This is a genomic window from Nocardiopsis sp. CNT312, assembly GCF_000515115.1.
Lineage (GTDB): Bacteria > Actinomycetota > Actinomycetes > Streptosporangiales > Streptosporangiaceae > Nocardiopsis.
Window position 1 is genome coordinate 1 of record NZ_AZXF01000028.1, and the last position, 57671, is coordinate 57671.

The window sequence follows — 57671 nt, forward strand, 5'->3', positions numbered from 1 at the left end:
TGTCGGCCTCCCTCACCAGGTCGGCGACGGCAGTGACAGCAGGTCTCGCGCCCACGGGAACATGGAGACGGAACGGAACGCGCGGGTCCTCCTCCGGAACCTCCCCAACCAAGCGCACCCGCCGATCACCCCGGAAGGTCTCCCCCACCAGCCGCAGATCCAACCACTCCTCGTCCAGCGGAGACCTGCGCCCCCCGTCCAACTCCCCCCACGGACCCACCAACCACAGCCGCAGATCCGGAGTGCTCCCGCCCAACAGAGCCGAAACCGTAGCCTCGACCTCCTCCAGAGCGCGGCCCTCCACGTCCAGGACCACATCGACCAACGGCACCTCCCAGACACGTCCGGGACGCTCACGGCGCGGCCCGTAGTCGGGCACCCGGTTGGCCACGTAGGGGAGACGGTAGCGCTTGCCCTCCTCCCTGCGGGACTGCATCTGTGAACTGCCCAGGTGCCAACTGCTCGTGTCCAGATCCGGAACGAACACCGCACCCTGCTGCGACAACCGGTACCCGAACTCGGTGTCCCCACCCAGCACCATGCCCGGATCCATCCGCCCCGCCGCCTCGAACAGATCCCGGTGCAGCGACCCCGTCGCCCCCACGAACACCTTGTAGGCCTGCGAGGCAGCGGACCTCAACTTGTCCTGCCGGTCGATGGTCTTCTCCACCCAGTGCGGATTGGCGCTCTCCCGATCGAACAAGGTGTCCGCCCGACCCTCGGCCACCTCGGCCTGCACGTGCTCAGGCGTCATCGCACCGGGAACGAAGTCCACGAACAGCTTGTGCCCCAGCACCACCCCGTAGTCCACCAGGTGATGCCAGCGCATCTGCGACTCCACATGCTCGCGGTACACCACCATGTCCGCGTCCAACCGCAGCACCACCTGCCCCGAAGAGACCGCCACACCGCAGTTCACCGCGTGCGCCGAACCCCACCCCCCCGGACCGGAAGAGATCAGCCGCGTGTTCTCCGGACACACCTGCGGCAGCACCAACGGCTCCGGAGAACCGTCATCGACCACCACCACCTCCATCAGATGCCCCGGATAGCTCTGCCCCGCCAACGCCGCCAACACCAGATCCAACTTCTCCTGGTGCCCGTGCGCCGGAATCACCACACTCACCGACAGCACCGGCGTCCACCCACCCAGAACAGGCGGCTCAAGCACCGAATAATCATTACCCCTGACACGAGGCTGTCCGGCATAGTCGACCCGTCCGCAGGGAAGGGGTGCCGCTGCTCGCGGGTCGCCGTCGCCAGCCGCTTCCCGGCCGGTGTCCAGAGTGGTCAACGCATGTCTCCCGTGTGTTCGTTGGCGGGCTGGCCGAAGGGGACCGGTTCACCCTCCAGAAGGGCGCTCGGGTGCCAGCCGGACCACTGGTGATCGGTGTTGCGCAGGAAGTAGGCGATGTCCTCCGACCAGGTGTGCCCACCACCCGTGCGGCGCAGCACGTACCCGAGCCCGTGCGTGCGGTGGATACGGCCCCCGCCCTGAACGACAGCGAGCAGAAGCTGGCTGTCGATGGCACGGGGCAGCGGACGGAACCCCCCGGTCTCCTCCAGCACCACGCGGTCGGTGAGGATCGTACCTCCGGCGATGAAGCGGCCCGACCGTTCGGACTCCTGGCGACGCATGACCGTCCGGTCGACCTCTTGGAGGTAGACGAAGTCCTGTGAGCAGCCGATGAGCTCGGCCCCGGAGTAGGTCCGGGCCAGCAATAGGTCGGAGAGGTGGTCGGGGCCGTACCAGTCGTCGTCGTCCCACTTGGCGATGAGGTCACCGGATGCCCTGGCCACGGTGTCGTTGAGCACGGCACCGAAGATCTGGTCGGCGGGCGCCTCGTGGACCGTGACCGGCAGCCCCGTGGCTTGGAACCCGGCGAGGGCAGGGGCGACTTCCGGCAACGAGGCGGGGAAGCCGTGCAAGGTGAGCACCACCTCGACGTCCACCCCGCGCTGGCGGGCGATCTGAGCCAGCGCGAACCCCACCATCTCCGGCCGCCGAGTGCACAGGATCACCGACACCGTCGGCTCGGCGGGCACGGGCAGACCGGCCTGGACCGCCATCGCCCGCCACCGTGCGCGCAGACCGTGCGTGTCCAGGGCGGCCCGCCGCAACCGGACACTGTGCTCCTCCCGCGTCAGCAGATGAGCCAGGTCGCGTTCCTCAGCCGAGAGCAGGGCCTCGGTGAGAGGACGACCGAGGGCGGCGGCCCAGCCGGGAACGGGACCGCTCACCAGCGGCACCCCGCCCGCGGCCAACGAGGCCACCGCCCGCACGGCGGAGGCCGGGCCGGTGTGCCCGGACCAGTCCACCCGAACGCCCCGCAAGGAGCGCAGGCGTGAGAGGTCGACATCGGTGACGGTGCCGTCGGCCGGCACGACCACCAGGTCCTTGCCGCCCTGGCGCACCACGGCACGCCCGTCCCCGACCGTGAGATCGGCCATGGCCGCTCCGGTGCGCTTGGTGAACCCCACGGGGTTGACGGTGAGCTCGTCGATGGGCGCGACCGTGTGCACCACTTCGTCACCGGCTTCCCGAACAGCGGCGTCGACCGTGCGGGCGCGCGCGTGGCCGCCGGGTGCGGCGATCCGCTCCCAGGCATCGGTACCGGTGGTGGCCCGCCCCAGGGCCGGAGCAGGGTCCGACCACTCGGGCAGTACCTCCTCGCCGCCCAGCCTCAGTGCCAGGTCGGCCCTGGGGCTGACCCTGCGCAACGGGACAGGGCCCTCCGCCGGTACGCCTACGGCCTTGATGTCACCCGGCCGCCACAGTGCGCCCTCGGCCCCGTGCAGTGCGGCCAGCGGACCGAGTGCGGGGGCGCGCCTGCGCCCCCGGGTGCCGTGCATGACCGCGTCGAGCGCTTCGGGCGTGTCGACCGCATTGGGGAAGAACAGTTCGCACAGCCACCCCCGGTCCTCCATGCGGCGCACGCGCACCTCTTGGATGTCACGCCACTGTCCCAGCCCCGGGGAGGCCGGGATGGGCGGGTCCTGGTGGCCGGGTGTGGACACCAGGGCGACGACCACGTGCACGGCCCTGGGAAGGTGCGTGCTCACGGTCAGCGCCCGGTTCAGGTCGGTGGCGGTGGCGGCCACGACCGCCACCAGCCCGGCCTCCGTCGTCTCCGGATCGCCCTCCAGGACCTGCTCACCCATGGGATGGGTGTCCAGGTCCACGAGGCGGTCGCCCGACCGCAACGGCAGTCCGGTCAGGGGAGCACGCGCGGTGTCGTGCGCGCCCGCGTGGCACAGCACGGCGGCTTCGGGGCCGCGTGTGCGCAGGGCGTTCCGGAGAACGGTGGTGATCATCGGTGTCCTCGGCGATGGGTGGATGGGCGGGGCGAGGAGGTCAGGCACCCTTGCGGCTGAACACGTGGGTGCCCTTCTCCGTCGGTTCCTCGGTGCGCCTGAGCTCGGGGTGCTCGGCGAGCCAGCGGTCTCCGGCGGCACGCTCGTCGACGCGGTCGGCGTCGTCCAGGACGATGACGGCGTCCTCCCGGCAGCGCGGCAGGAGCACCGGGACGGCGGGGTAGCGGACCAGGCGGCCGGTCGGCTTGGGGGGTCCGTCGACGAAGACCAGGCCGATGCCCTCCAGGTCGGCCAGGGGCGCGGAGTCGTACCAGAGGTCGGCGGTCCGGACCGTCTCACCGCCGATCTCGACCTCGGTGGCCTCGATCTCGGTCAGGGGGGCGTGACGGACCTCGACGACGTCGCCCAGACCGTGCGCGGCGACCATCTCCCGGGTGAGTTCGGCGTAGGCGGCGTCGTGGTCGATCGCGACGAGCCGTCCGCGGCCCGCACGCCGCAGCGCGTATCCGATCCAGACACTGGAGGCGCCGCTGCCGAGTTCCACGACGAGTTCGGGGCGGAGCCGGTCGATGTGGCGGACCAGGGTCCTCAGGACGTCGGGGGAGGCGGCCCATCCGCGCAGGGACGGCATGAAGGGCGCGGTGTCCAGCCACTCGCGCAGCTCGGTCCAGGCGACCTGCTGTTCGTAGTCGTCGCGGCCCTGGGCGGCGACGATCTCACGGAGCTGTCGGGGGAAGGAGGGGCCGGGGAGGCGGTGGGAGACCGTGTTCAGGGAGCGGGTGATCTCCAGGCGGTCCCTGCCCAAGGCCTCGGTGACGAGGCGGGTGTGCCGGTCGAGGGCGGCGGGCACGCTGGCCACGGCGCGCTGGAGGCGGAGGACCGCAAGCCCCAGTGCGGCCACCAGGGCACCGACCAGGGCCGTCGCCGCGAGCAGGAGCGCCTCGACCGGACTGGCCGGGCCGAGAAGCGCCAGGGCCGTCGGGGCTGCCACCACGACCGCGACGACCGCGGCGGCTGCGGCGAACAGGAACGATCGGCGGCGTAGTACGGCGCGCATGGCGACGACCTCCACGGATTTCTGATGCTGGCGAGGGGGTGGGGCGACACGGGCCCGGTGAGGGTTCTTTTCTACCCGAACCGGTCTGACTGGCAGGCATTCCTTCGGTACCGGAGGGAGGAGGGACAATGGTTGTGACACTAACGGGTCAAAAGGACACCCGTGCCCACCTGTGGGGGAATCGAAAGCGGACCGCGGCGCGAAGATCCGAGTGTTCACGCACCCCTCACCTCACCTTCTCCTATCGGATGCCCGATATTCCCCGAAGCGTACGGCGGGGTCCGCTCGGCACGGCACTGGTATCGGTGTCCGTTCCCGCCCCCGGGCGCACGGAAAGGAACCGCTGTTCCAAAGATCCTTCGGAGGCGTGTGGGAGTGGGGAATACGCGGATCCCGGAGCGTTCACAATTCCCCTGACGAAAAGGACACAACCGGCACCCGTCTCCCCGCCGGACCACTGCCCGCACGCCCGCTCACAGCCGACGGCGCCGCCCTGTGCGCCAGGGCCCCCGTCCGGCAAGGTTTATTCCCGCTCCGGCATGTGAAGAGCCTGGCCTGGGGCCTGCGGCCGCTCGGCTGATAGCTTGCTGCCTAGCGATCCCATCGCTGGTAACCACGACGAATCGCGTCACTGGAAAGGTGCGTAGAGATGTCTGCGCCATACTCGCTGCCCGAGCTGTCCTACGACTACGCGGCCCTGGAGCCGTGGATCTCGGGTGAGATCATGGAGCTTCACCACTCCAAGCACCATGCCGCCTACGTGGCCGGTGCCAACACCGCCCTGGAGAAGATGGCGGAGGCCCGGGAGAAGAACGACTTCGGCACCATCCCGATGCTGGAGAAGAACCTGGCCTTCCACCTGGGCGGGCACGTCAACCACTCCATCTTCTGGCAGAACCTCTCCGCCGACGGCGGGGACAAGCCCGAGGGCGAAGTGGGTGCCGCCATCGACGACCAGTTCGGCTCCTTCGACGCCTTCCGCGCCCACTTCGGCGCGGCGGCCAACAGCATCCAGGGGTCGGGCTGGGCCATCCTCGCCTACGAGCCGCTGGGCCAGCGGCTCATCATCGAGCAGCTCTACGACCAGCAGGCCAACATCCCCCACAGCACGGTCCCGCTGCTGATGCTGGACATGTGGGAGCACGCCTTCTACCTCCAGTACAAGAACGTGAAGGCGGACTACGTCAAGGCGTTCTGGAACGTGGTCAACTGGGCCGACGTCCAGGAGCGCTTCGCCAAGGCCCGCGCAGTCAGCTTCTAGGGCTTGCGCATCGGCCCACCCGTCGCCCGCCACCGCCCTCAAAGGACGCCCGGCGGCGCAACCCGATCCTGGACCGTCGCCCGCCACCGCCCTCAAAGGACGCCCGGCGGCGCAACCCGATCCTGGACCGTCGCCCGCCACCGCCCTCAAAGGACGCCCGGCGGCGCAACCCGATCCTGGACCGTCGCCCGCCACCGCCCTCAAAGGACGCCCGGCGGCGCAACCCGGTCCCTCTCGGAAACGGGTGCGGTGTGTACGTGTCGGGGGCGGCCTCCCCACCAGGGAGGCCGCCCCCGCCCCTGTCGCGGGCCGTTCAGACCACGACACGCGCGGGGTCGGCCACAGCGGGGCCGTGGCGGTCGAGTTCGCGCCAGGCACGGCTCAGCCTCCGCACCAACTCCTCCAGGGTCTGCTCGTCGTAGGCGAAGGGCAGCCGGATGTACTCGGCGAACCGCTCCCCGCCGCTGGAGGTCATCACCGGACCCGCCATGATCTCGACCCCGTGGGAGAGGGCGACCTGGGCGAACTCCCGGGCGTCCGCCCCGGGCATCCGGATCCACAGGGCTCCCCCGCCCGCGGGCCGCTCCCACTCCCAGGAGGGCACGGAGGCGCGCAGCAGGCGCTCCGTCCGGTCGAGCGCCTCCGTCAGCTGCTCCGAGCGCCGGGCGGCGAGCGCGTCGTAGCCGCGCAGCAGCCGCACGGCCACGGCCTGGTCCAGCAGGGGACTGCCCAGGTCGGCCAGGACCTTGCGGCGGCTCAGCCGCATCGCAATCTCCGTGGGCGCCCGCAGCCAGCCCAGGCGGATGCCCGCCCACCCCACCTTGGACAGCGAGTCGACCGTGATCACCTCGGCTTCCCTGGGGGCGTGGGCGGCGATCGGCGGGGGCTCGTCCGGGGCGCGCATGCCGGTGTAGGCGTTGTCCTCCAGGATCGGTATGCCGTACCTGGCCGACAGCTCGCCTAGTTCACGGCGGCGGGCCGCCGACATGAGCACGCCCGTCGGGTTGTGGTACGAGGGCATGGTGTAGATCAGGTGGGGGGCATGCTCGGCGACAGCCCGGCGGACACCGTTGGCGTCGATGCCCTGACCGTCCAGGGAAACGGGGTGGAAGCACGCGCCGCGGTCGCGCATGAGGTCCAGACAGCCCGCGAAACCGGGGTCCTCCGTGACCACGGGTGAGCCCTCCCGCAGGTAGAGCTGGGAGACGAGGACGACCGCCTGGTGTGCCCCGGTCGTGACCACGATCTGGTCGGGTGTGGTCGGCAGCCCCCGGCTGGTGTAGTGGTCGGCGACGGCCTCGCGCAGCACCGGCAGACCGCGCGGGTGGTAGGTGTCGTCGGCCATGAGGGCGGGCAGGTCGTGGTGCACGACCTCGCGCACGGCCTCCGCCACGGCCTCCAGTGCCGGTGTGCGCAGGCAGGCCACGGAGATGACCTTCGGGGTGTCACGCAGCAGGTTCTGGTACATGGGGTTGGCGTGGCTGCCGGGCACCCAGCCGTCGGAGCGCACCGGGCCGACGCTGGCGCTGACCCTGGTTCCACTGCCCCGCCTGCTATCGAGGACGCCGTCCGAGCGCAGGGCGTCGTAGGCGGCCACGACCGTGGTTCGGCTGACACGCAGGGCCGTGGCGAGCGCCCGTTCGGAGGGCAGTCGCTCGCCCGCCGTGAGCGTGCCCTGGCCGACCAGGCCGCGCAGGCCCGTGGCGAGCCGCCGGTAGAGCGGCCCGTCCCCGACCGTCCAGGCGCCGAGATGGTCGACGAGGGAGGCCACCGTCCGAGAAGGGTCCATTTTTCGCTCCATTGGATCTACTGCACGGGCACGCCCCCCACCAGAATGGCACCTGAAAGACGAGGTCCACCAGAGCCAAAGTGGACCCTTTGTCGCAGTCCACTGTTATGCGGAGCCTTCGATGCGGACCCAGACCCCCTGGCGGAACACCCTCGACACCACCACTCCGCCCTTCCCCGCCAGCCTGCCCACACCGCGGACCGGAGAGCGCGGGCCGACCGTTCTGGCCGAGGCGCTCACCGTGTCCGCGGACGCGGACCACCGCGGCGCGCTGGCCCTCCTCACCCGGGCGCTGCGGGACCGTGCCCAGGGCCACCCCGACTCCCTGGGCGAGGTCCACACCGAGGACCGGGACGACGGACATCGCACCGTGGCCCTATGGACGTCACCGGTGGGGCTGCGGGACTTCGTGACGGCCGCGCACACCGACCTCCTGGCCTTCCGCGAGCGGACCGGGGTGTCCCCGACCGTGGAGCGCACCCTGTGGTGGGCCCGCGCCAACGAGGTCACCGGCCGTGAGGCACTGCGGCGCTCCGCACACCTGCGCGAGCACGGTCCCGGGCCCGGAGCGTTCACACTGCGCTCCCCGGTGCCGCCTCCGTCCCGGATGTAGTCCGGTCCCACCAGGTTTTCCACCTAAGTTTGTGGACTTCGCTCTACCGGGCCCCCTGGGGATCCGGCAGAGTGGGAACCGCCTCCCTGGCACGGAGGGCAGGGACCGTCCCAGCGGGATTGGCCGCCGCTGGGCCGGTCCTGCCTCATCCGACCAGGACCGATCCGTGCGGGTAGTCTGTCGCTGGCAACAAGGACGGTCCGGACCCGGGAGGCGTGAGCGGACGTGTCAATGCGTGATGACGGAGCCTCGACCCCCGCTCCCCCCTCCCGGGAGGACCCCCCCGTCCCGGAGTCCCCCGAGTTCGGCCGCCCCGGTCGCAGGCCCACACAAGACCGGCCGAAAGGCCGGCGCCGCGCCCGCGCCGCCCTGGTCACCGCCGCGTTAGCGGCCATGGCCCTGGTCTTCACCCTGGTCGTGCCCACCAGCCGCGAGGCACTCGTGCGCCTGTGGTGCGAGTCCACCGGGGGCGTCTGCCCCATCGAGGAGCTCCCTCCCCTCACCGAGGACGAGGTGAGCGACGGGCGGGTGGTCCTGGAACCGCAGGAGGCGGCCCTGTGGGGCAACTACGTGGCGCTGGGCGACTCCTACTCCTCGGGGGACGGCGCCGGGGACTACGAGGCCGGGACCGGGGAGCCGGGAGGCTGTTGGCGTTCCGAACACGCCTACTCCCGGGTGATCGCGGAGGAGTTCACCTTCGCCGGGGACCTCGGCTTCTACGCGTGCAGCGGTCACCGGGGCCGAGAGCTGCTGGAGGAGATCGGCACCCCCGAGTCGCAGATCGACCGGGTCACCGAGCACACGTCCCTGGTCACCCTCGGGATCGGCGGCAACGACCTGGGGTTCATCCCCGTCCTGCGCACCTGCATGGTGCGGATGCCGCTGATCGAGAGCGGTGTGTGCACCGGGCAGGAGGACGAGATCACCGAGCGGCTGGACCGGTTCGAGGAGGACCTGGTCGAGATCATCGGCCAGATCCGTGACCGCGCGCCCGACGCCCGCGTCCTCGTGCTCGGCTACCCGCGGCTGTTCCCGGAGGACCCCGAGGGGATGTACTACACCCTCACCGTGAGCGACCAGCAATGGCTGAACGGGGTCGGGCAGCGGCTCAACGACCGCATCCGCGACACCGTCTACCGGCTGGACGGCGACGTCTACGGGGAGCGTGGGGTCGGCAGCGTGGAGTACGTCAACACCTTCTCCGCGCTCAACGGGTACGAGGTCAGCGCCGAGGAGTCGTGGCTGAACGGCATCGTCCTCGGAGAGCAGCTGGGCCAGGGGCTGCGCATCGACCGGGCGAGCTTCCACCCCACGGCCCAGGGCCAGCTCTCCATCGCCGACCGGGTGCGCCTCCAGGTGGAGGAGGGACCGGAGCGGACGCTGTTCGTGTCCCAGGAGACCCTCGACCGCGTGGACGCGGAGCTGCTGGCCGCCGAGCTCGGCGGCCCTCTGGAACGCCCGGAAACCGCGGCCTCGCAGGACCCGGAGACCACGGCCCCACCCTCGGACGGGGCGTCCGCCCCGCCGCCCGACGGTGCCTCTAGCGCCCCCTGAGCTCGTCGAGGACCTCGGCGAAGCGGTCCAGGCCCCAGTCGAGGTCCTCCTCGCTGATCACCAGCGGCGGTGACAGGCGGACGGTGGATCCGTGGGTGTCCTTGGCCAGGACACCGTGCTCGGCCAGCCTCAGGCACAGCTCCCTGCCAGTGCCCAGCGCGGGGTCGACGTCGATCCCCGCCCAGAGCCCGATGCTGCGCGCCGCGACGACACCGTCACCCACCATCTCCTTGAGGCGGCGGGCGAGCAGCTCGCCCAGGCGGCGGGCGTTCTCCAGATAGGGCCCCTCGGCCAACATCGTGGTGACCGCGTGCCCCACGGCCCCCGCGAGGGGGTTGCCGCCGAACGTGCTGCCGTGCTGGCCGGGGCGGATGACCCCGAGGACGTCCTCGTCGGCCACCATCGCCGACACCGGGAGGATGCCTCCGCCGAGCGCCTTGCCGAACAGGTAGGCGTCGGGCACCACACCGCTGTGCTCGCACGCGCGGACGGCGCCGGTGCGCCCCAGGCCCGACTGGACCTCGTCGGCGATGAACAGCACCCGTTCACGGTCGCAGACCTCCCTGATCCGCGGCAGGTAGTCCTGCGGGGGGACGATGACGCCCGCCTCCCCCTGCACGGGTTCGACGAGGACCGCCGCCGTGGTGGCGTCGACGGCCTCCTCGACGGCCCGCGCGTCGCCGTAGGGCACCGTCCTGAACCCGGGGGTGTAGGGACCGAAGCCGTCGCGTGCCTCGGGGTCGGAGGAGAAGGAGACGATCGTGGTGGTGCGGCCGTGGAAGTTGCCGCCGGCCACGATGACGGTCGCCTCGCCGTCGGGGACGCCCTTGACCTCGTAGGCCCACTTGCGGGCCACCTTGACAGCGGTCTCCACGGCCTCGGCACCGGTGTTCATCGGCAGGACCCGCTCCTTGCCCGCCAGGTCGGCCAGGGCCTCGACCCAGGGACCGAAGCGGTCGTTGTGGAAGGCCCGGCTCGTGAGTGTCACGCGGTCGAGCTGGCGGTGGGCCGCGGCCAGCAGGTCCGGGTTGCCGTGGCCGAAGTTCATGGCCGAGTACCCGGCCAGGCAGTCCAGGTACCGGCGGCCCTCAACGTCGGTCACCCAGGCCCCCTGCCCCTCGGCGATCACCACGGGCAGGGGCGCGTAGTTGTGCGCCGACCGCGTCCGCGCGAGTTCGATGTGCTCCTCGCTGGAGAGCGCGGGTCCGCCGGGTTCTTGGATGCCCGGGTGCTGGGTGTGGCTCATCTGATCGCTCCGATCGCCCTTGACCGCCTGTCACCTGGGTTCTTACCCACGATCGGGCCGGATGGAGCCCACAGGCCCCAGGAACACCGCACACACCACGACGGGTGACTCATATCACCCACCCCGCCGGGGTCCGGGGCCCACCGCCGAACGTCCCCCGAACCCCCGCGACCAGGGGGATCGAAACCCAGCGTGACCTGGCATTCCACCCCTGGTGACCGGCTCCACAACCCCAACCGCTCATCGCCGGGGAGGCGGGGGGTACGGTCGGCACACAGCAGCACCGCCCCGAGGGCCGGGACGTCGCCGACGCCCGTACCCCACGGCCCGCAACCATGTTCCAGGGAGGCCAGGCGTGCCCACAGCAGCGTCCCCCGACGCCCCCTTCTCTCTGCCCCGGCTCCTCGACGCCGTGACCGAGGCGGTCCCCAACCGCACCGCGCTCATCGCCGGACCGCGACGCCTGTCCTTCGTCGCCCTGCGCGACCGCGCCCTGCGCCTGGCCGCACACCTGTTGGAGGCCGGGGTGCGCCCCGGGGAGCACGTCGCGGTCCTGGCGTTCAACCGCGCCGAATGGCTGGAGTCCTTCCTCGGCGCCCTGTACGCGGGCACGGTCCCCGTGAACGTCAACTACCGCTACGTCGAGGGCGAACTGCGACACGTGCTCGCCGGATCCCACGCGGTCGCGCTGGTCGCCGAGGAGTCCCTGGCCGTCCGGGTGGACACCGTCCGCCCGGACCTGCCACACCTGCGCCACGTGCTCCTACTCCAGGACGGCAGCGGATCGGGCGGTCCGGCCGGAACCGGCTACGAGGAGGCCCTCGCCGCTGCGTCCGCGGACCCGTCCGCCCTGCCCCCGACCTCGGGGGACGACCACTACCTGCTCTACACCGGCGGCACCACCGGCCACCCCAAGGGGGTGCTGTGGCGACAGGCCGACATCTTCCACGCGGCCCTGGAACTGCGGCCCTCCGGCCAGCCGCGCGCCCGCACCGCGGCGGAGGTCGCCGACCGCGCCGCGCGCAGCTCCCCCCTGCGGCTGCTGGTCCTCGGCCCCCTGATGCACGCCGCCGGCCAGTGGAACGCCCTGTGCATGCTGTTGAGCGGCAGAACCACCGTGCTCTCGACCGACCGCAGCTTCCACCCCGGGCGCGTGGTCGGCCTAGCCCACCGGGAGGGCGTCCACGCCGTCCAACTGGTCGGGGACGCCATGGCGCGGCCCCTGGCCCTGCACCTGCTCGCCAAGCCGCTGTTGTGCCCCGGCCTGAGGTCGGTGCGCTCGGGCGGGACCCCGCTGACCCCGGCGGCGCGCGCCCTGTGGCGCGCTTGGCGCGAGGACATCGCCCTGGCCGACTCCTACGGCGGCTCCGAGACGGGGGCGTGCGGATCAGCGACCGGCCCCGACAACACGGACCATCCCGAGGACCACCGCACCTTCACCATGGGCGCCAGTATCGCCGTACTGGACGAGTCCCTGCGGCCCCTGCCGCCCGGCTCACCGGACATCGGCCGCATCGCCCGCACCGGACGCATCCCGCTGGGCTACTACAACGACCCCGAGGCCACCGGTCGGACCTTCCCCGTCGACCCCGACGGTCGGCGCTGGGCGTTGTCCGGCGACTACGGCACGCTGGGCGCCGACGGTTCGGTCGTGCTGCTGGGCCGGGGCAGCGTCGTCATCAACACCGCAGGGGAGAAGGTCTACCCCGAGGAGGTCGAGGCCGTCCTCAAAGGGCACCCCTCGGTGGCGGACGCGATCGTCGTCCCGGCACCCGACGAGCACCTGGGCCAACGGGTGACCGCCCTGGTCGCCCCGGTCCCGGGAACCGCGCTCTGCGCCGCCGAACTGCGAGAGCACTGCCGGGGGCGGCTCGCCGGCTTCAAGGTGCCGCGCACCGTCCACATGGTGGACCGGGTACGGCGCACGGCCGTGGGCAAACAGGACTACCGGTGGGCGTCCTCGGTGGCCAGGAGGGCCGCAGAGGACGACGGCCCCCTCATCCGCACAGCGCTCCGCGCCCCCGCCCTGTAACGGATACGTCCTAGACTCGGACCACACCCGGACCGGTACGCCGGACCGGGCACGGCATCCCCTTCAGCCAGCCCTCATCCGACTACCGGGTGGGTCGGCGACACCCCTAGGACGGAGGACGGCGCGCACACACCCCGGAGCGTCCGGGCGCGCGCCCCACAACTCAGATGGCCACATCAGCAGGCTCCTACATCTTCAATGCGGTGCGCGGCGGGGCCGTGGGCACCTCCGAGGCGCTGCCCGGGATCAGCGGCGGCACGGTCGCGCTCATGGTCGGCATCTACGACCAACTGATCGGCGGCGCCGGCCACATGGTCAGCGGTATCAAGCGCTGGGTCACCGACGTCCCGCGCGGCCTCGGGCCGGCGCGCGCCCGGGAGCAGTTCCGGCAGGTGGACTGGAACGTGCTGCTGCCCGCGCTCGCGGGCATGGTGGTCGCCCTGCTGCTGGCGCTGATGCTCATCGCACCTCTGGTCGAGGAGTACACCCAGTACGCCTATGCCCTCTTCTTCGGTTTGGTACTGGCCTGCCTGTGGGTCCCCTACTCCGGTTCGGGGAAGACGTGGCGGGGCTGGCACTACGTCCTCGCCCTGGCCGCCGCGGCGCTGTCGTTCACCCTGACCGGGCTTCCCGGGGCGAACCTGCCCACCCATCCGGTGGTGGTCTTCCTCGTCGCCTCCGTCGCCATCTGCGCCCTCGTCCTGCCCGGGGTGTCCGGTTCGTTCATCCTGGTCGCGGTCGGCCTGTACGTGCCCACCAAAGACGCGCTGAAGGACCTGGACCTGGTCTACATGGGTGCCTTCGCACTGGGCGCCCTCGTGGGCCTGTCGCTGTTCGTCAAGCTCCTCCAGTTCCTGCTGGAGAACTTCCACCACGTCACCCTGGTCGTCCTCACCGGGCTCATGGCCGGATCGCTGCGCGCCCTGTGGCCCTGGCAGACCGAGGACCGTACCGTCGTGGCACCCACCGACGTCCCGGTGACGTTGGCCTTCGTGGCGGTCGGCTTCGCCGTGGTGGTGGCAGCGATCGTCTACGAGCACCGCGCCAAGGCCAAGACCGCCGCCTCCGAGCCCAGCTCCGACCCGGTGCGCTAGCCTCGGGCACACCACCTCCGGGGCCGCCGCGCCCCGACGGCGCGGGGTGCCGGTTCCCCTCCGGCTGAGATCACACCCGTCGAACCTGCCCTAGCTTGCACTAGCGAAGGAACGCCACGTGAGCGCGTACAACATCGTGTCCATCGCCGGCAGCGACCCCAGCGGGGGCGCCGGTATCCAGGCCGATCTCAAGGCCTTCTCCGCACACGGAACCTACGGAATGTCCGTGGTGACGGCGCTGACCGCACAGTCCACCCGCGGCGTGGCCGGGGTGTACGGGGTCCCGGCCGACTTCGTCGCCCAGCAGATGGACACCCTGTTCACCGACGCCACCGTGCACGCCGTCAAGGTCGGTATGCTCGCCAACGCCGGGATCACCGCCGCCGTCGCGGAGGCGGTCGCCGAGCACGGCCTGACCAACGTGGTGGTGGACCCGGTGATGGTGGCCAAGAGCGGCGACCGTCTGCTGGAGGCCCCCGCCGTGGAGGCGCTGCGCACCCTGCTCCTGCCGCACGCGGACCTCATCACGCCGAACCTGCCGGAGGCCGCCGACCTGTTGGGCGAGGAGGAGGCCGCCGACGTGGCGGCGATGCACGGCCAGGCGAAGCGGCTGCTCGACCTGGGGCCGCGCGCCGTCCTGCTCAAGGGCGGCCACCTGGCGGGAGAGGAGAGCGTCGACGTGCTCGTCTCGCGCGGAGCGGAGCCAGCCGAGCTGCGTGCCCCCCGGGTGGCGACCCGCAACACCCACGGCACCGGGTGCACGCTGTCGTCGTCGATCGCCGCCCTGCTGCCGCAGCGCCCCGACACGGCCTCGGCCGTCGCCGACGCCAAGGCCTACCTGACCGAGGCCATCCGCCGCTCCGGCGAGATCGACGCGGGCAGCGGCCAGGGCCCGGTGCACCACTTCCACGCCTGGTGGTAGGGGCAGGCAAGCCCACAGGGCCGGGAAGTTCCCAGCCGAGGGCCGACGTAGACGACGCCGGTTCCACCGGCAGCAAAGCCCGCAGGGCATGGGCACGAACACGGTGACGACGCACTTCTCATCGAAGCCGTCGGGGCGTGGAACCGTGTGGAGGGGGACCGCGCCGGGCGCGGTCCCCCTCCGTCCTTTCGGAGGCGGTCCTCAGTCGCGCACGTCCTCCATGAGCGCGTCCGGGTTCCTCCAGTCAGGGTGGGCGAAGAACTTCTGCGTCTCCCGCACGATGACCGGCGACAGCAGCAGGAGTCCGACGAGGTTGGGCAGCGCCATGAGCCCGTTGGCGATGTCGCTGAACAGCCACACGTCCGCCAGGTCGGCGACCGCGCCGACGAAGATGACCGCGATGAACACCAGCCGGTAGGGGAAGACCATCCTGCGCCCGCCGAGGAACTCCACACACCGCTCGCCGTAGTAGGCCCAGCCGAGCAGGGTGGTGAAGGCGAACACGGCGACGGCCGCGGCCACGACGTAGGTGCCGAGCGGGGCCAGGCCCGGACTGATCGCCTCCAGGCCGCTGGACATGGCCTGTGAGGTGAGCAGCGAGCCGTCCTCGCTGTCCTCGGCCTGCCACACCCCGGTGGTGATGATGACCAGGCAGGTCATGGTCACCACGATGAGGGTGTCGATGAAGGTCTGCGTCATGGAGACCATCGCCTGGCGGACCGGCTGGCGAGTCTTGGCCGCGGCCGCGGCGATGGCGCCGGTGCCCAGGCCCGACTCGTTGGAGAAGATGCCGCGCGCGAAGCCCTGCTGGATGGCGAGCATGACGCCCGCCCCGGCGAAGCCGCCGGCCGCGGAGGTGCCGGTGAAGGCGTCGGTGACCACGAGCTGGAGTGCCGGGAGGATCTCCGCCCAGTTGAAGACGAGGATCACCAGGGCGATGCCGACGTAGGCGATGATCATGACCGGAACGAAGGCGGAGGCCACCCGGCCGATGCTCTTGATACCGCCGAGGATGACGGCACCGGCGGCGATCATCAGGATGAGGCCGATGACCCACGGGGCGAGCGGGGTCACACTGCTCACCTGCTGGGCGACGGTATTGGCCTGGGCGCCGTTGCCGATACCGAAGGCGGCGACGGCGCCGAAGACGGCGAAGGCCACGCCCAGCGTGGTGCCGAAGCCGCCCGGCAGGCCGTACTTGAGGTAGAACATCGGGCCGCCGCTCTGCTCGCCCTTGGCGTCGGTGCGGCGGTACAGGACGCCCAGCAGGGCCTCGCTGTACTTGGTGGCCATGCCGAGCAGGCCCACGACCCACATCCAGAACAGGGCGCCGGGGCCGCCGACACCGATGGCCAGGGCCGCGCCGCCGATGTTGCCGACACCGACGGTGGNGGCGAGCGCCGTGCTCAGGGCCTGGTAGTGAGAGATGTCCCCGGCGACGGACTCGTCCTCCTTGCGGCGGACGAAGGCCAGCCACAGGGCGTGCGGCAGGCGCAGGAGCTGGATGAGCTTGAGCCGGACGGTGAGGAAGAGGCCGACCACGAACAGCAGCGGGATGAGGACGAACGGTCCCCAGATGACGCTGCTGACGACGCCGGCCATCTCGATGAGTTGATCCATGCGGGGATCTCCCTATCGCACTCAGATGGGGGTACGGAGTTCTCCACCACGGGGGCGGTGTACCGGTGGTGTCAGATTCACACCGGAAAGTCACGGGAGCGTCACATTCACGTGTCCGCTACACGTTCACCGATTCCTCACCTTCGTCCGCCTGGGCGAGTGCGAGCCGGCTGAGGACGGAGGCCGCGTTCTCCGGGTCCGCGCCCCGGCCGACCGCGACACCGAGGAGGTAAACGGTGAGCGGCCCGGCGGGGCGCGCCACGGAGTGGGCGGCGTCCCTCGTCAGGTCCAGGATGCGGTCGACATCCCTCTTCTCCAGCGCGTCGGTGCCGGCCAGCCCCAACTCGTCGCTGACGAGTTCCGCCCATTCCACGAGCGTCACCGGACGCCTCCTTCATGTCGTCTGCGTCTTGCCGCAGGGCAGGCCCCGGCCACCGGCGGGTCACCGTGCGGCCTTCAGAGCCAGCGGGCGGTGTCACCGCGCGCTCAGCGAAACCACGCCCCGCCTTCCGGCGGGGTTCCCCCTGCACCCAACCACGGTTCACCCCCGAAGCCTAGTTTCGAGGGACGTCATCCCCCTTCGTGTTGGGAGCCCGCCTCATGTCCCCGCGCCAGTCCCCAACCCCCGCGGCCACCCCTCTCGCCTCCGACGGGGCGCCGCTCCGCGTGGCGGTCGTGACCGAGTCGTTCCTCCCCCAGGTGAACGGTGTCACCAACTCCGTGTGCCGGGTCCTGGAGACGCTGGCCGCCCGCGGCCACCAGGCCATGGTCGTGGCGCCGGGCCACGGACCCTCCTCCTACAAGGGGTTCCCGGTCATCCGCATGCCCTCCCTGCCGCTGCCCTTCTACCGGGACTTCCACGTGGGGATGCCTGCGCGGCGCACCCTGACCGCGGCGGTGCGCGCCTTCTCCCCCGACGTGCTGCACCTGGCCTCGCCCGCCCTGCTCGGCAACGCCGCCGTGGACACGGCCCGCCGGTGGGCCCTGCCGACCGTCGCGGTGTTCCAGACCGACCTGGCGGGGTTCGCGCAGCGGTACGGTCTGAACCGCACCGAGGTGGTGTGGTCGATGCTGCGCCGCGTGCACTCGGCGGTCGACCGCACCCTCGTCCCCTCCTCGCCCACGATGGAGGACCTGACCTCGCACGGCTTCCCGCGCCTGCACTTGTGGCAGCGCGGTGTGGACACCCGGCGCTTCGCCCCCGAGCACCGCGACGAGGAGCTGCGCCGCCGCCTCGCACCCAACGGCGAGGTGCTCGTCGGCTACGTGGGGCGCCTGTCCAAGGACAAGCGCGTGCACCTGCTGACCCACGTGGCCAAGCTGCGCGGGGTGCGGCTGGTCGTGGTGGGCGACGGCCCCGAGCGCGCCCGGCTGCGCCGCCACATGCCCGATGCGGTGTTCACCGGCCAGAAGACCGGCGAGGAGCTGTCGCGGCTGTACGCCTCGCTGGACGTGTTCGTGCACACCGGTGCCGACGAGACCTTCTGCCAGGCGGTGCAGGAGGCGCTGGCCGCCGGGGTCCCCGCCGTGGGCCCGGCCTCGGGCGGTCCGCTGGACCTGATCTCGGACGGGCACAACGGCCTGCTGTACCGCTCGGACTCGGTGCGCGAACTGCGGGTCGCGGTGGGCCGCCTGGCGCACAACACCGACGTGCGCCGACGCATGGCCGCCCAGGCCAGGCCCTCGGTGGAGCACCGGACCTGGGAGGCCGTGGGCGACCAGCTCATCGACCACTACCGGTCCGTGATCGCTCCGAGCCGGGAACTGGCGCGGCGCGGCGCCCCCGCGGCCGCCCCCGCCTCCTGATCCGGCCGGGCCGGCCGCCGCACCCCCTTACACGCGGCGGCCGGTCCGGGGCCCTCAGCAGTACTGCGGTGCCGCGTCGTCGGCGCGGTCGGCAACGGACACCGGTTCGGGTTCCCCGTCAAGCAGCGCGTCCAGGACCCGCTCCAGCCGGTCCAGATGGGCTCGGATCCACGGCAGCTCCAGCGGGTCCGTGGCGGCGAGCGCGGCGTAGCGCCGCTCGGCGGTGTCCCCGTACAGGAGGCTGGTGGCGACCCGCATCCGCAGGGCGTCGGTACCCTCCCCGAACTCCACCGCGGGCAGGACGCCCACGCCGAACCGCTCCAGCAGCAGCCCGGTCAGCTCCGGCCCCGTGGTGACGCCGTGCAGGGCGGCCAGCCGGTCGCGGTGGGGGGCGAAGTCGGGGTAGAGGTAGAACGCCGCGCGCGGTGGAATGACCGAGGCACCCGCGCGGACGAACACGTCTGTGACGGCGCGCGCGACGATGCCGTGCAGGCGTCGGCTGCGGTCGACGTGGTCGGCGAGTTCGGCGGGTTCGGTGAAGGCGTGGGCGGCGGCCGCCTGGACGGGCGCGGCCGGGCTCGACCAGATCTCGCTGGCCACGCCGAGCAGGCCGCCGCGCAGGCGGTGGCCGACCGCGGAGTCGGGCAGCCGCAGGACCCCGATGCGCCATCCGCCCAGGGCCAGGTTCTTGCTCAGTCCCGTGGAGACGACGGTGCGCTCGGGTGCGAATTCGGCGGGGCTGGGCACCCGGGTGCGGGCCCCCGTCACCTCGGCCGGGTGGACGAGGTCCCGGTAGATCTCGTCGGAGACGATCACGAGGTCGAGTTCGCGGGCCACGTCGGCCAGTCGGCGGACGGTGTCCTCGTCGGCGACGGTCCCGGTGGGGTTGTCGGGCAGGGTGACGATGACGGCGTTGACGGTGCGGCCCTGCTCGCGCGCCTCGGTCACGGAGGCGTGCAGCAGGTCGGGGTGGGGCACTCCGCCCTGCCCTGCGGCGGTGGGGACCATGAGCGGGCGCCGCCCGAGGAGTCGGCTCTGGGCCGCGTAGCTGACCCAACTGGGTGCGGCGATGGCGGTGTCGCCGCCCAGTTCGAGCAGCAGTCCGTAGAGGAGTGGTTTGCTCCCGGGGCCGGCGATGACCAGGTCCGGGTCGGTGGGCAGCCCGCGCCGCTCCCAGTATGCGGCGGCTGCCTCCCGCAGGGCCGGGGATCCGGCGACCGGCCCGTAGGCGTTGGCACCGTTGCCCGCGGTGAGCTGGTCCCGCAGGACAGGGTGGACCGGGAGGCCGGCCTCACCGAAACCGAGCGGCAAGACGCGCACCCCCTGGCGGCGCTTCTCGTCGAGGGCTTCGTTGACGGCGAGGGTCGCGGACACAGTGACGGTCATCGAGACTCATCTCCGGCTCATGCTCTGGCTCCGGCCGCACTCCGGGCGGGCGGCCTGTCACTACTCAGGGTGCCTGTTCGATTTCATCAGCACAAGCGAGTCTTTTCGATGCTGAGCGTAAGATGTACTTATGCTTGATCTTCGACGGCTCCAGCTCCTGCGCGAGTTCGGCCTCCGGGGCACCATCGCCGGGGCCGCCGCGGCCCTGGGCTACACCCCTTCCGCCGTCTCCCAGCAATTGGCCGCCCTGGAGCGGGAGACCGGGGTGGCGCTGCTGGACCGCTCCGCCCGGGGGGCCGAGCTGACCGACGCTGGCCGGCTGCTGGTGGACCAGACAGAGAAGATCCTCTCCCTAGTGGAGGCCACCGAGTCGATCCTCGCCGAGCAGGCCGACGTGGCGGTCGGTGTGGTGACCGTGACGGCGTTCCCGACCGCGGCCGTGGCCCTGGCGCCGCTGCTGGCCCGCGCGCTGCGCGAGCACCAGGGGATGCAGTTGCTGCTGCGGCAGACGCTCCTGGCGACAGGGACGCACAAGGTGCGCTCACGGGAGGTGGACGTCGCGCTCGTCGACGACTGGACCGGCCAGCACCCGGGGCGCGGCACGGACGGCGGGCTGCGCCACATCCACCTGCTGCGCGATCCGCTGGTGTTGGCCCTGCCCGAGGAGCACCGGCTCGCGGACCCCCGGGAACCCCTGGAGCTGGACCGCCTCCTGGGGGAGTCGTGGATCGTGGCCCCGGAGAGCGAGCGGTCGCGCTACGGCACGGACCGGCTCATGGCGGAGGCGGGCGGGCTGCCCGCCGCCGCCTGGGAGTTCGAGGGGTTGGGGACGATCCTGAGCCTGGTGTCGCGCGGGATCGGTATCGCCGCCGTTCCCGCGCTGGCCATGGTGGGGGCCCCGGCCGGCTTGGTCTTCCGGGAGCTGCCCGCCTCGGCCCCGGCGCGGCACGTGTACGCGGTGCTGCGCCCGGCCGCCCTGCGGCGCCCAGCAGTGCAGGTGACCCTGGCCGCCCTGCGGGACGCGGCCTCGGAGGTGGAGGCCCGCCTGTCCCAGGAGGGTCCCCCCGTCCGGGGCCCCGTCCGCGACGTGTGAGGACCGCTTCCCCAGCACGAGCGAACAGCATGAACGCATGATGCCTTCAACGGAGCTGCCATGCTTTCCTGCCTGCTCTCACCATCCGGGACGTACCAGAAGACGTCGTCGGGGACGATGGAGATCCGCGCGGCCGCATCCGGCCAGTCCCTTCAGGCCTACGCCCGTACCGTGCTCGCCCGCGACGTCGCCGAGCCCACTCTGGCCGACGCCGCAGCAGCCGCCCGCCGCACCGCCCGGTCCGACGTCACCGCCTCCGACGTCCTGGCCGCCGTCGACGACGGACGTGCCGGGCGTTGATCGCCATCGACAGCTCAGCACTCGTCGAGATGTTGACAGCCACCGGTTCCCCCGGTTCAGGGTGCTCCGTGCCCACCTGTCCGTCTACGACGCCACCGACGTGGCACGAGCCGAAGCCCTGGGGGTCTCGTTGCTGACCGGTGAGGCCCGCATAGCCCGCGGCGGCGCTGCCCGGTGCCCGGTCGAGGTCTTCGGCTAGGCTCCGCCGCCGCGACGGCGGAGCCTGTCGATCCGGCGCCGGAGCCTGCGGCAGAGGTGGAGCGCGCGGTCACGGTCGTCCCGGGCGTTCCACCAGCGTGCGTAGGCCTCCAGCCTCCGCTGGCGGAGGTTCTCCAGCTCGGCCTCCATACGGTTCACCCGGTGCTCTAGGTCGATCCGTTCTCGCTCGAACTCGGACATGTCGTGCTCGTGGCTGTTGGCCTCCCGTTCGGCGCTGGTCAGCCGTTCGGCGAGGCCTTCCGTCGGGTTGCCGACGCGGACGATCCGACCGAGGCCGACCTGTCCGCTGATGCCTTCGAACCACACATCGTCAGGTATTTCCGACAGGACGCGGAGTTCACCGAACGCATCGCAAAAAATACGGAAAGTACCAAAACGGACTTATCTCCCTGCCCTTCACGCCGGAACGACCGTCAGGCGGCCATGGTCCGCTGCACCTTCGAGCGCACCGGGGGACTCACCAGGAGGCTCTCGTAGACGGCCTCGAACCGCTCCAGCGACCGGTGGTGGTCGTGGCGCGCCACGAGCCTGCGGCTGGCCTCGCCCATGGACCGGCGCCGCTCCGGAGAGCCGAGGACCTCCAGCAGGAGCTCGGACATCCGCGAGATGTCTCCCGGGGGGAAGAGGAACCCGTTGCCGCCCTCCTCCACCAGGTGCGGCAGGGCCATCGCGTCGGCGGCGAGCACCGGCAGACCGGTCGACATCGCCTCCAGGGTCGCGATGCTCTGGAGCTCGGCCGTGCTGGCGATGGTGAAGCAGTCCGCGGCGGCGTAGACCCGCGGCAGCGCCTCGTCGGGGACGAACCCCAGGAAGTGCACCCGGTCGGCGATCCCCAGTTCGGCGGCGAGGTCCCGAAGCTCCTGCTCCCGCTGCCCCGTGCCGGCCAGGGCGAGCTGCGCGTCCCGCTCGGGCACGATCCGCGCCAGGGCGCGCATCGTGTCGTCGATCCGCTTCTCCACGTCCAGTCGGCCGACGAAGGCGATGGTGTCGCGGTCGGGCAGCCCGAACTCGGCGCGCAGGGCCGTCCGCTCCTCCGGGCGGGGGTGGAACCGCTCCAGGTCGATACCGCACGAGATGTCCTCGACCTGGCGGGCGAACCCCTTCTCCAGCAGCAGTCGCGCGGCACGGGGGGTCGGCGTGGTCACGTGGTCGGCCATGGCGGCGATGCGTACCATGTCCCGCCAGGCCAGGGCCCCGGTCGCCTGGTGGAGCACCTCGGGCAGGCGCACGTAGCCGTAGAGGTTGTCGGGCATGAAGTGGTTGGTGAGCACGACGGGGATGCGCGCGGCCCGCGCCCGGCCGATCGCCGCCCGGCTGACGGTGAAGTGGCCCTGGACGTGGACCACGTCCGGGTCCAGTCGCGACACGAGCCGGTCGGCGTGGCCGCTCAGCCCGAGGGGGAGCGCGAAACGCATGGCGTCGTGCACCGGGATCCGTCCCGAGCGCACGCGGTGCTCGGTCACCCCTCCGTTCACGGTCACGTACGGCTCGCCCCGCTCGGAGGGACACAGCACGTGGACCCGGTGCCCGCGCTGAGCCAGGCCCTCCGCCAAGCGGTGCGTGAAGTAGCCGGCTCCGTTGACGTCCGGGGGGTAGGTGTCGGTGGCGATGAGGATGCGCAGGACTCGGTCGGTCGTCATGGGGGTCTCTCCTTCGACGTTCAGTGAAAGCGCGTGGTCTCGGGCGCCGAACAGGGTGCGCCCTGCGCTTCGGGGTTGCGGTGGCGTGTCCGGGCCAGCGCGATGGTTCCCGCGATCGCCGCGGCGGCGAAGACGGCGGCCGCCGCCTGGGTTGTGGGGGTGCCGGGAACGCCCTCCCCCAGCAGGGAGATGCCGATGCCCACGCCGACGACGGGGTCGGTGATGAGCAGGGCAGCGTAGGCGGCGGCGAAGTGGCCGGTCCGGTAGGCGTTCTGCATGAGCAGGGCACCGAAGACCGCCGTGGCCACGGCGAGCGGCAGCAGCCAGGTGATGAGGCTGGCCCAGTCGTGGGCCACCCCCGCGGCGATGACCCGCGCCAGACCGGACGTGGTGCCCATGGCCGCGCCCGCCGACAGGGCGAGCAGGAGGGCGCGGACCCCGCTGGGCGTCCGGTGCGCGGTGAAGTGGACCAGGGCACCGAACCCGAGGGCACCCCCGGCCAGGAGCAGCGCTGTTCCGGTGGCCATGACGGGGGCCTGGGAGCCGTGGGGGAACAGCCACAGCATCCCGCCGAGGCCGACCATGACGGCGACGCCCGCGGTGACCTGCCAGGCGCTGACGCTCTGCCGGTTGAACAGCGACGACAGGACGATCGCGAAGAGGAGTCCCGTGACGCCGATCGGCTGGATGATGGTCAGGGGCGCACCGCTGAGGGCGACCAGGTGCAGGACCGACCCGAGGACGGCGGTGCCGCTGCCGATCAGCCACCGGGGGCGGCGCACGAGGTGGAGGAGGACTCCGGCCCGAGCCACCTGCTCACCCGGCGCCCGGACGGCGTCGCGTTCTTGGAGCGCGGAGCCGAGCGCCAGGACGAAGGCCCCGGCCACGGCCGTAAGGATCGACCACAGCATCAGATCCGTCCTCTCGTGGCCGTCTCAAGCGCACCGCGCCGTGAACGCATCGCCGCTTCCCTCGACTCTCGGTTCATCCCTGGCCCACCGGGTTCAGCACACGGTTCCCACCGTAGGAACCGGCCTCCCGCCGTGGCGATCACGGCAGCGCCCGTTCTTCGGTGGTGCTCGCCCCACCCCGGACGGGCTCCCTCTCCGCCGGAGGGGCGCGGCCCGCCAGGGAGGTGCGAGAGGTGCACCCCGAGTCACGTTCGTGGCAGTATGTCCGTAATTGGTCTAGACCGGATAGGAGCACCCGATCGTGCCTGACACCTCCTCGACCCGTCTCGGTGACCGGCCCCTGGTCCCCCGCCCCGTCCACGCGGAACAGGGCACGTCGGAGGGCCTCACCCTGACCGCCGCCACAAGGGTGGCCGCCGACGCCGAGTCCCGGGGAACGCTCGCGTGGCTCCAGCGTGAACTCGGCGCATCGACTGGACTGCCCCTCCCTGTCCGCGACGGTGACGGTGACGGGACGCTCATCCGCCTCAGCGTCGACCCGGACGCGGGGCTGGCTCCGGAGGGCTACCGGCTGACCGTCGATACCGGGGAGGCGGTGATCGTCGGGCACGACCCGGCCGGGGCGTTCTACGGTGCGCAGACCCTCCGCCAGCTCCTGCCCGCGGCGGCCTACCGCTCTGCGCCCCTGACCGGCGTGGAGTGGACCCTGCCCGCCGTGCGCGTCACCGACGCGCCCCGCTTCCGGTGGCGCGGCGTCATGCTGGACGTGGCCCGCCACTTCATGCCCAAGCGGGAGGTGCTGCGGTTCATCGACCTGCTGGCCGCCCACAAGCTCAACGTGCTGCACTTGCACCTGACCGACGACCAGGGTTGGCGGGTCGAGATCCGCCGGTACCCGCGACTGACCGAGGTCGGCTCGTGGCGCGCCGAGAGCCAGGTCGGCGCCGCCGCGCCGCCCGTGTTCGACGGTCGGCCGCACGGCGGCTTCTACACCCGTGACGACATCCGCGAGATCGTGGCCCACGCCGCAGCGCGCCACGTCACCGTGGTGCCCGAGGTCGACGTCCCCGGCCACTCGCGGGCGGCTATCCACGCCTACCCCGAACTCGGCGAGAGCGGGGAGATCCCGGTGTGGACGCGATGGGGGATCAGCGGCGACGTCCTGGCCGTCACCGACCACGTCCTGGAGTTCTACAAAAACGTCTTCGACGAGCTGGTCGAGCTGTTCCCGAGCACCTACGTCCACGTGGGCGGCGACGAGTGCCCCAAGGGGCAGTGGAAGACCAGCGAGAGCGCCCAACGGCGCATCCGCGAGGAGGGCCTGGGCGACGAGGACGGGTTGCAGAGCTGGTTCATCCGCCAGTTGGACGCCCACCTGACCGCACGGGGCCGCCGCCTGGTCGGCTGGGACGAGATCCTCGAAGGCGGGCTCGCGGACGGGGCCACCGTGATGTCGTGGCGGGGCGAGGAGGGCGGTGTGGCCGCCGCACGCGCCGGGCACGACGTGGTGATGACACCCACGGCCACGTCCTACCTCGACTACAAGCAGTCGGAGGACCCCGACGAGCCGGTTCCGGTAGGGACCCCGCTGCGGACCGAGGACGTCTACCTGGCCGATCCGGTGCCCGGCGGGCTCACCGAGGAGGAGGGCCGCCGCGTCCTGGGGGCCCAGGTCAACGTGTGGACCGAGCACATCGACACGCCTCGTCGGCTGGACTACATGGTGTTCCCCCGCGCGGCGGCCTTCGCCGAGCAGGTGTGGTCCTCAGGGGAGCGCGACTACGCGGAGTTCGAGCCGCGGCTGGTGCACCACCTGGAGCGGCTGGAAGCGGCCGGGGTGGAGTACCGGCCCCTGGACGGGCCGCCGCCGTGGCACACCCGCCCCGGCGTCAGGGGGCGGTGACCGGCTTGGGAGCCCGGTCCGGGCGGCGGCGCGGTCTCCACGGGGTCCTCACCACAGGGCCGCCCTGGGGATCACCCCGTCCGGTGCGCCGGTGGCGTCGGCGATGGCCGCCGCGCCGACCTCCGGGTAGTCGGTGATGAAGCCGTCCACGCCGGTCCTGATGAGGGCGCCCATCGCGGGGCGGTCGTTGACGGTGTAGGGCATGATCTCCATCCCCGCCCGCTGCACGGCCGCAACGTAGCCGGGGTCCGCCAGCGCGTGGTTGGGGTTGACCATCTGCGCCCAGGCGTAGTCGGCCAACTCGTCTTCCGGGACCCGGCCGAGCAGTCCGTGCGCGACGCCGGGCAGGAGCCCGCGGGACTCGTGCACCGCCTCCCAGTCGAAGCTCTGCACGACCAGGCGGCGGGCCTCCCACGGCGGGGCCGGGCGGAGCCACTCCTCGTGCGCGCGCAGCCGCTCGGCGACCTTCTCTTCCAGCCCGGGGTGGCGCGCGGGCGCCTTGAGTTCGAGGAAGAGGTTGAGCCCGTGCCCGTCCAGCCGGTCGAGGGCCTCGTCCAGGGTCGGCACGGGCTCCCCCGCGAAGGCGGAGCCGAACCAGGATCCGGCATCCAGCCGACGGATCTCCGCCATGGTGAAGTCGGCGACCCGGTAGGGCTCGCGGCCGGGAAAGACCCGCTCGACGTCGGTGGTGCGGCCCAGCGTGGTGTCGTGCATGATGACGGCCTCGCCGTCCGCGGTGAGCTGGACGTCGATCTCGACGGTGACCGCTCCCCGTTCGGCCGCGGCGTCGATGGCAGCGAGGGTGTTCTCCGGCGCGTGCCCCGAGGCCCCCCGGTGCGCGACGGCGATCAGCGGCCGTTCGAAGACACGGTGTTCGATGACCGGCGCGGTGGCACCGACCACCCGTGTCTGGAGCACGGGGACGGCTCCCGCGGCACCCGCACCGGCGACGACGAACAGAGACGCGGCTCCGACGATGATTCCGATGCGGCGCACCGGACCTCCCAAGGTTCGCGTGGGCTGGCTCCACCAGGATGAGTGCTGACGGTGATCCGACGGTGACGGGGAGCGGAACACCGGGACAAGTCCAGGCCGAGCCACACACCTCGAATCATCACTCAATGAAGTTATTTGATCACATAGTGCGCTGATCTTGGCGAGGGACTTCGCATTGAGTCACACAAAACACAGAGAATGTAACGGAAGGTAATCGACGGGAAGGAACTCCGATGCGCAAGCACCGAACGAGGTGGGTCGCACTCCTAGGCGCCGCCGTGCTCTCCACGACCGGGGCGGCAGACCCCGACCCCACGACGCTCCCAGAGCTGATCGCGTCGGACGTGATGGACTGGCCCACGGCGATGCAGACCAGCACGCTCACACTCGACGGTTTCCGCATCGGGTACCTGCCCGAGGGGCTGGACGGCTCCGGCCTGAGCTACACCTCCCGCACCGGCCCCGCCGGCGAGCGCAGGTCGCAGATCACCTGGATGAGCGGCCCCGACGAGGTGCACGCCAGGGTGGTGGTCCTGCGCGCGGACCACCTCGACGAGATCGGCGACCTGCGCGCGGACCTCTATCCGAACCTCGGCGAGAAGGACCTGGAGCTCCTGCGGGACGGGGAGAGCGGCCGCGAGTCCTACGTCTCAGAGCCCACCGGTCACCTGTTCTGGCTGGAGGAGCCGGGTGTGGGCGTGTCCGCCCACCTGGCCCCCGAGCGCTGGGACGGCGACGAACTGCGCCGCGTGGCGGAGGGGATCACGGATCTGTCCGCACCGGCGATGGAGGACGGGCAGGACCTGCCGGAGACGGGAATCGTCATGGAGGAGGTGCCCGCGGCGGAGGAGACCTCAGCGGACGCCCCCGCCGAGGACGTGACGCCCCGGCAGGTCAAGGAATGCCTCGTGGACCGGCTCACGGGCCCCGGAGGCGACGCCGAACCCGACTGGACCGCACTCGACTGGGAGGCGGCCGTTCCAGGTGCCCAGGCACCCGAACGGCCCGGGAACCCGTTGCCGGGCACCGACCACGACCGCCTGCTCGCCCAACTGTGGTACCACAGCGCCAGGGCCGACCGGGCCGACGCCCGTGACCACTGCGCCGCCACTCTCGGGGTGGGCACCGGCGACGTGGAGGCCACGGTCGCCGGACTCGCGCCCCTCATGGACGAGATCATCACCCGGTCGACCCCGGACAGCACCGCGCAGAGCGCGTCACTGGCCCCGGAACGGCTGGGCCCCGCCGAGGGCACGGTCTGGGAGGAGTGGTGGACGTACCTGCCGTGGGGCTTCGCGCTGCCGACCCGGTGAGGCCCGGGGCGGTGGCGGGCTCCGCCCCTGCCCCTTGCCAAATCACGCGGGCACTGCTTATCTAGACCCTGGCGGGCCCGGGGACGATCGGGCACCCGCACCGCCCCAACTCCATACCGCCCCGTGCAGGGCGCGCTGTCTCCCCCTCCCTCAGCGACGACCCTGCCCCTCCTGGACCGGGGCCTGCCCTCCCCTCCCGGCAGGGCCCTCCGGACGAGGAGACGAGCGGGCCGGGTACCACCTCTCGGTGGTACCCGGCCCGCTCCCGTTCCCGGCCTCAGGCGTGGATGCGGACCACGCCCGCGAAGGAGTCCGTCCGCACGGGGGTGACCCGCACGCTCAGCCCGGTGCGCGGCGCCTCCAGCATCATGCCCTCGCCCAGGTAGATGGCCACGTGCGAGATGTAGTCCGGCGCTGTGGGGTCGGTACGCCAGAACAGCAGGTCGCCGCGGCGCGCCTGCGACAACTCCAGGCGCTCGCCCGCGTTCCACTGGTCGTGGGTGACCCGGGGGATGGCCACCCCGGCCCTGGCGAAGGCCCACTGGAGCAGCCCCGAGCAGTCGAAGCCGACCTGCGGAGACTCACCGCCCCAGACGTAGGGGACACCGATCTGGCTCTCCGCGTGGGTGATGACCTCCTCCACGATCGAGGGGGCCACGGCCTCACCGGTGACCGGGGGCTCGGCGTCGTCGGCGACCAGTTGCAGGGAAACGTCCGCACCGAGGACCTCCGTCAGGGCGTCGTAGAGCTCCCACAGGTCGGCGTCGGGTGCCGACACCACGAGCGCGTTGCCGTGGGGCATGCCCAGGTCCGCGGCGCGCTCCCGGGAGACGAGGGCGTCGATGCCCGCGATCCCGGACGTGGCGTGCGTCCACACCTCCAGGTCCACCGCGCCGCGCCCTCCCGCCGCGGTGACCTCACTGCCCAGATCGAGGGAGCGCTCGGTGCCGACCTCGTTCGACAGCGCGATCCGCCCCTCGGCCACCCCCCGCCAGATCTCGTCCGACTCGGCGGAGGGCCGCGGGGCGTGGTTGCGGAAGCTGGAGGGGTTGACACCGAGCAGGGAGAGGGGCGCGCCGTCGATGCCCACACGCGCCGCGTCCACGGTCAGGGCCGTCTCCACGCCGTCGATCCGGCGGACGCGGCCGACCACGTCCCTCGGCAGGCTCTCCTGCGCGACGGCGAAGTACTCGACACTGCGGGCCTCGGCGAAGGGGGCCACCCGGACCTCGGCCCGCAGGCGTTCGGGGTCGGCGACCTCCGGGGAGGCGACGGGGGGCTCGCCGGCACGGGGGTCGGTGCCGGCGGAGAGCTGCTCGGAGAGCGGCGGCCGATCCTCCACGACCGGTTCGGCCCAGGCAGGGGCGGCTCCGAGTGCGGTGAAGGCGACCGCGACGGCCACTGTGGCACCCGCACACGTGGTGAATCGGCTTCGCACGGGGGGATCTCACCTTTTCTCTGCACCGCGCCAGGGCCGGGGAACCCTGGCAGGCGTCTCAAGCTCCGCGTCCAAGGATGGGCGCACTCAAACGAATTTGCAAGAATCCCACGCCATCCGGTATGGAACGTCCACGCCCGGCTCGCTCAGGTATCGGCGTAGTCGTCGGTGACGGTCGTGTCCATCGGGAATCGGACCGGGGTGTCCCCGAACAGAGTGGTCCTGGCACGCTCCGCCGCCGCACGGACCGCGGCGACCGCCTCCTGCGCCGCCTCACGCGGTACGTGGAGCACGACTTCGTCGTGGACGAAGAAGACGATGCCGGCGCCCTCCGGCAGGTCGGGAAGCCCCTGGCGCAGGGCGGCCAACAGCACGAGCGCCCACTCCGCCGCCGTGGCCTGGACGACGAAGTTGCGGGTGAACCGGCCCTGGGCCCGGCGACGGCGCTCGTCCCCGGTCTCCGGCGGTACCGGGGAGGTCCGCCCGAGCCAGGAGCGCACGGCCGAGCCGTCCTCACCGGTGCGCGCGGCCGTGTCGACGTAGTCGAGGGCCCTGGGGTAGAGGCGGCGCATGGTGCGCAGCAGGGGCGCCGCGTCACCGGAGGTCTGTCCGTACATCGCGGCGAGCATGCCGATCTTGGCGCGCTCGCGGTCACCGCCTACGTGCACGGCCAGCCGGGCGTACAGGTCCTCGTCGGCGGCCGCGGCGGCCAGGGCGTCGTCCCCGGACACCGCCGCCAGGACCCGGGGTTCGAGCTGCCCGGCGTCGGCGCGCACGAGGGTCCACCCGGGGTCGGCGCGCACGGCCCGGCGCACCGACTTGGGGATCTGGAGGGCGCCGCCGCCGTGGGCCGCCCAGCGGCCGGAGACGACGCCGCCGACCACGTAGCCGGGGTGGAAGCGGCCGAGCCGCTCACCGTCCGGTCCGGGGCGCTCACGCACCCAGCTCTCCAGCCACGACCACCCGTTGGCGGCGTGGAGGCGGGACAGTTCCTTGTAGCGCAGCAGCAGGGGCACGACGGGGTGGTCGACCTGTTCCAGTACCCAGGAACGGGTCGAGGCGACGGGGTGCCCGATCCAGGCCATAGCCCTGAGCACCTGGGCCGGGGAGTCGGGGTTGACCTCGCGGCCCACCGCCTCGCCGATGCGTGCCGCGAGGTCGGCGAGCACGGGGGGACGCTGCCCTGCCGAGGGGCGCGGACCCAGGAGTTCGGTGAGGATCTCATCGTGGACGGCGGGCCGCCAGGGCAGCCCGTCGTGGCTCATCTCGGCGGCGGCGAGACCACCCGCCGACTCCACCGCGCCCAGGAGCCGCATGCGCCCGGGCCGGGGCAGTTCGGCCGTGCGACGCCGCTGGTCGTCGTAGACATCGATGAGCGCCGCCAAGCGGTCGGTACCCGGCGGCAGGGTGGAGCGGTCGGCCTCGAACAGGGCGGGCTGGGCGGCGCTGCCCTCGCCGGCGGGAGGGACCGGGTCGTCCGGGACGGGCAGCCCGTGCAGCCGTGCCCAGACGGCACCCAGGGAGCGGGCCTCCCCGTGGCGTCCGTGGTGGCCGAGCAGAAGCCCTTCGGTCAGGGAGACGTCGTGGCAGCGGGCCACCCGCACCCCGGCACGGACCAGTTCCGGGTAGACGTCCTCACCTGCCGACCACACCCAGCGCGGCGGCAGCGGACCCGCGTGTTCGAGACGGCGGACCTCGTCGGCGAGGTCGGTGACACGCCGGACGGGGAAGGCGTCCGCTCCCAGTCTCCGGAGCCAGCCGCCGCCCTCGCCGTCGGCGACCACCGCGATCCGCATGCCTCCAGTGTGCACCGGGGCAGGGACGTTTCCGGAGCCGGAGGCGGCGCGGGTCAGCGGCCCTCGCGCACCACGTTCCTCAGGGGTTCTCCGGTGCCCCACCGGGCAAGCTGGTCGTCCATGAAGGCGCGGGCCCGCGGGTAGAAGGCCGCCGAACCGCCCGCCACATGCGGGGTCAGGAACACACCGGGCGCCTCCCAGAGCGGGTGGTCCACAGGCGGCGGTTCGGGATCGGTGACGTCGAGCGCGGCGCGAATCCGGCCCCGCTCCGCCAGCAGGGCACGGGTGTCCAGGACGGGGCCGCGCCCCACGTTGACCACGAGGGCGTCGTCACGCAGCAGTGCCAGTTCGCGCGCACCGACCAGGCCCCGGGTCGCCTCGGTGAGCGGCGTGGTCAGCACGACGACGTCGGCACCGGGCAGCAGGCCGTGCAGCTCCCCGACCCCGTGCACGCCCTCCTCGGGCCGGGCCCTGCTCGCCACGCGCACGACCTCGGTCTCGAACGGGAGCAGGCGCGCCTCCACGGCCTTGCCGATACTGCCGTAGCCGACGACCACGACCCGCGCGTCGGCCAGGGAACGCAGCGACACCGGCCCCCACCGGTGCTCGCGCTGGGCTCGCGCCCACCGGGGCAGGTCGCGCTGGGCGGCCAGGATCAGGGCCAGGACGTGCTCGGCGGTACTGGCGTCGTGCAGCCCGCGCCCGTTGCACAGGGTGACGTGGTCGGGGAGCAGGGGCAGGACGTGCTCGTAGCCCGCCGAGAGGAGTTGGACGACCTCCAGGTCGGGCATGCGCGCGATGAGGTCGAGCCGGTCGTCCGCTCCCTGTGTGGAGGGTGTGTAGGGGACCTGGTAGAACGCCACCCCGGCCAGGCCGGGCCGCGAGGTGCCGGGGTACAGGTCCACTGCGACCCCCTCCGGCGCGTTCCGCCGGTTCTGCTCCCACTGCACGAGTGCTCGGCCACCCATCGGGCGCTCCCCCTCCGCTTCGTCCGGCCGTGTTCAGCCGCCACCCTAGTCAACCAGCCGGGCACCTGCCGATACGTCCTGCGCTACCGGGAACCACCGGAACGGTCATGGCGTCTCACCCGGCACGGACACCCGCCCCCGAAACCCATGGGCTGTCCCGGCAAGGCCCTCGTCCGGACGACGGTCTTCCCGCTCCTGGTACTCACCGTCGTCATTCGTCGTCTTCGGACCGCTGCTCTCGATCGTTCTGACCGTGGAGGCGAGGCGTTACCAGGCCGGGGCGCTCGCCGCCCGCGGCCACGGGAGCCGCCCCCGGAGGGCGGGCCCTCACCCGGAACGACGGGCCAGTTCATAGCAGGCGACGGCAGCCGCAGCGGTGACGTTGAGTGAGTCCACCTCACGTTCGGCCATGGGGATACGCACCCGCGCGTCGGCTTGTTCCAGCCAGCGCGAGGACAGCCCGTCCCCCTCGGTGCCGAGCATCAGGGCGACCCGGACGGAGGGATCGAGCCCGGCCATCGCCTCCCGCAGCGGCTGGGAGCCCTCCCCCGGTGTCAGCGCCATGAGGTGGAACCCGGACCCGCGCAGTGCCTCCAGTCCTCCGTACCAGTCGTCCAGGCGCGTGTAGGGGAGGGTGAAGACCGCGCCCATCGACACCTTGACGGAACGGCGGTAGAGGGGGTCGGCGCACCGGGGGGCGAGCACTGCGGCGTCGACGCCGAGTCCGGCGGCGCTGCGGAAGAGGGCACCCACATTGGTGTGGTCGACCAGGTCCTCCAGGACGACGATGCCGCGCGCGCCGGAGAGCACCTCGTCGAGACCGGGCAGCACCTTGCGGTGGAACGCGGCCAGAGCCCCGCGGTGCAGGTCGAAGCCCACGAGCCGGTGCGCGGTGTCCTCACTGACGACGTAGAGGGGCGCGTCGTACACCGAGACGATGTCGTCGAGGGCGGCGGCGCGGCGCTCGGTGAGCAGGAAGCTGCGGGGCCTGAACCCGGCCGCCGCGGCGCGGCGGATCACCTTGTCGCCCTCGGCCATGAACAGGCCGTACTCGGCCTCCAGGTGGCGGCGCAGGTTGACGTCGCGCAGGCGGGTGTAGTCGGTCAGGCGTGGGTCGGCTGGGTCGGTGACCCTGATGGCGCTCATGGGCACCCATGATCCCAGCCGGGGCGGGCCCTTGATCAGCCGATCTCACCGGTGAGGGGCTCCAGGCGCTGCCAGCGGGCCTCCTCGCACGAGCCCGCGCGGGACAGGGAGGTCGCGATCTCCTCACCCTCCCAGACACCCTCGACCGTGGCCTCCTCGGGGCCGTAGAGCTGGTCGGTGCAGACGGTCCCCTCGCTCACTTCAGTGAACAGCCGGTCCGCACTGGTCTCTCCGGTGATGCCCTCGCCCGCGTAGGAGGTGGCGGCCGTGGCGTCGAGTCCGGTGGAGATCTCCGCCAGCCGGGCGCAGGTCTGGGGGTCGGCGGCCAGGTCACCGGTGCAGGTGAGGGTCTGCACCCAGGCGCGGTCGGGGGTGCTGACGTGGATGCGCAGTCGGCCGACCGGTCCGGTCTCGAGGGGTGCCCCACCGTCGCCCTGGACGATCGCGTCGCCCAGGTCCGCGCTCAGTGCGGTGGTGGTGGCCTGCGTGTCCACCGACGGCTGCACGGACGTCGCCACCAGGAGGGCGTAGCCGAACGCACCCGCGCAGCAGGCAGCTGCCAGCAGGGTGGTGCCGAGCCTGCCCCGGCTGCGGCGGTGACGGTGCGGTGCGGACATACAGGGAGGCCTCGGGTTCGGTCGCGTGGGCGGCGGTGGTGCGGGGAGTCCGTCGCGCGAACGCGGAGTGGCGGGAGGGACTCCAGGTTATCCGTGAGAGCGAAGTAGTTTCGTGGAAAGCACCGTAACAAAGTGGTCACCGCCCCCTGGGCAGGACCCGGGACTTCCCCGGACCCTGGGCCGGACTTCGCCCTCCCGTGACCGACAGGCGGCTCGGGGAAGAGGTGCCCCCGGCCATGGGACGCCGCAGGGTGCGCGGCGGTTCACCCCGACCACGCGCCCCCGGCCAAGCCCTCGTCCAGATTGGTCTCGATTGTGCATCAAATGGACATTAGCCACCTAACACCGATTAAGTTCACACGCATCCCTCCGGTCGACGAATCACGCGCAGTTTCCCGGAAAGGGGCCAGGATCACACCCCGAACCCACGTGGCAGGCACCCCTTCCTCGACCCCATCCCGACACATCCCACATCTTTACGGTTGAGTACTGTTCCCTCACAGTGACCGGCCATCGGCCCGCACAGGCCGCCCGGCGTGCCCCGCGCATCGGCGACCGCACACCGATCGATCATCCCCGCCCGTACACCACCCGTGAGGAAAGCTGTGGGACGTCACCGCGGAAGATACGCAGAAGAGCCCTACCCCCCGCCCCGGGGACGGGGACGGCGCCGCCGAGGGCGTGGGCGCGGCGGCGCCGTCGCGGCCCTAGCCACCGCGCTGGTGATCGTGGTCGGTCTGGCCGTCGTGGGCGTGTACATGTTCGGCCAGACGGACGGCTGCCGCGGTGCCGACATCGAACTGGACATCGCGGCCAGCCCGGAACTGGCCCCCGCCCTGGACACACTGGCCACGGAGTTCAACGCCGAGGAGAACACCGTGGACGGGCGGTGTGTGGCCGCCGAAGTCCGCCAGGTCGACTCCGCCAACGTCGCCTTCGGCATCAGCGGCGCGGGTGCCACGATGGGCGACACCGACTCCCACGTCTGGATCCCCGACTCCTCCGTGTGGCCGGACCTGGTGCGAAGCCGTTCCGACAGCGCCGTCATCACCGAGACCGGCACGTCGGTGGCCCGTTCCCCCCTGGTCCTGGCCCAGTTGAACGAGTTCGCCTCCGATCAGACGGCCTCCTGGACGGACGTGGCCCCCAGCGGAACCCCCGGCCAGTACGGCAACACCGTCCGCATGGTCGACCCCACCCGCAGTTCGAGCGGCATGAGCGCCCTCTACCTGATGAGCGGTGCCCTGGAGCAGACCAGCCCCGACACCGACACCTACAACGCGCTCATGACCGGAGCGCTCCAGGCACTCCAGCAGAGCACCTCACCCGACGAGGACGCGGCCTTCGTCGCCCTCAGCGGCGGCACCGAGGAGGCACCGCCGCTGATGGTCATGTCCGAGCAGGCCGTGTGGCGGTACAACAACACGCACCAGGACGCCTCCGCGCAGGCCGGGTACGTGGAGGGCGGCACCGCCTACCTGGACTACCCGTACGTGCTGCGCAGCGACGACTCCCAGATCACCCGCGCTTCCGAGCTCTTCCGCCAGGCCGTGCGCTCCGAGGCGTTCCTGCCCACCCTGCTGTCCCACGGCTTCCGCGGCCCCGAAGGACAGATCGACTCGTCCGTGCTGACGGAGGACGCCGGCTTTCGGCAGGAAGCTCCCCCGGAGCTGCCCTCGCCCTCCGACGGGTCGGCCACCGAGCTGATCCAGACCTGGAACCAGATGAAGATAGATTCCAGGGTGCTCACCATCGTCGACATCTCCGGGTCGATGCTGGCCGAGGTCCCCGGAACGGGCATGAGCCGGATCCAGGTGACCTCCGCGGCGACGGTCCAGGGCCTGGAGTTCTTCCCGCCCACGGCCGAGATGGGCCTGTGGCAGTTCTCCACCGACATCGACGGCGGCCTGGACTACGAGGAGGTCAACCCGGTCCTGGAGCTGCAGTCGCCGGGCGAGGGAGGGGGCACGCACCGCGAGGCGATCTCCACCGCCCTGTCCGGCCTGGAACCCCTGCCCCAGGGGGACACCGGCCTCTACGACAGCCTCCTCGCCGCCTACAAGGAAATGGTGGACCTGTACACGCCCGACCGGAACAACGTCATCCTGGTCCTCACCGACGGGGACAACGACAACCCCGACGGCATCGACCTGGAAACACTGCTCACCGAACTGGACGCGGTGTCCGACCCGACCCGACCGATCCCGGTCTTCACGATCGCCTTCGGACCCGACGTGGAGCACCTGGAGCCGCTCCAGGAGATCGGTGCGGCCACGGGCGGTGCCGCGTACATGACGGAGGACCCGACCGAGATCAGCGACATCTTTCTCCAGATCTTCTCGCACCGCATCTCGGGTAACGAATAGGGACCGGGACGAACCGACAAGGGGCCGGTCCGACGGACCGGCCCCCACCCTTGCAGCGGGACCAGCGTGACCAGCGGTGAGACCGACCTGTCCCGTGCGTCAGGGGCTATGGACTTCTCCGCCGTCTTGGCGTACTCAGTGGAGACACGGGACCGGCCCGCACACGACGACCGGAGGGGGAAGTGCCATGGCCCAGGCGTGGATGCCCGGTGTCGAACGGATCGACGCGGCCGCAGCTCCGGCACCGCCCGGGTTCGGCGCACCCCGAGCCGTGTGGACGGTGACCGGAACCGACCCCGGTTCCCGCTCCTCGGCCGAGGAGGCCCGGCGCCTGGCCCGCACCGGACAGGCGGTGCACCTGGTGTGGAACCCACGCACCGGTGAGGTCGTGCAGTCGCTGGCCGCCACCCGGCGCAGTCCGCTACCGCTGGGAAGCACCGGGCACGGCGCAGCGCGCACCGACCACGGCCACGAGGGGCGCGTGTGCCTGACCGTGGCGGTCGTCGCCCTGGCTGAGACCCCTTTCACGGACGGGCCGATGCACGGCAGGGCACCGCTTCTGGCCTGGATGGATTCCTGGGAGGTGTCCAGGCGCTGGCTCGGACCGGGAGGCGACGGCTCCACACTGCGGGCCTCGATCCGCGAGTGGTCGCTGGGAGGCCACTTCGGCCGCGACCGGGTCCCCGGCTCGCACGGCTCCTGCCCCGGCCGGGTGGACGGTGCCCGACTGCTCGGCGAGGGTGCGGGGCTGTCGCCGACCCACCCGCGCATCCCGGCCCAGCAGCCCTCTGCGCTCACGTGAGACCCAGCCGGCCTGCGACGACGAGGCGAACAACGGCGGACAACCGAACTCCCGCGGTCCAAGGCGACACCACCACCGTTTAGTCTGTCGCCCATGGGTGGATCTATCGAACCGGGTTGGTACGCGGACCCGCATGGTGACGACCAGACGCTGAGATGGTGGAACGGCGGCGAGTGGACGCGGCATACCCGTTCGAGGAGCGAACTCCAGGAAGCCGCGGCCTCAGACGAGGGTGCGGGCCCGGGCCGCTCCGACGGACAGGGGCCCCCTCCCGCCGAGGTGGAGCAGAGTACGGTGCGCCTGGAGCCCTCGACACCGGCCCCGGTCGACGACGAGCCCAGCACGGTGCGCATCGACCCCTCCTCCGTCCCCCGCACCACACCGCCCCCCACGCACGAGGACGAGACCCCCACCAGCGACCTGAGCGACACCGGCACCACCATGCGCGTCTCCCCCACCGGCCTCCCCGGCACCCCGCAGGAGCGCGAGGACGAGGACGAGGAGTCGACCGCTGACCTCTCCGACGAGATCCCCACTTCCGACATCACCGAGGATCAGGTCAAGGACGCCCCCCGAACGGCGATCCTCGACCCGAACCAGATCGGTGACACCCCCAGAACCGCGGTCTTCGACCCCGGCCAGGCCGACCAGCCCCCACGGACCGCGGTCTTCGACCCCAACGACCCGTCGTTCTCGGGCGGACCTCCCCAGGACGACCAGCACCAGGAGGGCGGACACGGCAAGTTCGGCAAGTTCCTCGGCAACCTGAAGGAGGGGTGGGCCGACCTCAGCGAGGAGCGCCGCGAACAGAAGCAGCAGGCCGCTGAGGAGGAGCGAGCGCGCAAGGCCAAGGCCGCGGAGGCCGCCGCTGCCGGCGGTGCGGTTCCCCCCGCAGCACCCGGCGACCGACCGGCACCGGAGCAGCAGGCACAGCCCTGGCAGCAGCCGTCGGGCGGACAGCAGGCCCACCCGCGGCAGGGTTCGGGGGAGCAGCGGCCCTACCCGCAGCAGTCCGGGCCACAACAGCCGGGCTACCCGCCCCAGGGCTACCCCCAACAGCCCCCGCACCCCCAGCCTTACTCCGGCCCCCAGCAAGCCCACCCCCAGGCCCCGCAGCCCTACGGACCGCCGCAGAGCGGCGGGCAGCGACCCCCCTATGCCCCTCCCCCGGGCTACCAGCAGCAACCGGGCCCTCCGGGCCAGGTTCCGCCGCCCGGCTACCCCCGGCCCGATCAGCAGCAAGGGCGACCACGGCCACAACAGATGCACCGCCCCGCCTACGGACAGCAGCCCCAGCCCTACGGGCAGCCACAGGGCTACCCTCCCGCGCCGGTCCCCGGAGGCGGCAAGAGCGGGAAGTCGAAGGGGCGCCCGGCGACTCCGCCGCGGAACCCGTACCCCCAGCAGCCAGCGGGCGCCAAGCCCAAGAAGAAGGGGGGCTGCTGCGGATGCGGCTGCTTCACCCTCTTCATCTTCCTTCTGCTCTTCCTCCTCGTGGGCTTCCTGGCTTACCTGCAGATCTGGGGCGTATACGACTGGATGTACGAGATCCTCGGCGTCGGCGACCCCAGGGACTTCGTCTGGGAGTGACCGGTACCGCATTGACACGCAAGGGCGGGCCCGACTCTTCCGCCATCAGCGACGGCTCGGCATACCGCCTAAGCTGACCGGTATGAACGACTGTCTGGTGTGGATCGACTGCGAGATGACGGGGCTGGACCTCGAAAGCGACGCTCTGATCGAGGTGGCGTGCCTGGTCACCGACGGTGAGCTGAACATCCTCGACGACGGCGTCGATATCGTGATCAAACCCCCGCAGGCGGCGCTGGACCAGATGGGCGACTTCGTGACGGACATGCACACCTCCTCCGGTCTCCTGAAGGAGCTGGAGCAGGGTGTGACGCTGGAGGAGGCCGAGGACCGGGTTCTGGAGCACATCCGGCGCTACGCACCCGAGCCCCGCAAGGTGCCACTGTGCGGCAACTCCATCGGTACGGACCGCACCTTCCTCGCGCGCGACATGAAACGCGTCGACGAGTACCTGCATTACCGCATGGTCGACGTGTCCTCGATCAAGGAGCTGCTGCGGCGCTGGTATCCGCGTGTGTACTACGCGAGCCCGGAGAAGAACGGCGGCCACCGGGCCCTGGCCGACATCACCGAGAGCATCCGTGAACTGCGGTACTACCGGGCCGCCGCTTTCGTGCCCGAACCCGGCCCGAGCACCGCCACTGCACGCGCGATCGCGACCGAGGTGGTCGGCGGCGGCACCGGCGCGGCGGCCCGGAGCGCCGCCGCGGAACGCCACGACGGTGAAAACTGATCGAAGCACTGCTCCGTATCCGCTAGGATTCTGGATGTACGCCAAAGCTGTCAGGCAAGGCGGACGTGGTGGGTGTAGCTCAGCCGGTAGAGCACTTGGTTGTGGTCCAAGAAGTCGCGGGTTCAAGTCCCGTCACTCACCCCAGAGCCGACAAGGCCCTGACCAGCGCAAACGCGCGCGGGTCAGGGCCTTTCGCGTTGCCGGGGGTGCACCAGCGGGTGCACGGGGGCAAAGATCCGCCCGGTGAGTGCCCTCCGCCCACCCCGTCACTCACGCCGCAGGCAGGGTGCACGGACCGGGACACCGACCGACATCCCTGAACACACGCACACGAACCGACCACAGCAACGCCCAGGCCGAAGGTTCTCCGAGATCCTCCACCGATTCCCTTCGCTTCGCCGCCCACCCAAGCGATGGTCCACCCATGGCAACCATCAACCAGCGCACACTGGCCGACGGGCGCACCCGCTACTGGGTGAAATGGCGCCTGGGCGGCACCCGCACCGGCGCACCCCAGTCCGAACCCTTCGACACCCACGCCGACGCCCACACCTTCCGCCTCCACGTCGAAACGGCCGGCCACCACTGGCCCGGGAAAAGGAGGCCGGCCTGTTCACCGAAGCCCAGGTGCCCGACCTGCCGATGCCCGAGGGCTACAAGCGGTCGGCCCTGGACCGGTTCCCCCAGTCACGCATAGGAACGAGAGACGAACATGTCCGGCTTCATGCCTTGTGTGTGCAAACTTGATCAACTGTCCGCATCAGGACGCCTGCGGAAAGTCACCGCCCTGGGGCATACTCCTGAACGCCGGTTCCCCCAGTGCTGACGACGCCGAAAGGGCCCAGTGACTTCCCCGAGCACACTCCCCGAACCCGCCGACCAGTTCCTCACCGCCCTCGCCCACGAGGTCAGGGCCCAGTTGGCCGACGACGCCAGCTCCAAGGAGAAAGTCGCCCTCAAGGACGGCGAACGCGTCCGGGTCGGCGACAGCGACCATCCCCACGAGTACCTGTTCTCCTGCACCCGCTGGAAGGACTCCTTCGACTCCGACCGGCTTCTGGTGCGCCTCTCCCGGTCTCGCCGCCCCTGGCAGCACGCCGCGGCCACAGCCCACCCCGACGGGAAGATCCTCGTCACCACGGAGGCCGACCTCGGTGACCGCCCCGGAAACGTCCAACTCCGCGACGACGAGACGCGGTCTCTGACCGCCCTCGCCGACCGGGTCCGGGACTGCGAGCAGCGCCCTGGGCCGGTGAACGTGGCCACCGCAGCCTGGATCCTCGGAGACGGTGATCCCTCGGTCGGGGTGCTGGCCGGCCCGCATCGATACATCAGCGGGTACCAGGACATGAGGCTGAACGAACAGCAGCGCCGTGCCGTGGAACAGGCCCTGGGCAGCGATATCACCTTCATCTGGGGCCCACCCGGCACCGGTAAGACCGATGTGGTCTCTCTCATCATCGAAGGCTCCCACGGTCTCGGTGAACGGATCCTGTTCTTGGCGCCCACCCGGGTGGCCGTCGACCAGGCGCTGGAACGGGTCTGCGAACGGCTGGAAGGTGAGGACGGCTTCGACACCGGTCTGGTACAGCGGGCCGGGGACATCGAGGTCGCCTCGCTCAGGGAACGGTTCGGCTCGATGATCGATCCGGAGATGATCGCCGGACGACTGGGCGTCGACCTGTCCGCCCGGGCCGAGGAACTGGAGGAGACCCTCAAGATCGCCGCAGCCCAACGCCTCGCACACGAACGCCTCACCCAGGCCGAGGCGGAGCTGGGGATCGGATGTTCCCTTGCGGGGAAACTCACCGACGAGATCTCCCACCACCGGGCTCAACCCGCCCGTACCCAAAAGGAACTCGACCAGGTGGCCGCGAGCATCAAGGCGATCGGCACACCCTCGGGACCGTTCGCCAAACGCAAGGCCGAGCGGCTGGCCCGCCTGCTCGAGGAGCGGGACCGCCTGCGCAGCACCCTCGATGAGGACCGGCTGCGGCTCGACGCCGCCGTCGCGCGACTGGAGGACATCAACACGGCGATCACCGAACGTGTCCGGGAACGGGACTCCGCTCTGGAAGCCACCCGCGGCCTTCCTGCCGCTGAGGCCGTAGAGGAACTGATCGGCCAGGCCGAGGAGGAGCTCACCGAAGTCCGGAAGGAGCTCGACGGGCTGCTGGCGGCGGTCCACTCCCGGTGCCGGGTCATGGGCACGACCCTGTCGAAGGCCCTGCAGAGCCGCCGCCTCATGGACGAGGTGGATACCGTGATCATCGACGAGGCCGGCATGGTCGACCTTCCCTCCGCGTGGTGTGCGGCCGGGTTGGCCGACAAGCGTGTCGTCGTCGCCGGGGACTTCCGCCAGTTGCCCGCCATCACCCAGGCATCGGGGTCCCGGGCGCTCCAGCCCGAGGAACAAGAGCACTCCCGGCAGTGGATGGACCGGGACGTCTTCCACGCCGCGGGGCTGGTCGCCCCCTCCGGTCGGGTGCACGACGATCCGCGCCTGGTCGGCCTGAACACGCAGTACCGTATGCGCCCCGACATCTGCACCGTGGTCAACCAGGTCGCCTACCGTGACGCTCCCCTGGCCACCGGACGCCCGGACGAGTCCCGGCTAACGCACTCACCGCTGGTGGACCACTCGGTGGTTCTGGTGGACACCTCCGACAGCCGTGTCCATGTCGGCGGCACGGGTCGGCACAAGTCCAACCAGGTGCACCAGGCCGTCATCCACGAGCTGGTCCGCGGACTCCAGTACGACGGGGTCCTCCCCGGGCGCAAGCACGAGGATCCCGTCTCACCGGAGCAGCGTATGGCGGTCATCTCCCCCTACCGGGACCAGGTCAAGCACCTGCGCAGCAGCCTGAAGTACCGGTTCGGCCAGGAGTACGAGGGGCTGGCCGACACCGTACACCGCTTCCAGGGCAGTCAGAGGCCCCTGGTCATCGTGGACACCGTGGCCGGCGCCGGGGACACGCCGGGCTACTTCTACAGCGGCACGGGGATGTCCTCGTCCACCGCACGGCTGCTCAACGTGGCGCTGAGCCGGGCCCAGGACCACCTCGTAGTGGTCGCCGACGTCGATTATCTGCGCGAACATCTGCGGCCGGGCAGCGAGACCGTGATCATGCTCGACATCCTGGAGGAGTCGGCCCAGCGGATCCCCGCCCAGGAACTGGTTCCCGTCCGCAGCGCCGGGGACCTCGTCGGCCTCAGCGAGGAGGAGCTGCGCCGTCCCGCCTTCTTCCCATCTGACGAGGTGACCAGGGCCTTGGAGTGGGACCTGGCCCGAGCCAACGAGAGCATCGAGATCTACTGCGCCTTCCTCAACAAGGGCCCCGTCGAACGCTGGCTCAAGCACCTGGCCCCGCGCATCGACCAAGGGGTGCGAGTCACCGTGTTCACCCGGCCGGTCGGTGACAACCAGGACAAGAACGCCGAACGGCACGAGGCGCAGATCCGGCGCCTGCAAGAACAGGGGTGCGAGGTACGCCCCCGCGAGCGGATGCACGAGAAGGTCGTGGTGCTGGACGGCACGGTGCTCTGGCACGGTTCCCTGAACCTGTTGTCGAGCAACGGGCCCACCGACCTGATGATGAGGTTGACCGACCCCGACGCCTGCGATCGGGTCCGGCACATCGTGGAACGGGCCCGCCGGGACCAACCCCTGCGACACGTCCGTCAGGCCCAGAGCGGGCAAGTGGCCCCCGCGGACGCCCCCGGCATCGGCGAGGTGGTGGGCGACCGCCTGTACCTCAAGGTCCCCTTCGGCGAGAAGGACGTGGCCAAGCGCGAGGTCAGCGCCCGGTGGGACAGAGAGGCCCGCCTGTGGTGGGTACGCCCGGACACCCCGAGGGAGAAACTCACCCGCTGGCTGTGAGGTGTCGTCCGTGCCCCGGGGCCGGGGCACGGACGGCTTCCGGTTCCAGACCCCGATCACCCCGCAGGGCCGTTGCCACAGGCGCGTTCCAAGGGGCCGTCAGGCCCCATGAGTGCACGAAAGTGGCTCACCAGTCGCTTGACCTGGGACGGGTCGCGGACCAGGACACCCACTTCGATGTTGTGGTGCAGGGCGTGCCCGGTGAGGTTGGCGCTGCCCACGAGGGCCTTGCCGGTGTCGGCGGCCACCAGCTTGGCGTGCATGGACGCCTTGCCGTGGGCACCACGGCGCGCCTCGGGCCACCGCCACAGCCGGACCTGGTCGGCCATGTGCGTGAAGGGGGCCTTGAACGCCTTCAGCGCCCCGGTCCTCTCCTCCAGCAGCACGTCCACCACCACTCCGCGTTCGGCCGCCGCGGTCAGCTCCTCCACCATCCGGGTCGAGGGGTGGTGGGCGTAGCTCACCACCAGCAGCCGCTCGCGCGCCGACCGGATCACCTCCTCCAGCGCGGCACCGGTGGTGCGCGCGGCGCTCTTGTGCAGTGCGGAGCCACCGGACGGGCCGGTCGCCACGACGCTGGAACGGCGTTGTTCGGCACGCTCCACAGCGGCGGCCGCACCGAGCAGGGCCAGGCCCAGGGCCTCACCGCTCAGGTGGGGCCGGCGGTGCCAGAGCCGGGCCAGGTCGGCGGCGTGGTGACCCATACCCGCCACCGGGTGGGCATCGAGCAGCACATGCTCCACCTGCCCGGGATCGGTGCCCTCCACCAGGGCGGAGGCCCATCGCCGAACGGCGGTGGGGTTCAGCCGTCCGGCGAGTTTCGCCAACTCCAGGGCCCAGCGTTCACGTTCCGTCTCTTGCGCGGGGTCCGGGGTCACCGGAAGTACCCGAGCCCGGCAGGCAGGTCCTGGGAGATGGTGCCGACCAGCAGGGCGCGGTCCAGGTAGTGGTTGTTGCGCTCGCAGGAGGTCTCGGAGGCGAACAGGCACACGTGGCAGGCGGCCCCGTGCAGGCGGGCGTGGTCGTCGGGGTCGTGCTCGGCGCACAGGGGGTCGGAGCTGCACAGCCGGGCGGCGTCCAGGGCGTGGTCGATGAGCAGTCCCAGCCGGTCCGGGTCGGCGCCGAGGGCGACGAGCCCGCCGAGGGTGCCCTCGCTGTCAGGAGCGGCGGTGTAGAGCAGGATGCCCGCCATGGCGTCGGATCTGCCGCGCGCGTACACCTTCTCGGCGATCCCGGAAGCGCTGTACCCGGCTTCCAGGGAGAGTTCGCGGATGAGGCAGTGGGCGAGCGAGTGCAGCAGCACGTAGCGCACCCCCGGCCAGTCCGCGGGCGGCAGGTTGCGGGCCTGGCGCCAGCGTTCGTGGCCGCCGGTGAGCTGCTTCTCCCGCTCCTTGACGGCCGGGGCCGACTCCCACGCGGCCAGGGGTTCCTCAGCGAAGCGCAGGAAGATCCCCTCGCCCCGCTGCTCGGCGCAGGGCACCCACTCGGGGGCTTGGGCGGACAACGGGGCGATGCGGTTGTCGTCGGTGGTGACCACGTCGAACTCGGGGGCGTCCACCCGGGTGAAGCCGTACAGGGCACTGACCACGCGCAGCCGGGGCACCAGCACCACCTCCGCCAGGCGCTCGCGGTGGTTCTTCGCCACCCTGCCCACGTGCTTGGTGGTGAAGTCGGGCAGGTCCACGTCCTCGGGCCGGATGAAGGCCTCCCACTCGGGTCCGGCCAGGTCCACCTCCCCGTCCTCCCCCGGCGGCGCCGTGTCATCCGACTGTGTACCGGCCGCCTGGGCCCGGACTTCGTCCCACACCGCGTCGAAGCCGAACTCTTCGAGGTCAGCCCAGAAGACCATCTGCCGGATCGTGTGCTCCACCTGCTCCTTCGGCAGGGCCGCCAACGCCCCGAGCGTGGTCATGTGCTCGGCGACGGCGTCCTTGAGCGCGGTGTCGCCCTGCGGCAGGCTGAAGACCCGCATCTGGGTGGGGAACCAGCTGTTGGTGGCGCCCAGCACCATGGTGCGGGGTTCCTGGTCGCAGGGCTCGAACGCGGCCAGGTGGGGGTGGCGGCCGCGGCAGCGGGGCAGGTTCACGGCGTTCTCGGGTCCGAACGCCTCTCCCATGGAACGGCCGCCGCCCTGGTTCGGGTCGTCGTTGCATCCCTCACAGATCACCAGGACGCTGGCGGCCTCACCCGTGGTGCCCCGTTCGACCAGTTTGAGGGTGTGCTCCCCCGTTTCCGGGACCCGGCCGCGGTGGGCGAAGTACACCCAGGGGAAGTCGTCCAGGTGCCCGGCTTCGCAGGCCATGACGAACCGGGCGGGGACGGCCGCGGGACGCCTGTTGCCCTCACCCCGGCAGCCGTGCACGTAGCGGGTCCGGTCCGGACTGTAGGGGGCGGGGATCAGGTCGAAGGCGCCCGAGTCCGCGGAGGACAGGCGGTGGCACTTGGTGCAGCGCAGCCAACGGGGGAAGGCGGACACCGGTACGCCGATCTTGGCCCATTCGTCGAAGACGTTGGCGGTGGAGGGCACCCAGGGAGGGCTGCGCAGCTCCTTGACCTGGGGTCCGAGTTTGCGCCGGACCGCGTCCAGGAGCCGGTCCTCCTGCAGGGGCGCGGCATGGGCGCTCTTCCAGGCGTCCAGCCCGCGCACCACCACGGACAGGTTCGGCAGGTCGACGAGAGCGCCGATGCCGAAGGTGTGCAGGAGCTGGCTGGTGCGCAGCTCACCGACACGGATAGGATCGTTGTTCATCACCGGGCCCCGTTCTGGTCGTCACCGGCACCGTTCTGGGCCTGGAAGGGGTGTTGGGTGTCCTCGCCCAGGCTGTCCTGGGGGTCGAGGATGAGCCGGATCCCCGGTTCCACCTCGCGCAGGGAGGTCGGGCAGGTGGTGGTGGCCCAACGGCCGTCCTCGGGGTGCCGGATCAGCCCCACGTCCTCCTTCTTGCTCCTGGTGTATCCCAGGGTGAAGCTCTCCAGGGTCTGCCGACCGCGCTTGTCGTTCCACAGGTCGAACCGGCGGTCGACCTCCTCCTCGATCGCACGGACCGTGGCCTTGTCACCAGTGACGTCACGGGCCCGCCGTTTGACCTCGGCCGCCAGGTGGTCGGCGGTGCGCCCGGTGCGGTCGAAGTGGCCGGCCCCGGCGTTCGGATTGAGGAGGGGGTCGTAGCCGCGGACCATGGCGATGAGCAGCCCGGTCAGGCCCCGGTCGATGGCGCGGGCCGCGAAGGGGGTGACCGACAGCGCCTCCACGTGGCGGTACAGGTTCGCGTGGAAATCGGCGAACTGTTCGTAGTGCGACAGGTCCCGGGGGCGCGCCCAGTTGTAGACGGTGAAGACGATGCCGGGGTGCCGGCGTCCGACCCGGCTGGTGGCCTGGATGTACTCGGCGGTGGACTTGGGCTGGCCGTTGACGACCATGGCGCCCAACCGGGAGACGTCCACGCCCACGGCGATCATGTTGGTGGCCAGCAGCACGTCCAGCGGCTGCGGCCCCTTCGCCTCCTGCTTGCCCCTGCCTTTGCCCTTTCCCGTGCCCTTCTTGGCGGCGGCGTTCAGTGCGGCCTGTTCGACGGCGTCGGGGAAGGGGACCCCGAGGCGGTCGAGGATGTAGGGGATGTCGCCGGAGTTGCGCCGGGAGGTGAGCTCCTCCACCCAGGGGGCGCGCCGCCGGGCCAGGCCGCGCTGGTCGGCGCGGCTGAGCCGGGTCGCGACGTCGTCGTCGACCAGGCGGCGCATCCCGCCCAGGTCACGCAGGCTGTTGAAGTAGCCGACCAGGGTCATGTACGGGTCGGTGATCTCGTTGTGGCCGTACTTCAGGTGCAGTTTCTGGGCCGCGGCCAGGACGGCGACGTAGACCCGGATCTGGGTCGACTTGATCCGCACCCCGTGGGCGCACAGCCCCACGTAGCGGCGCCCGTCGGCGGTGTGGGCGGCAGTGTGGTCGTCGCTCTGCCCCGGCACGAGGACGTCGCCGGGGTCGACGGGGCGCTGCCGGGAGAAGAACGTGTCCGAGGCGTCCAGGCCCTGGGGCGGGAAGATCCGGGTCTCGCCGCGTGCGAAGAGCATGCCGATCTGTTCCTTGGCGCGGCGCACGGTGGCCGTGGAGGCGATGACCTTGGGCCGTACCTTGTGGCGGGTCCTGCTGCCCGGCGCTGTGTACTCCCAGCCGGCGAGCAGGTCCACGGCGGTTTCGTACAGCCCCACCAGAGAGCCGAGTGGGCCAGTGATCAGGTGCAGCTCGTCCTGGACGATGAGGTCGGGCGGCCGGACGGCGGACGCGGGACCGACCTTGGCGATGGGCAGGTTGACACCCTTGGACACGGCCTTGTGCTGGAGGGAGCCCTCGCACACCTTGTCGTGCATCCGGCCGGCCAGGTACCCGTGCCGGGTGCAGTAGCGGGAGGCCCGACCGAACAGGCTCTGGGCCTCCCCCTTCCAGGTGAGCTGGGCGAACTTGTCCACGGTGGCGATGACCAGCGAGGGGACGAGCCGGTATATCTCCTCGTCCACCACGAGCACCGGCAGCCCCTCGCCGTCGCTGAGGTAGTCGCCGAAGGGGCACTCCAGGTCGGGGCAGATGATCCGGGTGCGCCGGGCCTGGCCCTCGGTCCCGATGTGCTTGCCGGGTTCGATGGTCGATCCGCACCAGGGGCAGCCCGTGAGCTGGTGCGGGGAGCCCTGACCGCCGCCGCCCCGGTTGGCCCGCTTCTCCCGGACCCAGTCCTGGGCGCCGTCGAAGGTGTTGGGGGTGACGCGGCCGCCGACCCACAGGCCCAGCCGGAACGGCACCGCGCCCCAGCGGCCCTCGTCCCGGCGGCGCTCCACCTCGCAGGCGCAGATGAGCGCGGCGGCCCGCTGGAACTGCTGGATGGTGAGCAGCCGGAGCGTGTAGCGCATCAGGACGGCCACACCGGTGTCGGAGTGCGGGGCGTTGCCGCTCTGGGCCGCGTCCCCGTGCTGGAGGCGGCGGACGGCCAGGGTGTAGGCGGTCAGGCCGAGGTAGGCCTCGGTCTTGCCGCCACCGGTGGGGAACCACAGCAGGTCGGCGACACGCTTGCCGCCGGGGCCGCTCCCGGAGCGTTCGGGGTGGGCGGGGTCGGTCAGGGAGGGCAGGTTCAGCAGCAGGAACGCCAGCTGGAAGGGGCGCCAGCTCCGGTTCTTCGGAAGGTCCGCCCCGTGCACCCGGGTGGCGATGGCGATCGTGGCGTCCCCCTGGGCGGCGATGCTCTGCACCCGCTGGCGGCGCATGGCCCGGTTCGCGAAGCGGAACGCGGCGAGCGCGACCGGGTCGGATTCGAGCAGGTCGATGGCGGCGGCGATCCGGCTCGCGGCGTGTTCGGCCTCGTCCATGTTGGCCTTGGCCTGGCGACGGAAGTCGCTGCCGTCGTGCCGCAGCCGGGATTCGGGGGCGTCGATGCGTTCCCGCTGCCGCCCGATCCAGGCCCGGTAGCCGTCGACCAGCGGGTCCAGCGCGGAACGGAGGGCGACCGCGCCCTCGCCCACCTGCCCGAGGAGCTTCATGTCGACCACGAGGTCGGCCAGCTCGGGCAGGTCCTCGTCCTTGTCGGCGCTGGGGACGTCGGTGTGGCGCAGTTCGTAGCCGGGGGTGGCGTTGGTGGCGACCCTGACCGCGCGCATCGGGTCGTCCACGGCGGTCCGGACGTCCACCGCGACGCTATGGCCGACCGCGAACTGGGCGTGGAACCGGTGGGTCATCGCCAGGTTGCGCTGTTCATCGCGGTCCCGCTGGTCACCGCCGGAGAAGTTCTCCGGCCGGGGGACGAACACCGGGCCGGCGCCGTCGGCGGCGGTCAGCGAGAGCTCGGCCTGGAAGAGCCACAGGTGCTGTTCCTTGCTCTTGCCCCGCTGGGCGTTGACGAGGAAGACGGTGACCAGCCTGCGGCCCTCGTAGGTGCGGACCCGTCCTCGCAGCACCACCCCGGGCTGTTCTGGGTCGAGTTCGACCGGTCCCAGGTGGCCGTCCTTCTCCGGCAGGCCGAGTGTGACGCCGGCGGTGTGCGGGAACCGGCGGTAGAGGCGGGCGCGGCCTTCGGGGGCCTTCACCTTGTCGTAGTGCGCCCAGGAGGCGTGGGCGTGCAGCTGGGTGGTGTCGGGTTCGACGCAGACGGTGAAGCCGTGGGCGCTACAGAACATGCTAGCCGCGGCGGGCACGTCCGCCCCGGGGTCGGCGCTGTCGGCCTCTCCGCTCCCCGCGGAGTCCTCGATGCCGGATTCGGCGAGGGTGTCCTGCTCGTCGGGTTCGATGACCGCGCCGTTGGGGGCGAGCCTGCCGAGGATGTAGCGGTCGGTCACCCGCTCGGAGGTGGGGAACTCCTCGTGCTCGTCACCCCCGATGGGGCCGTGGAGGTCACGGATGACGAGGTCTTCGAGTTCGGCACGGATCTCGCGGGGGGTGGGGGCGTGCAGCACCGTGTGGTCGGCCATGCACACAGGCTAGAGGAGCCCGGTGACAGGCGGACAGCGGAATTGGGACTTGGTACCGGGTGACGCCTCCCTCCCGGATGATCTTGCTACCAGAAGCTACTTCGGCACCGAAGTAGCTTCTGGTAGCAAGATCACGCCCACCTCAGGGGCTCCGTTCCCGGCCCGGTCGGTAGGAGCGCTGGGAACGGAGCCCCGGTGTCAGCCTCCGCGCGTCAGAGGCGGGGGTGGCCGGCCCGGTCCTGCGCCCACAGGTGGGCGAGCAGGTCATCCCAGCTCCTCGCCTCGTACAGGCCGCCGCGGGAGGCCGCCCAGAACGACTGCGTGCTCTCCCCGAACCACACGATCTGGCGCGGGTACCGGGCCTGGATCCGGGCGGCCCTCTGGTGTTCGAGGGCGAACTCGGCGCGGTGCCCGCCCAGGCGGGGCAGGGTCTGGGCCCGGCAGGACCGGCAGGTCTGGTGATCACACATCGGGCAGGCGGGTCCGACGAGCGGGCGACGGCGCGGCAGCCCCGGGAGGGGGCGGAAGTCGTCGGAGCGCCGGGGCTGCGGGATAGGGTGACGCATCAGATCCTCTTTTCCTTACCTATGCACGGTTTGGGTTCTTGGGGGTTCAGGGCCCGGGAAGCGTTGGCGCGCTCTCCTGGGCCCGTCTCATGCCATCGACACGGCGGAGTCCGAAGCTCAGTCGAGGGCGACGGTGCTCCAGCCGCTGCGGGTGAGGTCGTAGGCCAGGTACAGCCAGACGGTGCGGTACTCGGCGTTGCCGTTGTCGCCCCAGTCCGTGGCGCAGGCGTCCACCATGGCCAGCCCGCGCCCGGACTCGACGCCTGGGTCCAGTCCGTTGGAGGCGGGGGACAGCCGGGCGTCGCGGGTACGCAGCCCGCCCCGGTCGCAGCAGGTCAGGCGCAGTCCTTCCTTGTTTCGGCGTACGCGCAGGGTGTAGGTGCCACCGGGGCGGCCGGAGAGGCTGTGCCGGATGGCGTTGTTGGCCAGCTCGCTGCCGAGCAGGGTGAACAGATAGCGGTAGTCAGCGGTGCGGTCGGCCGCGCAGGTGTCCAGGAACGCGCGGACCAGGGGCATCAGGGCGGGGACCCCGGCGAAGTCGTAGCTGCGGGCCCGGTAGTTGGGCCGCTCGGGCCGTCCAGAGAAGTAGTGGCGCTGGAAGGGCCGGATGAAGCTGGCCAGCGGCACCGTGGCCTCGCCCTGAACGGGCACGGGGGCTGGTACGAGGACGGTTTCGGGCATGACGAACACACTCCTTGGCACAAAAACAAAGAAAAGGGGTGAATACGGACGCCCGTTGGAAGATTCATGGTTCCCATGACGCACAGAACGGGCCGGGCGTAGCCTGACCAGCGAGCACCTTGCGCAACTCGCTAGTCACCGACGACAGCCATCACTATAACTAGCAATCGTAGAGTTTTCAATGATCGTTTTCTACGACTGACGTTTTTTCGCTAAGGTGTGCGCATGACCGATTCCAGCAGCCCGACACTCCGCCTGCGACGTCTCGCAACCATGCTTCGCCAAGCCCGAGAAGAGGCCGGATACACAGCCACGCAGGTAGGCAACAAGTTCAAATGGAGCTCCGGAAAAGTCACTAAAATGGAGACAACGGAGACTAAACGCATAAAAGCGGACGATCTCGACAAGCTCATGGACCTGTACGAGATCACCGGGGCAGAACAGCGGGCATCCATGCATGCCCTCGCCAAGGACGCTCGACAACGTGGCTGGTGGTCCAAGTACAAGGAGGTTTTCACAGACCGGGCCCTGCCAGACTTCGAGGCGGAGGCATCGATGATCCGAACCTACGAAGCACAGATGGTCCCGGGTCTCCTTCAAACTCCTACCTATGCGGAGGCTTTGCTCCTGGGAGGGCGCTTCGGCAACCCTGAGATCATCAAGAAGAAGGCCGAAGCTCGCATGGTGCGCCGGGAGATCCTGACCCGCATCAACCCCGCCCGCTTCCGGGCCATCATCGACGAAGGCGCACTGCACAGGGCCATCGGAGGCCCCGAGGTTCTCAGGGAGCAACTCGCCTACCTGCACTACATGGCGCAGCTACCCAATGTGGACATCCAGATCCTGACCAGCGACACCGGTTCTCATGCCGGGCTGTGCGCGCCGTTCACCATCCTGGACTTCCCCGACCCGCTCGACCTCCCGATCGTGTACATCGACACCGCGTCCAACGGGCTCTTCCTGGAGGAACCCGAAGACGTTGAGGCACACAGTGCTATCTTCGGTGACATCCAGGGGTCTGCCCTGAACACCGTGCGATCTGCTGATCTCATCATCGACATCATGAAGTCCCTAGAGAGCCCCTCATGAACAACGCCCTTGAGTTCCGGAAGAGTAGCTACAGCGGACACGCACAGAACTGCGTGGAGGTTGCTCAGATCCCGACGAGCTTCCGGAAGAGTAGCTACAGCGGGGCTGGGCAGAACTGTGTCGAGGTCGCCGACCTCCCGCGTGGGGCAGCCATCCGGGACTCGAAGCACCCCGACGCCGGGCACCTGCCCTTCCCCCAGAGCGAGTGGACGTCCTTCCTCACCACCGCGCTCAAGTAGCCCACCCCTCGAAGCCTGGCCCGGGAGGCACACCCCGTGCCAGGCTTCGGCATCTCAGAAAAGAGTGCCCTCCGGAGGGAACAGGCCGTCGTGCATCACCGGCATAGCGGCCTCCTTCGCTTTGGCCGTCTTGCGGGACTTCTTCTTCGGCGGCCAGATCCCCTTACGCTCTTCTTCCGCGTGTCGGTCGAAGTTCAGTTGGAGCAGCCGATCCAGGATCTCTACGCGAGCGGCCGGACTCACTGTCCAACGCATACCTTGATCGGTCTCATGGTGACCATGTTGCAGGTCGAGATCGCTCCAGCCGTAGGCTTCCTTGACCGCCTCATCGATCTCAACATGGATCTCACGAAGCCGGTCAATGTCCACATCACCCTGATTTCCTTCGTCATGCACAAGGTTGTAAAGCTTGGTAAGTCCAAGCTGCCGCCGAAGCATGATCTCACGGCGTTCCTGGTCTAGTTCTTTTCCCACAAAGCTAATCCGTGACGTCAGGACCGGCATCGGAAAAGTTTCAAAGCAAGAAGATGGCGTGTACCTTAGATCCACCTTCATACTAGAGGACTCCGCGACCACCCAGACGTAGTGCTGAGCACTGGAGAGATTGGCAAGCATCGAATGAGTCTTATGTGCGAAAACCACCACCTGCTCACTCATAACCATTCCCGAGTCGACAAGCACCGGCTGACCAGTACGACTGACCCGCGCAATCACTAGAACACGATCCAGCCCAGAGATTGCCTCCATCATCGCTGGCCTCTTTTCTCCGTACTGCCACCAGTAGTCCCGATACACCTTCCGATTATTCTTCATGCGGAACGACTTGACATCCCGCTCAATGATCTCGAACGGTTCCGGGTACTCCCTGGCCTCTTCCTCGGACATCGCCCCGAAGTTAATCACCCATCGACTCGGCGAGCAATCAGGCCTGGAGTTGAGGTCTTTGCCGATCAAGTACGGGAAGATCACTTCCCGGTTCTTAGGGTTCTTCTGAATCAGCTCCTTGGCCTGATCTGGTTCCAGGATAAAACCCTCACCCAAAACATTCGAACCTTGAAAGGATTTTCCAGAGTTAGCAACCAAACGCCACGGGTTGCCTGTCACCCGGGACTGCGGGTCGAGTGAAGGCGTGATCCCCGGAACCGGTGCGTCGCTCAGGACCGCTCGCTCTCGTTGTCCGCTGTGACCCGCCCACACCAGCGACACGTGAACGTTGGCACTACCCGGCCACTTCTGGCTCTTCACCGCCCGGTAGACCTGCCAGCCCTCCCGCTCCACCACCTGGTCGAGTCCGACCTCACGTGTGTCACCCTGCGCGATGGTGTTGGTCGCGATGATCCCGGTCCGCCCCTTCGGGGCCAGATCCAGGTTTCGCAGCAGGAAGTACGAGCACAGGTCCGCGCTCCCCCGCTTCCCCTTGGCGATGTCCACCACCAGGTATTCGCGAACGTCCCGCCCGATGTTTCCGGTCAGCTTCTGCCCACCGCTGAACGGCGGGTTCCCGACCACCGCATCGAAGCCACCTTTCCCCATCACCTCGGGGAACTCAATCGCCCAGTGCATCGGCTTGATCGGCTGGTCCCTGTCCCCCCGCAACCAGTCACGGATCTTGGACTTGGTCGCCTCCTCCTTGTAGAAGTCGTACGAACCCTCGTCCAACAGCTCCAGGAACTCATCCGACAGGAACGTCAGCAATCGGTTGTAGGCGTCCTGCCAGTTGTACTGCTTGTCCTCCGCGTCCTGGAGCCGCTTTTCGTAATCCTCCAGGTCGAGTTCCGCGTACCGCTCGGCCGCCAACGCCGCCGCGACCACACCGTCGCACGCCAACCTCAACTGTGTGAGTCGCGCGTCGGCCTCCGCGTTCAGCTTCTCCTTCTGCCGTACTCCCTCCGGGTCGTTCACCGGGGGCAGCGACTCGATCTCCCGCCGCAGCCCCGTGACCTCGCCCAGGACCCTGCCGATGTACTCGCCCACGTCACCGGAGAGGCGAGCGTTGATCGCCCGCCCTTCCTCCGGGTCGGTGTGGAAGGCCCGCACCTGTTCCTCGTTGACCAACCCGACCAGGGAGTCCCCGCTCTTCAGCGCGTGGTCCAGGAAGCTGAACGGCTTGTCCCTCGCCAGGGTTTCCAGCCACATCGACAGCTTCGCCAGCTCCACCGCCATGTCGTCACGGTCCACCCCGTAGATACATGAGGCCGCCACCCGACGCTTGGCGTACAGCCGCACGTCTTCGAGCTCGACAGCGGAGCCCTCACCCCGCTCCTTTCCCTGCCCCTCGCCAGGTTCCCCACCGGCCTCCCCGCCGCCTTGGCGCAGCTCCTCCGGAAGTCCGTCCCGCTGCCAGGCCTCGACCACCCGCTCCCCCAAGTACCGGGTCGCCGCCACCAGGAACGCCCCGCTCCCCGCCGCGGGGTCGACCACCTTCAGCTTCAGCAGCTCGTCCGCGGGCTTGACCCGCCACTCCGACTCCGGCACACCGTCAGCCGGCCCCGGCTGGTACACCAGCGGTTCCAGGGTGTGCCGCACCACCTTCTCCGCCAGTTCACGCGGGGTGTAGTGCGTCCCGGTCTTCCTACGCTCCCCCACCTGCGTGAAGACCACCGACCGGTCCGGGAACACCGTCGGATCGTCACGCAGGTCGGTCCGGAGCAGCCCCCAGAAGGGCAGGGTCCGCTCGGTCAGCTCCGCGTCGCTGTCCCAGGCCGAGTGCAGTCTCGAACGTTCCTCCGGTCCGGGCTTGGCCGCCAGCATCTTCTTGAGCTGGGGCCGCGTCGCCTTGGTCTCGTCCTGCAACCAGTCGAGGAAGGCCTCCTCCCCCTCCGAGTAGGCTTCCTCGACCTCCCACAGCGGCAGCTCCGGTTCCAGCTTTCCCCTGAGCCCCACGTACGGGCCCTGGGTCTTGCGGACGGAGAACTCCAACAGGCCCTCGTACACGTGACCGATGTCCTCCACCCCCAGGCCCCTGTACGAGATTCGGGTCGGGGTGCCCTTCTTGGTCCTCGGCTTGAGCATGACCAGCGCGTCGAGGATCTCGAACACCACCCGGTCGGCGACTGCGAAGCCCTCCAGCCACGCATACGTCCGCGGGTCGAAGAGCGATCCCCCGTACGGCGGCAACCGCAGGTCCGGGTGCTCCGAGCCCCTGTGGATTCCGTTGAACAGGGCGAGCAGCCGGGGCCAGGCAGCGGCCCTGCGGTCCACGACCTCCTCGCCCAGCCGGTCCCGGTCGGCGGTGAGCTGGTCGTGCAGACGGCTGACCGAGTAGTGGTCGGCGTACAGGTCGTCGGTCGGCAGCAGCCGCTGCTCCTCCGCGTACAGCAGGAACACCAGCCGCATGAGGACGGTGAGCGCGCCCTTGTAGATCTCCCGCTCACCCACGTGTTCCAGGAACCGGCCGCTGGATTCGCGGTCCAGCCGGGCGATCTCGGCGACGAGCAGCTCCACCGCGCGCAGGACCTGGTGGCCCAGGTCCTCGGTGAGGTCGCTCTGCTTGTCGAAGGTCCGCTCGAACAGCGCCGCCGCCGCGTTGGTGGGCTCTCCGCCCCTGTCCCGGGCGGGCAGCCGTACCCGCCGGCTCTCCAGCAGCGCCGCGAACGCCTGGAGCAGCAGGGGTTCCTCACCCCACAGGTCGGCGTCGAAGACCCCCACCGAGGTGGGCTTTCCGGGAAGCGCGTGCACGAGCGCCCAGTACTGGCCGTCCGTCACCAGCGCCAGCGGCACCCCGGACTCGCGGCAGCGGGCCGCGGCGGCCTCCACCGGGGAGGGACGGCCGCCCTGGGACCGGGCGGGTTCGGTGCCCAGGGGGAGCCGGTGGAAGTGCAGGCGTTCCTCGCGCCCGCTCGGCCCGGGGCCGAAGAGCGCGAACTCGGGGACCACCCGCGCACCCTCCGCCGTCGGCTGCGCACGCTGCCCCTCGTCCCAGCCGAGGAGCCTGTCGAGCACCAGCTCGATCCATGCGGGAACCAGGGCGCCGGTGCGTTCCCGGTCGAGCTCGTGCCACCCCTGCCGCAGGGCTTGGCGCACCTCGGTGTCGACCGCGGGCAAGCCGTCGGGAAAGGCTTCGACCAGGACCTCCGCGGAGAGGAACGGCCCGTCGGGTGAGAGGAGTCCCAGCCACTCGGTGTGCTGTTCGGCGGGGCGGATCGAGGGCGCGCGACGTCGGCGAGGTCCAGGCATGCCTTGCATTATCGGCCATCCGCGGCCTGACCACAGCCCTCCTGAACGTGCTCTGTCCCGTGATCTTGCTACCGGAGGCACGTTCGGCGCCGAACGTGCCTCCGGTAGCAAGATCACGGCAGGTGGGGGGTTCTATCTACCACAGGAGTCTCTTCGCCCTGGCCCAGGTCTCGAAGCCTCCCTTGGCGAAGGGCAACCGCATGCCGGACTCCCGCAGGGTGTCCGCCAGGGTCGAAGCGCCCGCCAGGGTGTAGTCACCCCGCGCGCAGGCGTCGGCGACCAACCGCATGGTCCCGCAGACGGGCAACCCATAGCGCTCAGCCGTCTTACGGGCGTCCCTGTCGTCCATCACCAAGGTTCCGCCCTGCAACTCAGCGTAGGCGCACAGCATCGTCTCACCGATGTTGTGGTCGTCCTTGAGCGACATCCGGGTGCTCCAGACCCCGAACGCGTGCAGGAACTCCAGGGAGTCCGTCGGCACCGTGCGGATCCAGGCGGCGCGCACCACCACAGTGTGCGCATCGAGATCATTACGTCTCACCTCGTCCAGAACCGACTGGGTGGTCAGACAGTCACGGTCCCTGACCAGATCACCGAGTACGTCCAAGCGATCGGCTTTGGCGGCGTGCAGCAGCGGGGAAGCATCAAACAGGAAGGGCTCGTCGAAGGAGGTCAACCCGTCAGTCCTCGCTGAGGTCTCGGAGCTCGATCTGTCCGCGCATCATCTCCACCGCGCGCACGGGCGTGATCGCGTTCTCCCGCAAAGCGGCGATCACCGCGGACGAATACCTCGGAGAGACCCGGATGGAGGCCAGATCGGGTTGTGGTTTCCACCCCACCGCCTCCCGGAGCTCGATCTCGGTGGGCACACGGCCCCGGAGCCGACGCAGCTCACCGCTGTCCAACGTGCCGGAATGTCGAAGCTGCGCGATGGCGAGACTCCACGACACCCGGTACTCAGCGGCCACTCTCACCAGAGCGCGCCGTCGGCTCTCCTCATCGGGTGCTGCCAAGACCTGGTTCAGCCGGCCACTCGGCAACAGGAACTCCGCGGCGAAGACCTCCAC

At 70.7% G+C, this 57671-nt stretch carries 44 protein-coding genes, 1 tRNA gene and 1 riboswitch (1 of these 46 running past the window's edge); of the genes, 20 read left to right on the top strand and 25 right to left on the bottom strand.

Features of this window, described 5'->3' with window-relative positions:
• From B042_RS23165 to B042_RS0113680, 3 genes are all read right to left on the bottom strand, one after another.
• Positions 1-1294, bottom strand: a 1294-nt coding sequence (locus tag B042_RS23165) for a glycosyltransferase family 2 protein (protein WP_036555007.1), incomplete at its 3' end; no start/stop codon positions are given.
• Entirely contained in the window at positions 1291-3315 is a 2025-nt protein-coding gene (locus B042_RS0113675) for a glycosyltransferase (protein ID WP_028648772.1), read from the bottom strand. The genes B042_RS0113675 and B042_RS23165, both read right to left, overlap by 4 nt.
• Before the next feature lie 40 nt (positions 3316-3355).
• A complete protein-coding gene (locus tag B042_RS0113680) occupies positions 3356-4372 on the bottom strand; it encodes an O-methyltransferase (protein WP_028648773.1) in 1017 nt (338 codons plus the stop codon).
• A 649-nt stretch (positions 4373-5021) separates the two neighbouring features.
• On the opposite strand from B042_RS0113680, the gene B042_RS0113685 reads away from it, so the two are divergent.
• Entirely contained in the window at positions 5022-5633 is a 612-nt protein-coding gene (locus B042_RS0113685) for a superoxide dismutase (RefSeq protein ID WP_028648774.1), read from the top strand.
• 313 nt (positions 5634-5946) lie between these two features.
• Here B042_RS0113685 and B042_RS0113690 read toward each other — a convergent pair whose 3' ends face one another.
• Positions 5947-7422, bottom strand: a complete 1476-nt coding sequence (locus B042_RS0113690) for a PLP-dependent aminotransferase family protein (RefSeq protein WP_028648775.1) — start codon at positions 7420-7422, stop codon at positions 5947-5949.
• A gap of 121 nt (positions 7423-7543) precedes the next feature.
• Here B042_RS0113690 and B042_RS0113695 point away from each other — a divergent pair, with 121 nt between their 5' ends.
• Together B042_RS0113695 and B042_RS23170 are read left to right on the top strand one after the other, a co-directional pair.
• Positions 7544-8035, top strand: coding sequence for a DUF3291 domain-containing protein (locus tag B042_RS0113695; RefSeq protein ID WP_028648776.1), 492 nt, complete (start codon positions 7544-7546; stop codon positions 8033-8035).
• Positions 8036-8266: 231 nt separating this feature from the next.
• A complete protein-coding gene (locus tag B042_RS23170; protein ID WP_081748781.1) occupies positions 8267-9589 on the top strand; it encodes an SGNH/GDSL hydrolase family protein in 1323 nt (440 codons plus the stop codon).
• On the opposite strand, the gene rocD is transcribed toward B042_RS23170, so the two are convergent.
• Positions 9576-10835, bottom strand: coding sequence for an ornithine--oxo-acid transaminase (rocD, locus tag B042_RS0113705; protein ID WP_028648777.1), 1260 nt, complete (start codon positions 10833-10835; stop codon positions 9576-9578). The genes B042_RS23170 and rocD overlap by 14 nt on opposite strands.
• A gap of 355 nt (positions 10836-11190) precedes the next feature.
• Between rocD and B042_RS0113710 the strand changes: the two genes are divergently transcribed.
• From B042_RS0113710 to thiD, 3 genes are all read left to right on the top strand, one after another.
• A complete protein-coding gene (locus B042_RS0113710; protein WP_028648778.1) occupies positions 11191-12867 on the top strand; it encodes an acyl-CoA synthetase in 1677 nt (558 codons plus the stop codon).
• 167 nt (positions 12868-13034) lie between these two features.
• Positions 13035-13961: a DUF368 domain-containing protein gene (locus B042_RS0113715; protein WP_028648779.1), complete on the top strand. Its 927-nt coding sequence runs from the start codon at positions 13035-13037 to the stop codon at positions 13959-13961.
• A gap of 32 nt (positions 13962-13993) precedes the next feature.
• Positions 13994-14090: riboswitch (TPP riboswitch) on the top strand.
• The gene (gene thiD / locus B042_RS0113720) at positions 14080-14883 is read left to right on the top strand and encodes a bifunctional hydroxymethylpyrimidine kinase/phosphomethylpyrimidine kinase (RefSeq protein ID WP_028648780.1); all 804 of its coding nucleotides are present in this window, start codon (positions 14080-14082) and stop codon (positions 14881-14883) included. It overlaps the preceding riboswitch by 11 nt.
• Positions 14884-15084: 201 nt before the next feature.
• Here the strand turns inward: thiD and B042_RS0113725 are convergent, their stop codons facing one another.
• Entirely contained in the window at positions 15085-16503 is a 1419-nt protein-coding gene (locus tag B042_RS0113725; RefSeq protein ID WP_028648781.1) for a sodium:alanine symporter family protein, read from the bottom strand.
• Between the two features lie 118 nt (positions 16504-16621).
• A complete protein-coding gene (locus B042_RS0113730; protein WP_028648782.1) occupies positions 16622-16885 on the bottom strand; it encodes a DUF6457 domain-containing protein in 264 nt (87 codons plus the stop codon).
• A gap of 218 nt (positions 16886-17103) precedes the next feature.
• Here B042_RS0113730 and B042_RS23175 point away from each other — a divergent pair, with 218 nt between their 5' ends.
• On the top strand, positions 17104-18309 hold the full coding sequence (locus tag B042_RS23175; RefSeq protein WP_036554999.1) for a glycosyltransferase family 1 protein: 1206 nt from the start codon (positions 17104-17106) through the stop codon (positions 18307-18309).
• 54 nt (positions 18310-18363) lie between these two features.
• Here the strand turns inward: B042_RS23175 and B042_RS0113740 are convergent, their stop codons facing one another.
• Complete coding sequence (locus tag B042_RS0113740; protein ID WP_028648783.1) at positions 18364-19695, bottom strand: pyridoxal phosphate-dependent aminotransferase; 1332 nt, start codon at positions 19693-19695, stop codon at positions 18364-18366.
• A 130-nt stretch (positions 19696-19825) separates the two neighbouring features.
• On the opposite strand from B042_RS0113740, the gene B042_RS0113745 reads away from it, so the two are divergent.
• From B042_RS0113745 to B042_RS23185, 3 genes are all read left to right on the top strand, one after another.
• Entirely contained in the window at positions 19826-20788 is a 963-nt protein-coding gene (locus tag B042_RS0113745) for a LysR family transcriptional regulator (protein WP_028648784.1), read from the top strand.
• 60 nt (positions 20789-20848) lie between these two features.
• Positions 20849-21088 (top strand): antitoxin, encoded by a 240-nt coding sequence (locus B042_RS23180; RefSeq protein WP_231494081.1) that lies wholly within the window; start codon positions 20849-20851, stop codon positions 21086-21088.
• Positions 21089-21149: 61 nt separating this feature from the next.
• A complete protein-coding gene (locus B042_RS23185; RefSeq protein ID WP_197024307.1) occupies positions 21150-21287 on the top strand; it encodes a hypothetical protein in 138 nt (45 codons plus the stop codon).
• Here B042_RS23185 and B042_RS0113760 read toward each other — a convergent pair.
• From B042_RS0113760 to B042_RS0113770, 3 genes are all read right to left on the bottom strand, one after another.
• Complete coding sequence (locus B042_RS0113760; RefSeq protein ID WP_028648785.1) at positions 21284-21613, bottom strand: hypothetical protein; 330 nt, start codon at positions 21611-21613, stop codon at positions 21284-21286. The two genes, B042_RS23185 and B042_RS0113760, sit on opposite strands and share 4 nt — an antisense overlap.
• Before the next feature lie 107 nt (positions 21614-21720).
• Complete coding sequence (locus tag B042_RS0113765) at positions 21721-22947, bottom strand: glycosyltransferase (RefSeq protein ID WP_036555001.1); 1227 nt, start codon at positions 22945-22947, stop codon at positions 21721-21723.
• A gap of 20 nt (positions 22948-22967) precedes the next feature.
• A complete protein-coding gene (locus tag B042_RS0113770) occupies positions 22968-23858 on the bottom strand; it encodes a DMT family transporter (RefSeq protein WP_028648787.1) in 891 nt (296 codons plus the stop codon).
• 301 nt (positions 23859-24159) lie between these two features.
• On the opposite strand from B042_RS0113770, the gene B042_RS0113775 reads away from it, so the two are divergent.
• Positions 24160-25761 carry a beta-N-acetylhexosaminidase gene (locus tag B042_RS0113775; RefSeq protein WP_197024309.1) on the top strand — a complete coding sequence of 534 codons (1602 nt, stop codon included), beginning with the start codon at positions 24160-24162 and terminating at the stop codon, positions 25759-25761.
• A gap of 48 nt (positions 25762-25809) precedes the next feature.
• Here the strand turns inward: B042_RS0113775 and B042_RS0113780 are convergent, their stop codons facing one another.
• Positions 25810-26757, bottom strand: a complete 948-nt coding sequence (locus tag B042_RS0113780) for a glycerophosphodiester phosphodiesterase family protein (RefSeq protein WP_028648789.1) — start codon at positions 26755-26757, stop codon at positions 25810-25812.
• Between the two features lie 233 nt (positions 26758-26990).
• On the opposite strand from B042_RS0113780, the gene B042_RS24395 reads away from it, so the two are divergent.
• The gene (locus B042_RS24395) at positions 26991-28070 is read left to right on the top strand and encodes a hypothetical protein (RefSeq protein WP_028648790.1); all 1080 of its coding nucleotides are present in this window, start codon (positions 26991-26993) and stop codon (positions 28068-28070) included.
• A gap of 277 nt (positions 28071-28347) precedes the next feature.
• Here B042_RS24395 and B042_RS0113790 read toward each other — a convergent pair whose 3' ends face one another.
• From B042_RS0113790 to B042_RS0113810, 5 genes are all read right to left on the bottom strand, one after another.
• Complete coding sequence (locus tag B042_RS0113790) at positions 28348-29508, bottom strand: C40 family peptidase (protein WP_028648791.1); 1161 nt, start codon at positions 29506-29508, stop codon at positions 28348-28350.
• Between the two features lie 146 nt (positions 29509-29654).
• A complete protein-coding gene (locus B042_RS0113795; RefSeq protein ID WP_028648792.1) occupies positions 29655-31304 on the bottom strand; it encodes a bifunctional 3'-5' exonuclease/DNA polymerase in 1650 nt (549 codons plus the stop codon).
• Positions 31305-31357: 53 nt separating this feature from the next.
• Positions 31358-32272, bottom strand: coding sequence for a 2-hydroxyacid dehydrogenase (locus tag B042_RS0113800; protein WP_028648793.1), 915 nt, complete (start codon positions 32270-32272; stop codon positions 31358-31360).
• 327 nt (positions 32273-32599) lie between these two features.
• Positions 32600-33418, bottom strand: a complete 819-nt coding sequence (locus B042_RS0113805; RefSeq protein ID WP_028648794.1) for an RNA methyltransferase — start codon at positions 33416-33418, stop codon at positions 32600-32602.
• Positions 33419-33453: 35 nt separating this feature from the next.
• Complete coding sequence (locus tag B042_RS0113810; protein WP_028648795.1) at positions 33454-34035, bottom strand: hypothetical protein; 582 nt, start codon at positions 34033-34035, stop codon at positions 33454-33456.
• A 605-nt stretch (positions 34036-34640) separates the two neighbouring features.
• On the opposite strand from B042_RS0113810, the gene B042_RS0113815 reads away from it, so the two are divergent.
• The 6 genes from B042_RS0113815 to B042_RS25070 all read left to right on the top strand — a co-directional run bounded on the left by B042_RS0113815 (position 34641) and on the right by B042_RS25070 (position 43406).
• Positions 34641-36401, top strand: coding sequence for a substrate-binding domain-containing protein (locus B042_RS0113815; RefSeq protein ID WP_028648796.1), 1761 nt, complete (start codon positions 34641-34643; stop codon positions 36399-36401).
• Between the two features lie 187 nt (positions 36402-36588).
• Complete coding sequence (locus B042_RS0113820) at positions 36589-37203, top strand: hypothetical protein (protein WP_028648797.1); 615 nt, start codon at positions 36589-36591, stop codon at positions 37201-37203.
• A gap of 93 nt (positions 37204-37296) precedes the next feature.
• On the top strand, positions 37297-38793 hold the full coding sequence (locus B042_RS24400) for a DUF2510 domain-containing protein (protein WP_081748782.1): 1497 nt from the start codon (positions 37297-37299) through the stop codon (positions 38791-38793).
• 82 nt (positions 38794-38875) lie between these two features.
• Positions 38876-39526 (top strand): oligoribonuclease, encoded by a 651-nt coding sequence (orn, locus tag B042_RS0113830; protein WP_028648798.1) that lies wholly within the window; start codon positions 38876-38878, stop codon positions 39524-39526.
• A 68-nt stretch (positions 39527-39594) separates the two neighbouring features.
• A tRNA-His gene (locus B042_RS0113835) sits at positions 39595-39670 on the top strand.
• Positions 39671-40370: 700 nt separating this feature from the next.
• Positions 40371-43406: an AAA domain-containing protein gene (locus tag B042_RS25070; RefSeq protein ID WP_081748784.1), complete on the top strand. Its 3036-nt coding sequence runs from the start codon at positions 40371-40373 to the stop codon at positions 43404-43406.
• A gap of 56 nt (positions 43407-43462) precedes the next feature.
• On the opposite strand, the gene drmC is transcribed toward B042_RS25070, so the two are convergent.
• The 5 genes from drmC to B042_RS0113865 all read right to left on the bottom strand — a co-directional run bounded on the left by drmC (position 43463) and on the right by B042_RS0113865 (position 51100).
• Positions 43463-44284: a DISARM system phospholipase D-like protein DrmC gene (gene drmC / locus B042_RS24405; RefSeq protein WP_051415688.1), complete on the bottom strand. Its 822-nt coding sequence runs from the start codon at positions 44282-44284 to the stop codon at positions 43463-43465.
• Positions 44281-46155, bottom strand: a complete 1875-nt coding sequence (gene drmB / locus B042_RS0113850) for a DUF1998 domain-containing protein (RefSeq protein WP_028648800.1) — start codon at positions 46153-46155, stop codon at positions 44281-44283. Before drmB ends, drmC begins: the two co-directional genes overlap by 4 nt.
• Positions 46155-49853: a DISARM system helicase DrmA gene (gene drmA / locus B042_RS0113855; RefSeq protein WP_028648801.1), complete on the bottom strand. Its 3699-nt coding sequence runs from the start codon at positions 49851-49853 to the stop codon at positions 46155-46157. Before drmA ends, drmB begins: the two co-directional genes overlap by 1 nt.
• 212 nt (positions 49854-50065) lie before the next feature.
• Complete coding sequence (locus B042_RS0113860) at positions 50066-50419, bottom strand: hypothetical protein (RefSeq protein ID WP_028648802.1); 354 nt, start codon at positions 50417-50419, stop codon at positions 50066-50068.
• 117 nt (positions 50420-50536) lie between these two features.
• Positions 50537-51100 (bottom strand): ATP-binding protein, encoded by a 564-nt coding sequence (locus tag B042_RS0113865; protein ID WP_036555023.1) that lies wholly within the window; start codon positions 51098-51100, stop codon positions 50537-50539.
• Between the two features lie 225 nt (positions 51101-51325).
• On the opposite strand from B042_RS0113865, the gene B042_RS0113870 reads away from it, so the two are divergent.
• Both B042_RS0113870 and B042_RS0113875 read left to right on the top strand, forming a co-directional pair.
• Positions 51326-52189, top strand: a complete 864-nt coding sequence (locus B042_RS0113870; protein ID WP_028648804.1) for a helix-turn-helix transcriptional regulator — start codon at positions 51326-51328, stop codon at positions 52187-52189.
• Positions 52186-52428 carry a DUF397 domain-containing protein gene (locus B042_RS0113875; protein ID WP_028648805.1) on the top strand — a complete coding sequence of 81 codons (243 nt, stop codon included), beginning with the start codon at positions 52186-52188 and terminating at the stop codon, positions 52426-52428. The genes B042_RS0113870 and B042_RS0113875 overlap by 4 nt, the downstream gene beginning before the upstream one ends.
• Before the next feature lie 54 nt (positions 52429-52482).
• Here the strand turns inward: B042_RS0113875 and B042_RS0113880 are convergent, their stop codons facing one another.
• From B042_RS0113880 to B042_RS0113890, 3 genes are all read right to left on the bottom strand, one after another.
• Positions 52483-56604, bottom strand: coding sequence for an Eco57I restriction-modification methylase domain-containing protein (locus B042_RS0113880; RefSeq protein WP_028648806.1), 4122 nt, complete (start codon positions 56602-56604; stop codon positions 52483-52485).
• 136 nt (positions 56605-56740) lie between these two features.
• Positions 56741-57280 carry a hypothetical protein gene (locus tag B042_RS0113885; protein WP_028648807.1) on the bottom strand — a complete coding sequence of 180 codons (540 nt, stop codon included), beginning with the start codon at positions 57278-57280 and terminating at the stop codon, positions 56741-56743.
• A gap of 4 nt (positions 57281-57284) precedes the next feature.
• Positions 57285-57671: the 3' portion of an ImmA/IrrE family metallo-endopeptidase gene (locus B042_RS0113890; protein ID WP_231494087.1), read on the bottom strand. Its footprint extends 702 nt past the window's final position; only the last 387 of its 1089 coding nucleotides appear in the window; its start codon lies off the right edge, out of view — the gene reads right to left on this strand; its stop codon occupies positions 57285-57287.

Coding starts and splice junctions, on each gene's coding strand:
- B042_RS0113675 (WP_028648772.1), bottom strand. CDS start 3,315: ATGATCACCACCGTTCTCCGGAACGCCCTGCGCACACGCGGCCCCGAA.
- B042_RS0113680 (WP_028648773.1), bottom strand. CDS start 4,372: ATGCGCGCCGTACTACGCCGCCGATCGTTCCTGTTCGCCGCAGCCGCC.
- B042_RS0113685 (WP_028648774.1), top strand. CDS start 5,022: ATGTCTGCGCCATACTCGCTGCCCGAGCTGTCCTACGACTACGCGGCC.
- B042_RS0113690 (WP_028648775.1), bottom strand. CDS start 7,422: ATGGACCCTTCTCGGACGGTGGCCTCCCTCGTCGACCATCTCGGCGCC.
- B042_RS0113695 (WP_028648776.1), top strand. CDS start 7,544: ATGCGGACCCAGACCCCCTGGCGGAACACCCTCGACACCACCACTCCG.
- B042_RS23170 (WP_081748781.1), top strand. CDS start 8,267: ATGCGTGATGACGGAGCCTCGACCCCCGCTCCCCCCTCCCGGGAGGAC.
- rocD (WP_028648777.1), bottom strand. CDS start 10,835: ATGAGCCACACCCAGCACCCGGGCATCCAAGAACCCGGCGGACCCGCG.
- B042_RS0113715 (WP_028648779.1), top strand. CDS start 13,035: ATGGCCACATCAGCAGGCTCCTACATCTTCAATGCGGTGCGCGGCGGG.
- B042_RS23175 (WP_036554999.1), top strand. CDS start 17,104: ATGTCCCCGCGCCAGTCCCCAACCCCCGCGGCCACCCCTCTCGCCTCC.
- B042_RS0113740 (WP_028648783.1), bottom strand. CDS start 19,695: ATGACCGTCACTGTGTCCGCGACCCTCGCCGTCAACGAAGCCCTCGAC.
- B042_RS0113745 (WP_028648784.1), top strand. CDS start 19,826: ATGCTTGATCTTCGACGGCTCCAGCTCCTGCGCGAGTTCGGCCTCCGG.
- B042_RS23180 (WP_231494081.1), top strand. CDS start 20,849: ATGCTTTCCTGCCTGCTCTCACCATCCGGGACGTACCAGAAGACGTCG.
- B042_RS0113765 (WP_036555001.1), bottom strand. CDS start 22,947: ATGACGACCGACCGAGTCCTGCGCATCCTCATCGCCACCGACACCTAC.
- B042_RS0113770 (WP_028648787.1), bottom strand. CDS start 23,858: ATGCTGTGGTCGATCCTTACGGCCGTGGCCGGGGCCTTCGTCCTGGCG.
- B042_RS24395 (WP_028648790.1), top strand. CDS start 26,991: ATGCGCAAGCACCGAACGAGGTGGGTCGCACTCCTAGGCGCCGCCGTG.
- B042_RS0113795 (WP_028648792.1), bottom strand. CDS start 31,304: ATGCGGATCGCGGTGGTCGCCGACGGCGAGGGCGGCGGCTGGCTCCGG.
- B042_RS0113800 (WP_028648793.1), bottom strand. CDS start 32,272: ATGGGTGGCCGAGCACTCGTGCAGTGGGAGCAGAACCGGCGGAACGCG.
- B042_RS0113805 (WP_028648794.1), bottom strand. CDS start 33,418: ATGAGCGCCATCAGGGTCACCGACCCAGCCGACCCACGCCTGACCGAC.
- B042_RS0113810 (WP_028648795.1), bottom strand. CDS start 34,035: ATGTCCGCACCGCACCGTCACCGCCGCAGCCGGGGCAGGCTCGGCACC.
- B042_RS0113820 (WP_028648797.1), top strand. CDS start 36,589: ATGGCCCAGGCGTGGATGCCCGGTGTCGAACGGATCGACGCGGCCGCA.
- B042_RS24400 (WP_081748782.1), top strand. CDS start 37,297: ATGGGTGGATCTATCGAACCGGGTTGGTACGCGGACCCGCATGGTGAC.
- orn (WP_028648798.1), top strand. CDS start 38,876: ATGAACGACTGTCTGGTGTGGATCGACTGCGAGATGACGGGGCTGGAC.
- drmB (WP_028648800.1), bottom strand. CDS start 46,155: ATGAACAACGATCCTATCCGTGTCGGTGAGCTGCGCACCAGCCAGCTC.
- drmA (WP_028648801.1), bottom strand. CDS start 49,853: ATGGCCGACCACACGGTGCTGCACGCCCCCACCCCCCGCGAGATCCGT.
- B042_RS0113860 (WP_028648802.1), bottom strand. CDS start 50,419: ATGCGTCACCCTATCCCGCAGCCCCGGCGCTCCGACGACTTCCGCCCC.
- B042_RS0113865 (WP_036555023.1), bottom strand. CDS start 51,100: ATGCCCGAAACCGTCCTCGTACCAGCCCCCGTGCCCGTTCAGGGCGAG.
- B042_RS0113870 (WP_028648804.1), top strand. CDS start 51,326: ATGACCGATTCCAGCAGCCCGACACTCCGCCTGCGACGTCTCGCAACC.
- B042_RS0113875 (WP_028648805.1), top strand. CDS start 52,186: ATGAACAACGCCCTTGAGTTCCGGAAGAGTAGCTACAGCGGACACGCA.
- B042_RS0113880 (WP_028648806.1), bottom strand. CDS start 56,604: ATGCCTGGACCTCGCCGACGTCGCGCGCCCTCGATCCGCCCCGCCGAA.